The sequence below is a fragment of the Deferribacter thermophilus genome (genome assembly GCF_049472675.1).
In the GTDB taxonomy this organism is placed as follows: domain Bacteria; phylum Chrysiogenota; class Deferribacteres; order Deferribacterales; family Deferribacteraceae; genus Deferribacter; species Deferribacter thermophilus.
The window spans coordinates 1-57,671 of sequence record NZ_JAPNXM010000005.1; the positions used below are offsets into that span (position 1 = coordinate 1).

Annotated in this window: 68 protein-coding genes (1 of these 68 running past the window's edge); 6 read left to right on the forward strand and 62 right to left on the reverse strand. The window is 31.4% G+C overall.

The features are described 5' to 3' along the window. Window positions 1-221: 221 nt before the first annotated feature. From OWM07_RS05640 to OWM07_RS05680, 9 genes are all read right to left on the reverse strand, one after another. On the reverse strand, window positions 222-356 hold the full coding sequence (locus OWM07_RS05640; protein ID WP_423302699.1) for a hypothetical protein: 135 nt from the start codon (window positions 354-356) through the stop codon (window positions 222-224). Window positions 357-438: 82 nt separating this feature from the next. Then, entirely contained in the window at window positions 439-660 is a 222-nt protein-coding gene (locus OWM07_RS05645; RefSeq protein ID WP_423302700.1) for a hypothetical protein, read from the reverse strand. A 1-nt stretch (window position 661) separates the two neighbouring features. Further along, window positions 662-1,591, reverse strand: coding sequence for a GGDEF domain-containing response regulator (locus OWM07_RS05650; protein WP_423302701.1), 930 nt, complete (start codon window positions 1,589-1,591; stop codon window positions 662-664). An 8-nt stretch (window positions 1,592-1,599) separates the two neighbouring features. Continuing rightward, on the reverse strand, window positions 1,600-1,734 hold the full coding sequence (locus tag OWM07_RS05655) for a CcmD family protein (RefSeq protein ID WP_423302702.1): 135 nt from the start codon (window positions 1,732-1,734) through the stop codon (window positions 1,600-1,602). A gap of 10 nt (window positions 1,735-1,744) precedes the next feature. Further along, window positions 1,745-2,419, reverse strand: coding sequence for a cytochrome c biogenesis protein CcsA (gene ccsA / locus OWM07_RS05660; RefSeq protein WP_423302703.1), 675 nt, complete (start codon window positions 2,417-2,419; stop codon window positions 1,745-1,747). After that, on the reverse strand, window positions 2,420-3,103 hold the full coding sequence (locus OWM07_RS05665) for a heme exporter protein CcmB (RefSeq protein WP_423302704.1): 684 nt from the start codon (window positions 3,101-3,103) through the stop codon (window positions 2,420-2,422). Further along, window positions 3,100-3,816, reverse strand: coding sequence for an ABC transporter ATP-binding protein (locus OWM07_RS05670; protein WP_423302705.1), 717 nt, complete (start codon window positions 3,814-3,816; stop codon window positions 3,100-3,102). The genes OWM07_RS05665 and OWM07_RS05670 overlap by 4 nt, the downstream gene beginning before the upstream one ends. 4 nt (window positions 3,817-3,820) lie before the next feature. Beyond that, complete coding sequence (locus OWM07_RS05675; RefSeq protein ID WP_423302706.1) at window positions 3,821-5,731, reverse strand: heme lyase CcmF/NrfE family subunit; 1,911 nt, start codon at window positions 5,729-5,731, stop codon at window positions 3,821-3,823. Window positions 5,732-5,799: 68 nt separating this feature from the next. After that, window positions 5,800-6,204: a cytochrome c maturation protein CcmE gene (locus OWM07_RS05680; protein WP_423302707.1), complete on the reverse strand. Its 405-nt coding sequence runs from the start codon at window positions 6,202-6,204 to the stop codon at window positions 5,800-5,802. A 72-nt stretch (window positions 6,205-6,276) separates the two neighbouring features. Here OWM07_RS05680 and OWM07_RS05685 point away from each other — a divergent pair, with 72 nt between their 5' ends. After that, complete coding sequence (locus OWM07_RS05685) at window positions 6,277-7,014, forward strand: cytochrome c biogenesis CcdA family protein (protein ID WP_423302708.1); 738 nt, start codon at window positions 6,277-6,279, stop codon at window positions 7,012-7,014. Here OWM07_RS05685 and OWM07_RS05690 read toward each other — a convergent pair. The 25 genes from OWM07_RS05690 to OWM07_RS05810 form a co-directional block, all read right to left on the reverse strand. Then, window positions 7,011-8,222, reverse strand: a complete 1,212-nt coding sequence (locus tag OWM07_RS05690; protein ID WP_423302709.1) for a glycosyltransferase family protein — start codon at window positions 8,220-8,222, stop codon at window positions 7,011-7,013. The genes OWM07_RS05685 and OWM07_RS05690 overlap by 4 nt on opposite strands. A gap of 12 nt (window positions 8,223-8,234) precedes the next feature. Beyond that, entirely contained in the window at window positions 8,235-9,047 is an 813-nt protein-coding gene (locus OWM07_RS05695) for an HAD-IIB family hydrolase (protein ID WP_423302710.1), read from the reverse strand. 17 nt (window positions 9,048-9,064) lie between these two features. Further along, window positions 9,065-10,333, reverse strand: a complete 1,269-nt coding sequence (locus tag OWM07_RS05700; protein WP_423302711.1) for a M16 family metallopeptidase — start codon at window positions 10,331-10,333, stop codon at window positions 9,065-9,067. After that, window positions 10,317-10,928, reverse strand: coding sequence for a phosphoribosylglycinamide formyltransferase (gene purN / locus OWM07_RS05705; RefSeq protein ID WP_423302712.1), 612 nt, complete (start codon window positions 10,926-10,928; stop codon window positions 10,317-10,319). Before purN ends, OWM07_RS05700 begins: the two co-directional genes overlap by 17 nt. Continuing rightward, the gene (gene purM / locus OWM07_RS05710) at window positions 10,925-11,962 is read right to left on the reverse strand and encodes a phosphoribosylformylglycinamidine cyclo-ligase (protein WP_423302903.1); all 1,038 of its coding nucleotides are present in this window, start codon (window positions 11,960-11,962) and stop codon (window positions 10,925-10,927) included. Before purM ends, purN begins: the two co-directional genes overlap by 4 nt. Then, window positions 11,958-13,331, reverse strand: a complete 1,374-nt coding sequence (locus OWM07_RS05715) for a response regulator (RefSeq protein WP_423302713.1) — start codon at window positions 13,329-13,331, stop codon at window positions 11,958-11,960. Before OWM07_RS05715 ends, purM begins: the two co-directional genes overlap by 5 nt. Beyond that, window positions 13,309-13,677: a chemotaxis protein CheW gene (locus OWM07_RS05720; RefSeq protein ID WP_423302714.1), complete on the reverse strand. Its 369-nt coding sequence runs from the start codon at window positions 13,675-13,677 to the stop codon at window positions 13,309-13,311. The genes OWM07_RS05715 and OWM07_RS05720 overlap by 23 nt, the downstream gene beginning before the upstream one ends. Continuing rightward, window positions 13,658-16,003, reverse strand: coding sequence for a hybrid sensor histidine kinase/response regulator (locus OWM07_RS05725; protein WP_423302715.1), 2,346 nt, complete (start codon window positions 16,001-16,003; stop codon window positions 13,658-13,660). The genes OWM07_RS05720 and OWM07_RS05725 overlap by 20 nt, the downstream gene beginning before the upstream one ends. A 6-nt stretch (window positions 16,004-16,009) precedes the next feature. After that, window positions 16,010-18,169: a methyl-accepting chemotaxis protein gene (locus OWM07_RS05730; protein WP_423302716.1), complete on the reverse strand. Its 2,160-nt coding sequence runs from the start codon at window positions 18,167-18,169 to the stop codon at window positions 16,010-16,012. A gap of 10 nt (window positions 18,170-18,179) precedes the next feature. Further along, entirely contained in the window at window positions 18,180-18,647 is a 468-nt protein-coding gene (locus OWM07_RS05735; protein ID WP_423302717.1) for a chemotaxis protein CheW, read from the reverse strand. Then, the gene (locus tag OWM07_RS05740; RefSeq protein ID WP_423302718.1) at window positions 18,644-19,003 is read right to left on the reverse strand and encodes a response regulator transcription factor; all 360 of its coding nucleotides are present in this window, start codon (window positions 19,001-19,003) and stop codon (window positions 18,644-18,646) included. Before OWM07_RS05740 ends, OWM07_RS05735 begins: the two co-directional genes overlap by 4 nt. A gap of 13 nt (window positions 19,004-19,016) precedes the next feature. Next, window positions 19,017-20,210 carry a response regulator gene (locus OWM07_RS05745; RefSeq protein ID WP_423302719.1) on the reverse strand — a complete coding sequence of 398 codons (1,194 nt, stop codon included), beginning with the start codon at window positions 20,208-20,210 and terminating at the stop codon, window positions 19,017-19,019. A gap of 15 nt (window positions 20,211-20,225) precedes the next feature. After that, the gene (locus OWM07_RS05750) at window positions 20,226-21,248 is read right to left on the reverse strand and encodes a deoxyguanosinetriphosphate triphosphohydrolase (protein ID WP_423302720.1); all 1,023 of its coding nucleotides are present in this window, start codon (window positions 21,246-21,248) and stop codon (window positions 20,226-20,228) included. Then, window positions 21,229-21,720, reverse strand: coding sequence for a pantetheine-phosphate adenylyltransferase (coaD, locus tag OWM07_RS05755; protein ID WP_423302721.1), 492 nt, complete (start codon window positions 21,718-21,720; stop codon window positions 21,229-21,231). The genes OWM07_RS05750 and coaD overlap by 20 nt, the downstream gene beginning before the upstream one ends. Next, complete coding sequence (gene rsmD / locus OWM07_RS05760) at window positions 21,717-22,208, reverse strand: 16S rRNA (guanine(966)-N(2))-methyltransferase RsmD (RefSeq protein WP_423302722.1); 492 nt, start codon at window positions 22,206-22,208, stop codon at window positions 21,717-21,719. Before rsmD ends, coaD begins: the two co-directional genes overlap by 4 nt. Continuing rightward, window positions 22,168-23,169 (reverse strand): radical SAM protein, encoded by a 1,002-nt coding sequence (locus OWM07_RS05765; RefSeq protein WP_423302723.1) that lies wholly within the window; start codon window positions 23,167-23,169, stop codon window positions 22,168-22,170. The genes rsmD and OWM07_RS05765 overlap by 41 nt, the downstream gene beginning before the upstream one ends. Next, complete coding sequence (rnc, locus tag OWM07_RS05770) at window positions 23,170-23,865, reverse strand: ribonuclease III (RefSeq protein ID WP_423302724.1); 696 nt, start codon at window positions 23,863-23,865, stop codon at window positions 23,170-23,172. After that, the gene (gene fabF / locus OWM07_RS05775; RefSeq protein ID WP_423302725.1) at window positions 23,858-25,096 is read right to left on the reverse strand and encodes a beta-ketoacyl-ACP synthase II; all 1,239 of its coding nucleotides are present in this window, start codon (window positions 25,094-25,096) and stop codon (window positions 23,858-23,860) included. The genes rnc and fabF overlap by 8 nt, the downstream gene beginning before the upstream one ends. A 102-nt stretch (window positions 25,097-25,198) precedes the next feature. Continuing rightward, entirely contained in the window at window positions 25,199-25,435 is a 237-nt protein-coding gene (acpP, locus tag OWM07_RS05780; RefSeq protein WP_423302726.1) for an acyl carrier protein, read from the reverse strand. A 20-nt stretch (window positions 25,436-25,455) separates the two neighbouring features. Then, window positions 25,456-26,202, reverse strand: a complete 747-nt coding sequence (gene fabG / locus OWM07_RS05785; protein ID WP_423302727.1) for a 3-oxoacyl-[acyl-carrier-protein] reductase — start codon at window positions 26,200-26,202, stop codon at window positions 25,456-25,458. Next, entirely contained in the window at window positions 26,202-27,128 is a 927-nt protein-coding gene (gene fabD / locus OWM07_RS05790; protein WP_423302728.1) for an ACP S-malonyltransferase, read from the reverse strand. Before fabD ends, fabG begins: the two co-directional genes overlap by 1 nt. Before the next feature lie 13 nt (window positions 27,129-27,141). Continuing rightward, window positions 27,142-28,119 carry a beta-ketoacyl-ACP synthase III gene (locus OWM07_RS05795; RefSeq protein ID WP_423302729.1) on the reverse strand — a complete coding sequence of 326 codons (978 nt, stop codon included), beginning with the start codon at window positions 28,117-28,119 and terminating at the stop codon, window positions 27,142-27,144. Window positions 28,120-28,148: 29 nt separating this feature from the next. After that, window positions 28,149-29,222 (reverse strand): phosphate acyltransferase PlsX, encoded by a 1,074-nt coding sequence (plsX, locus tag OWM07_RS05800; RefSeq protein WP_423302730.1) that lies wholly within the window; start codon window positions 29,220-29,222, stop codon window positions 28,149-28,151. A 6-nt stretch (window positions 29,223-29,228) separates the two neighbouring features. Further along, window positions 29,229-29,411, reverse strand: coding sequence for a 50S ribosomal protein L32 (rpmF, locus tag OWM07_RS05805; protein ID WP_423302731.1), 183 nt, complete (start codon window positions 29,409-29,411; stop codon window positions 29,229-29,231). A gap of 12 nt (window positions 29,412-29,423) precedes the next feature. Continuing rightward, a complete protein-coding gene (locus tag OWM07_RS05810) occupies window positions 29,424-29,924 on the reverse strand; it encodes a YceD family protein (protein WP_423302732.1) in 501 nt (166 codons plus the stop codon). A 170-nt stretch (window positions 29,925-30,094) separates the two neighbouring features. Between OWM07_RS05810 and hfq the strand changes: the two genes are divergently transcribed. From hfq to OWM07_RS05825, 3 genes are read left to right on the forward strand one after another with little or no spacing between them, the layout of a single operon-like run. Next, window positions 30,095-30,595 (forward strand): RNA chaperone Hfq, encoded by a 501-nt coding sequence (hfq, locus tag OWM07_RS05815; protein WP_423302733.1) that lies wholly within the window; start codon window positions 30,095-30,097, stop codon window positions 30,593-30,595. 3 nt (window positions 30,596-30,598) lie between these two features. Beyond that, window positions 30,599-30,973 (forward strand): response regulator, encoded by a 375-nt coding sequence (locus tag OWM07_RS05820; RefSeq protein ID WP_423302734.1) that lies wholly within the window; start codon window positions 30,599-30,601, stop codon window positions 30,971-30,973. Window positions 30,974-30,985: 12 nt separating this feature from the next. Further along, window positions 30,986-31,675: a class I SAM-dependent methyltransferase gene (locus OWM07_RS05825; RefSeq protein WP_423302735.1), complete on the forward strand. Its 690-nt coding sequence runs from the start codon at window positions 30,986-30,988 to the stop codon at window positions 31,673-31,675. A 3-nt stretch (window positions 31,676-31,678) separates the two neighbouring features. Here OWM07_RS05825 and recR read toward each other — a convergent pair whose 3' ends face one another. From recR to dnaX, 3 genes are read right to left on the reverse strand one after another with little or no spacing between them, the layout of a single operon-like run. Beyond that, window positions 31,679-32,278 (reverse strand): recombination mediator RecR, encoded by a 600-nt coding sequence (recR, locus tag OWM07_RS05830; RefSeq protein ID WP_423302736.1) that lies wholly within the window; start codon window positions 32,276-32,278, stop codon window positions 31,679-31,681. Window positions 32,279-32,288: 10 nt separating this feature from the next. Continuing rightward, a complete protein-coding gene (locus tag OWM07_RS05835) occupies window positions 32,289-32,603 on the reverse strand; it encodes a YbaB/EbfC family nucleoid-associated protein (RefSeq protein WP_423302737.1) in 315 nt (104 codons plus the stop codon). A gap of 41 nt (window positions 32,604-32,644) precedes the next feature. Next, window positions 32,645-34,231, reverse strand: a complete 1,587-nt coding sequence (gene dnaX, locus OWM07_RS05840; protein WP_423302738.1) for a DNA polymerase III subunit gamma/tau — start codon at window positions 34,229-34,231, stop codon at window positions 32,645-32,647. Between the two features lie 222 nt (window positions 34,232-34,453). Here dnaX and OWM07_RS05845 point away from each other — a divergent pair, with 222 nt between their 5' ends. After that, the gene (locus OWM07_RS05845) at window positions 34,454-35,587 is read left to right on the forward strand and encodes a TRAP transporter substrate-binding protein (protein ID WP_423302739.1); all 1,134 of its coding nucleotides are present in this window, start codon (window positions 34,454-34,456) and stop codon (window positions 35,585-35,587) included. A gap of 135 nt (window positions 35,588-35,722) precedes the next feature. Beyond that, complete coding sequence (locus tag OWM07_RS05850) at window positions 35,723-36,856, forward strand: TRAP transporter substrate-binding protein (RefSeq protein ID WP_423302740.1); 1,134 nt, start codon at window positions 35,723-35,725, stop codon at window positions 36,854-36,856. On the opposite strand, the gene OWM07_RS05855 is transcribed toward OWM07_RS05850, so the two are convergent. The 25 genes in view from OWM07_RS05855 to OWM07_RS05975 are tightly spaced (at most 42 nt apart) and all read right to left on the reverse strand, a layout consistent with a single transcriptional unit that may run on beyond the window. Beyond that, window positions 36,851-37,447, reverse strand: coding sequence for a D-glycero-alpha-D-manno-heptose-1,7-bisphosphate 7-phosphatase (locus OWM07_RS05855; protein ID WP_423302741.1), 597 nt, complete (start codon window positions 37,445-37,447; stop codon window positions 36,851-36,853). The two genes, OWM07_RS05850 and OWM07_RS05855, sit on opposite strands and share 6 nt — an antisense overlap. After that, window positions 37,422-38,285: a lysophospholipid acyltransferase family protein gene (locus OWM07_RS05860; protein WP_423302742.1), complete on the reverse strand. Its 864-nt coding sequence runs from the start codon at window positions 38,283-38,285 to the stop codon at window positions 37,422-37,424. The genes OWM07_RS05855 and OWM07_RS05860 overlap by 26 nt, the downstream gene beginning before the upstream one ends. Continuing rightward, window positions 38,285-39,517, reverse strand: coding sequence for a 3-deoxy-D-manno-octulosonic acid transferase (locus OWM07_RS05865; RefSeq protein WP_423302743.1), 1,233 nt, complete (start codon window positions 39,515-39,517; stop codon window positions 38,285-38,287). The genes OWM07_RS05860 and OWM07_RS05865 overlap by 1 nt, the downstream gene beginning before the upstream one ends. Beyond that, complete coding sequence (locus OWM07_RS05870) at window positions 39,501-40,124, reverse strand: lysophospholipid acyltransferase family protein (RefSeq protein ID WP_423302744.1); 624 nt, start codon at window positions 40,122-40,124, stop codon at window positions 39,501-39,503. The genes OWM07_RS05865 and OWM07_RS05870 overlap by 17 nt, the downstream gene beginning before the upstream one ends. After that, complete coding sequence (locus tag OWM07_RS05875; RefSeq protein ID WP_423302745.1) at window positions 40,117-41,214, reverse strand: DegT/DnrJ/EryC1/StrS family aminotransferase; 1,098 nt, start codon at window positions 41,212-41,214, stop codon at window positions 40,117-40,119. The genes OWM07_RS05870 and OWM07_RS05875 overlap by 8 nt, the downstream gene beginning before the upstream one ends. A 16-nt stretch (window positions 41,215-41,230) precedes the next feature. Then, entirely contained in the window at window positions 41,231-42,052 is an 822-nt protein-coding gene (gene nikC, locus OWM07_RS05880) for a nickel transporter permease (protein WP_423302746.1), read from the reverse strand. Further along, on the reverse strand, window positions 42,036-43,019 hold the full coding sequence (locus OWM07_RS05885; RefSeq protein WP_423302747.1) for an ABC transporter permease: 984 nt from the start codon (window positions 43,017-43,019) through the stop codon (window positions 42,036-42,038). Before OWM07_RS05885 ends, nikC begins: the two co-directional genes overlap by 17 nt. Before the next feature lie 6 nt (window positions 43,020-43,025). After that, complete coding sequence (locus OWM07_RS05890) at window positions 43,026-44,669, reverse strand: peptide-binding protein (RefSeq protein ID WP_423302748.1); 1,644 nt, start codon at window positions 44,667-44,669, stop codon at window positions 43,026-43,028. After that, entirely contained in the window at window positions 44,666-44,983 is a 318-nt protein-coding gene (secG, locus tag OWM07_RS05895) for a preprotein translocase subunit SecG (protein ID WP_423302749.1), read from the reverse strand. The genes OWM07_RS05890 and secG overlap by 4 nt, the downstream gene beginning before the upstream one ends. 11 nt (window positions 44,984-44,994) lie before the next feature. Next, the gene (gene tpiA / locus OWM07_RS05900) at window positions 44,995-45,747 is read right to left on the reverse strand and encodes a triose-phosphate isomerase (RefSeq protein ID WP_423302750.1); all 753 of its coding nucleotides are present in this window, start codon (window positions 45,745-45,747) and stop codon (window positions 44,995-44,997) included. A 2-nt stretch (window positions 45,748-45,749) separates the two neighbouring features. Next, window positions 45,750-46,133, reverse strand: coding sequence for a bactofilin family protein (locus OWM07_RS05905; protein ID WP_423302751.1), 384 nt, complete (start codon window positions 46,131-46,133; stop codon window positions 45,750-45,752). Beyond that, on the reverse strand, window positions 46,130-46,990 hold the full coding sequence (locus OWM07_RS05910; RefSeq protein WP_423302752.1) for a ParB/RepB/Spo0J family partition protein: 861 nt from the start codon (window positions 46,988-46,990) through the stop codon (window positions 46,130-46,132). Before OWM07_RS05910 ends, OWM07_RS05905 begins: the two co-directional genes overlap by 4 nt. Then, on the reverse strand, window positions 46,987-47,748 hold the full coding sequence (locus OWM07_RS05915; RefSeq protein ID WP_423302753.1) for a ParA family protein: 762 nt from the start codon (window positions 47,746-47,748) through the stop codon (window positions 46,987-46,989). The genes OWM07_RS05910 and OWM07_RS05915 overlap by 4 nt, the downstream gene beginning before the upstream one ends. Window positions 47,749-47,790: 42 nt before the next feature. After that, window positions 47,791-48,414 carry a 3'-5' exonuclease gene (locus OWM07_RS05920; RefSeq protein WP_423302754.1) on the reverse strand — a complete coding sequence of 208 codons (624 nt, stop codon included), beginning with the start codon at window positions 48,412-48,414 and terminating at the stop codon, window positions 47,791-47,793. Beyond that, window positions 48,414-49,475, reverse strand: a complete 1,062-nt coding sequence (gene rseP, locus OWM07_RS05925; protein ID WP_423302755.1) for an RIP metalloprotease RseP — start codon at window positions 49,473-49,475, stop codon at window positions 48,414-48,416. Before rseP ends, OWM07_RS05920 begins: the two co-directional genes overlap by 1 nt. After that, complete coding sequence (gene dxr / locus OWM07_RS05930) at window positions 49,472-50,605, reverse strand: 1-deoxy-D-xylulose-5-phosphate reductoisomerase (protein WP_423302756.1); 1,134 nt, start codon at window positions 50,603-50,605, stop codon at window positions 49,472-49,474. The genes rseP and dxr overlap by 4 nt, the downstream gene beginning before the upstream one ends. A 1-nt stretch (window position 50,606) precedes the next feature. Then, window positions 50,607-51,404, reverse strand: a complete 798-nt coding sequence (locus OWM07_RS05935; protein ID WP_423302757.1) for a phosphatidate cytidylyltransferase — start codon at window positions 51,402-51,404, stop codon at window positions 50,607-50,609. After that, the gene (locus OWM07_RS05940; protein WP_423302758.1) at window positions 51,401-52,117 is read right to left on the reverse strand and encodes an isoprenyl transferase; all 717 of its coding nucleotides are present in this window, start codon (window positions 52,115-52,117) and stop codon (window positions 51,401-51,403) included. The genes OWM07_RS05935 and OWM07_RS05940 overlap by 4 nt, the downstream gene beginning before the upstream one ends. Next, window positions 52,117-52,674, reverse strand: a complete 558-nt coding sequence (gene frr / locus OWM07_RS05945) for a ribosome recycling factor (RefSeq protein WP_423302759.1) — start codon at window positions 52,672-52,674, stop codon at window positions 52,117-52,119. Before frr ends, OWM07_RS05940 begins: the two co-directional genes overlap by 1 nt. Continuing rightward, complete coding sequence (gene pyrH / locus OWM07_RS05950) at window positions 52,667-53,401, reverse strand: UMP kinase (RefSeq protein WP_423302760.1); 735 nt, start codon at window positions 53,399-53,401, stop codon at window positions 52,667-52,669. The genes frr and pyrH overlap by 8 nt, the downstream gene beginning before the upstream one ends. Beyond that, window positions 53,379-53,735 (reverse strand): hypothetical protein, encoded by a 357-nt coding sequence (locus OWM07_RS05955; protein ID WP_423302761.1) that lies wholly within the window; start codon window positions 53,733-53,735, stop codon window positions 53,379-53,381. Before OWM07_RS05955 ends, pyrH begins: the two co-directional genes overlap by 23 nt. A gap of 34 nt (window positions 53,736-53,769) precedes the next feature. Further along, entirely contained in the window at window positions 53,770-54,354 is a 585-nt protein-coding gene (lepB, locus tag OWM07_RS05960; protein WP_423302762.1) for a signal peptidase I, read from the reverse strand. Then, window positions 54,355-56,157, reverse strand: coding sequence for a translation elongation factor 4 (gene lepA, locus OWM07_RS05965; RefSeq protein ID WP_423302763.1), 1,803 nt, complete (start codon window positions 56,155-56,157; stop codon window positions 54,355-54,357). Window positions 56,158-56,180: 23 nt separating this feature from the next. Beyond that, on the reverse strand, window positions 56,181-57,509 hold the full coding sequence (locus OWM07_RS05970) for a UDP-glucose dehydrogenase family protein (RefSeq protein ID WP_423302764.1): 1,329 nt from the start codon (window positions 57,507-57,509) through the stop codon (window positions 56,181-56,183). A gap of 29 nt (window positions 57,510-57,538) precedes the next feature. Continuing rightward, window positions 57,539-57,671, reverse strand: partial view of a DUF1015 domain-containing protein gene (locus OWM07_RS05975; RefSeq protein ID WP_423302904.1) — the end only. It continues 1,106 nt past the right edge of the window; 133 of the gene's 1,239 nt are visible here — the last part of the coding sequence; the start codon falls outside the window, past its right edge — the gene reads right to left on this strand; its stop codon occupies window positions 57,539-57,541.

A 57,671-nucleotide genomic window follows, 5' to 3' on the forward strand; every position in this document is an offset into this window, starting at 1 on the left:
TGACATACAGTACACTGGCCTGCAGCTACAGGTCCATGAGCAAAATCAAGTTTTTTAATATCATTATGACATTTTGAAGTAGTACAACTTTGAGCATAAGCAAAAGATATCATAAATACTGTCACAAAAAATAAACAAAATAATAATCTAATTTTGCTCACTATTACCTCCTCAATTTTTATTTTTACAATCAATTAAGCAAAAATCATGCCAAATCATATCTAAATTATAACCCTTTTAAAAGTTTTTAATAAATTTAACAAAACAACATTACTTTTATTTATTAATTGACTTAATGAAGTAAAAAGATACATCACTTTAAATAACATCATCATAACCATTAAATATTTCGCCATTTTTACAAAATTATCAATAAATTAAATTACCTATTACTTTTTCCAATGTCAAAACTCTTAAGTACTCACCATCCTAAAATTTCTAATCACAGCTATTAAAATCATTCATTTTTATAATAAGAGCATCTTTAACCACAATATAAAAGTAACCATCACCATATACAGCTGATTTTATAAAAAAGTCATTACTATAAAAGTGCTCATATTTAAATTCATAAAATGTCGCGTTGTAAGTAATGTCTGCATATAAGCTAAAAGAAAATAACAAAAACAATATTACTTTAATAGCTATGAATCTAAACATGTTATTCTCCCTGATAAACAACTGTCCTATTTTTCCCTTCTCTTTTTGCTTTATATAAAGCCTCATCCGCTTTTTTAATCAAATCTTTAATATCTTGTGCTTCTTTTGTAGAACATACCCCTAAACTTATAGTAACTTTCAAATCTATATTAACTGCATGAAAACTTCTGTTTTCAACCTCTTTTCTGATCCTTTCAGCAACCTTAGATGTAGAATAACTGTTTAGTCCAGGTAAAACAATCAAAAATTCCTCTCCTCCATACCTGCCTACATAATCATACCTTCTACAGTTGGTTTCTAAAACTTCTGCAACATCCTGAAGTACAATATCTCCAATCTGGTGTCCGTATTCATCATTAATTCTCTTAAAATTATCAATATCTATCAATATAACTCCTACCTCATGACCAATCCTTTTACCTCTTTCCACTTCCCTTTTCAGTTTTTTCTCTATAGCACCTCTATTAAGAATCCCTGTTAGCGCATCATGGGTAGCCATTTCATAAAGCTTTTGATACGATTCCTTTAGTCTTCTTTCAAGCTTCAAAATCCTAAAACCAGAATGAATTCTAACATTCAACTCTTCGTAATCGTAAGGTTTAGAAATATAATCATCAGCACCCTTTTTTAGGGCCTCAATCACATCCTTCTTCTCCTTCTTGCCAGTAACCATAACGATATAGACATAGCGATCTAAAATGTTATTTCTAACATACTCACATATTTCAACACCTGTAGTATCAGGCAACATCCAATCCAGTAGCATTAGCCCAATATCTTTATCATTCTTAAGGCACTCGATAGCACTTTTACCATTCGTGCTAACTACATAATCATAACCCCATTTTTGAAGGTAAATCGTCGTAAGCTCTATATAATCTTTATCATCTTCTACTATTAAGACTTTTAAGTTGTCCAATTTCTCAGACATTAGCTTACTCACTCTTTATCATATTCGATTGAATCAATCTTTAATTTTAATTCCTTAATTTTACTGCTTAATTTAAAAATATAACCGGATATTAAGATCCAAATAATTAAATAAGCTGAAAATAGATACCATAAGTTTTTCATAACGACCTCTCTATTTTTCTTTTAATAAGTATTTTACTTTTTCTTCCATTAAACCTATTTGCACTCTTTTTATCAATAAAGCAAAATATAATGCTGTAAATGCAATCACAGAAACAATTAATGCTACAAGCATATCAGGATGTAGTCCACCACCCCCTTTTTGTAATACATTTGGGTGAATTGTTCTCCACCATCTAATCGACATAAAAACTATAGGAACATCAATAAACCCCACAATACCCACTACAGCTGAAAATTTTGCTCTTTTATCATCCTCATCTACAAATTTTCTAAGCATCAGATATCCCACATATATAAACCAAAGCACCAGTGTAGTTGTCAATCTAGGATCCCAAGTCCACCATACCCCCCAAACTGGTCGAGCCCAAATTGGCCCTGTTATCAAAACAATTGTACAAAACACAATACCTATTTCTGCAGAAGATGCTGCTATCTCATCATAAACCTTTTTATCATTGATAAGGACAAATATGGAGAAAATAAATGTTATAAAAAATGCAAAAAAAGCAATCCATGCACTTGCAACATGAAAATAAAATATTTTCTGTATAATACCCATCACCTTTTCAATAGGGGCAAAAATAAAAGCAAAATATAATGCTGCAGAAATAAGCACAAAAGCTAAAGCAGAAACAAATTTGTCCAACTTATCTACTACACTCATCTATTCCTCCACTACATAGTCAAAAATAACATAAATAACACATGTAAATATTATATCAAATGCCAAAATCAATTTAATCCATTTTGCAGCATCTGTAAATCCACCATCAAAATAGAAAATATTTAAAGACTGTATTGAAGCCAAAATTATAGGGACTAAAAGAGGCAACAATAACAACGGTAACATGAGCTCTCTTGTTTTTGATTTTACAGAAATTAATGAGAAAAGTGTCCCTAAAACGGAAAAACCATAACTTCCAGACAAAAAGACTAAAAGTGTGCCTAAAACATTTTTTTCAAAAAGATTAATATTATAAAATATCATAAAAATAGGTATTGTCATTAGCTCCATTAAAAGTAAAAACAAATAATTAGATATTACTTTTGCAAAAAATATCGCACTTCTATCAACAGGAGCTAATAACAAAGCATTTAAATTACCACCATTAATCTCATTCATAATCGATTTGTTAAGCCCAAGCACACCCGAAAATGTTATAGCCATCCATAAAATACCTGCAGCAATTTCATCTTTGTATTCAGCTCCAGGTTCAAAAATAAAGCTAAATATTACAACCACTAATAAAGAAAAGACCAGCATTGAGTTTATCACTTCTTTAGATTTTAGCTCTAAAATTAAATCTTTTTCCACTATTGTAGAGATTACCGTAAAATACTTTTTCATTTTACCACTGCTGTTACAGTTGATAGATATATATCTTCAAACTCAGTAGATGGCAAAAGATCTTTATCTTCATAAAGCATTATCTCCCCCTTGTTTAAAATCATAATTTTAGTAGCAAGCTCATAACCTTTTTGTAGGTTGTGTGTAATCATCAAGATAGTCTTATTCTTATCAAATTGACTTTTTAATATATTAGTCAAAATATTAGATGCATGTTGATCCAAGCCTGTATAAGGCTCATCGAGAAAAATTATATCAGGGTCATGAATTAAAGCTCTTGCAATTGAAAGTCGTTGCAACATCCCTCTTGAATAATTTTTAACCATATCATGCTTTCTTCCTATTAGCTCAACACTCTTTAAAAGCTCATTAACTCTATCTTCCAAATTTTCAACACCATACAAACTACCATAAAATTTTAAGTTTTCATAAGCACTCATATTTTCGTATAAAAAAGGTTGATGCGATATAACGCCAAAACATTTTCTAAAATCACTTGATATATCAGCCAATTTTGTACCATTATAAAAAATATCACCATCAGTTGGTCTAATCTGTGTAGACAATAGCTTTAATAATGTGCTTTTGCCCGCGCCATTTGGCCCAAATATAGATACAAAATCACCTCTACTAATAGAGAATGTTGCCCTATTCAAGGCAACATTCTCACCAAATCTCTTTGTTAAATTTTTTACTTTTATAATTTCATTCATAACCTCAAAGCTCTTTACCCTTTTTATCACTTAATGAGTAAATACCACCTACAACCATTATAAAACAACCGATCCAAATCCATACCACCAATGGATGATAAATAGCCTGTATCCCCACAATACCCTGATTTTTATCATAACTTGCAAGTATTAAATATAAATCACCCAATATAGTAGTATAAACTGCAACCTCTGCATAAGCGTGTTCATTGTTTTTATAAAATCTTCTTTCAGGCTTCATAGTTATTATGTACCTACCATCTTTATATACGCTAACAGGAACAAATGCAGAAACATAGTTAATCTTTTGCTCAAACCTTAAATCTTTTACTATTAGTTTATACTCATCAAAAATTATACTAGAATTCTCTTTAACCACTTCATCTGTATAACTTTTATAAAAAGCAGATCCAATAACACCAAAAGCCATCATACATAACCCCAGGTGAATAATCATTGCTCCATAAAATCTTCTATTTTTAAATAAAGCACTGACACCTGCATTTTTCAAATTGTTTACAACCTGAATGATAATAGCGAAAAACGCAAAAAAAGTAACCATAAACAGAACTAGAGGGATTATTTTGGTGTAACCTTTAACATAAATAATCACTCCAACTACTAAAGTTAACACTACTGAAAGCCACAATTTTTTAATAATCTCACTAATGTTTACTTTCTTATACGGCAATAAAGGGCAAATCCCTGCAAGAAACAGCAAAGCTATAAAAAATGGTATTGATACCTTGTTATAATAAGAAATATTTACACTACTTTTACTTGATGAAAATAATTCAGAAAATATGGGAAGTGTTGTCCCAAATAAAACAACCAACATCAAACCAACAAAAATCCAGTTTGTTAAGAAAAAAGCTCCTTCTTTAGACAAAAGATGAAAATCTTCTTTTTCTTTTAACTCATTTAACCCTTTATATATTAATATAATGAAACCTATGGCTATCAATATCATGAACCATAAAAAGTATGTTCCAAGGGGAGATTTCCCAAAACTGTGTACAGAATCTATAACTCCACTTCTTGTTAAAAATGTACTAAAAATACAAAGCTCATAAGTTACAAACGCAAGAACATAAGTCCAAATTTTTAATCTTCTTATTCTTTCATACATAATTGCACTATGCAGCATAGCTGTACCTATAAGCCATGGGAATAAAGATGCATTTTCCACTGGATCCCATGCCCAATATCCACCCCAACCAAGTTCTACATAGGCCCACTGACCGCCTAGTACTATACCAATTGTTAGAAAAATCCATGCCAACATACTCCAATTTCTTGTAAGCTTTAGCCATTTTGCACTGTAATCTTTTATCACTAAAGAAGCAACTGCATAAGCAAAAGGTAATGTATAAAAAACATATCCGAGATATAATGTAGGAGGGTGATAAAACATCCCAGGATTTTGTAACAATGGGTTCATCCCAAGTCCATCAGCAGGGAAAAAGTCAAGCTCTTTAAATGGGTTTGAGACTGCAGTAGTTAATAATAAGAAAAATGTTGAAGTAACAGTTACCACCAACATTATAGAACTTTTATATTTTACATCTAATTTCTTATGTCTAAACAGTTCTATTAAACCAGCTAAAGTAATGAGCCAGCCCCAAAAAAGAAGTGAACCTGCTTGACCTGCCCAAAATGCACTAATCTTATAAATAAAGGGCAAAGCTCTATCCGTGTATTGAGCAACATACTCCATCTTAAAATAGCTTGTAGCCAACGCATAAACTAAAATAAATGAAGCAAGTGTTGTCAGAACAGCTTGAATGATAAATAGAATATTCCCTATTTTATTATTTTGATCATCGCTTTTATTGATAGACCAAAAATAAAATAAAATTGCAATAAACCCTGCAAATAACCCAGCAATTTGAAACAAATTACCTATACTACCCATAATTCCTCCTTAACAAGTAAACATTGTTATTAAGTTGATTGTACAATTCAAAATTAGTTCAATACCGTTTAGTTATTTTCTTTTACTTCAGCCTCATATTTTGACGGACATTTTGCCAACAATGTATTTGCTCTAAAAATATTGTCTTTATCTACCTTCCCTTCTACAATAACACCAACATCCTCTTTGAATGCATCTGGGATAATCCCTTTATATACAACCTTTATCTTTGCTCCTTTATCATCAACAAGATTAAACTCCAAATACTTTTCGATCGGTTTTTTTATAACAGATCCATTTTCCACCAAACCACTAACTCTCAGTGATTTCCCATAATACTTTTGTAAATCTTGAGTTAACTCACTCACTTCTAAATAATAAACGCCTGCACTCTTAAAACTTGACATTATCAAATATAATATAACTGCAACAACTATAACACCTGGAATTATTATTTTTAATCCCTTTCTCATAACAACCTCACTTGACTTTTATTCACAACATATATATTAGATTTAAAAAAAATAAAAAGGTTTTTTTTTAAAATGGAAAATATTAATTTTTTTACTGCCTTTATTGCAGGAGTTTTATCATTTTTATCACCCTGTGTATTACCTTTAATACCTGGGTACATATCATTTATATCTGGTGAAAGTATTGAGACATTAACAAGTGAAGAGTCTTTATCACCAAAATTAAAGGCAATAATCGGGGCAATTTTTTTTGGAATAGGTTTTACTCTAGTTTTCATTTTACTTGGAGCAAGTGCCACAACTATCGGCAAGCTTATTAACCAGTATAGATTAATTTTAGAAAAAATAGCTGGTATTATAGTAATTATTTTAGGTTTACATTTAGTTGGAATATTTAAAATTAAACAACTGCTTGTTCAGAAAAAATGGAATTATCAAAAAAGAAACTTCCCCTTTTTTATAGAAGCTTTTCTATTGGGGGTAGCATTTGTTTTTGGATGGACTCCTTGCATTGGACCAATTTTAGCAGGTATTTTAGCTTTAGCTGCTAAAGAAACCACCGTTTATAAAGGGATGTCTTTGTTGTTTGTATATTCCTTAGGGTTATGGATTCCGTTTTTGCTTGCTGCTATTATGTTAGGTGCTATGCTTAGTACACTAAGAAAAACCGGAAAGCTATTAATAATTATAGAGAAAATTTCTGGAGTTTTACTTATCTTTATAGGTGTACTAATCTTATCAGGTTCAATGACTGTCGTTATAAGTTATATGTTAAAAATTTTCCCATTTTTATCAAAACTTAATCTTTAAATTTTATTATCTTCTTCTACAGCCTCAATCAATTGTTCTGCAAAATCAGGTAAAGCAGAATCAACCCTTACCCAAGGTGAAATCAATCTAATACCAATTGGATTTTCCAAAAACTCATTTTTCGCATTTACAATTGCCTGTGTAAAAGCTTCCACAGAAACAATTTCGCTATGTCTATCAAAAGGGACACCATTAAGCATAGCAAGAGCATTATATGACTCTATAGCATAGCGAGCTTGTTGAAAATAGGTACTAATTAATGATTTAAATAAAGCTTCAGAAAGTACAACCCCCTCTTGACTCAGCACCCTAAACATAGTCTTTGCTATATCTGTAGCCATTCTTAATAGACCTTTATTAGGTTCATTCTTATTTAAAGTATTATGCTTATGTTCATAGACATCAAGAACCTCTACCTGACAAATCCTGTTTATAGAAGTATTTTGATAAATTTCACTCAATAAAGAAACTTCTAACCCCCAATCAGGTGAAAACCTAATCCCTTTTGCTAACTCCCTTATTATAGCAAACTCTCCAGATAGTGCATACCTAAAGCTGTCTAAATAATCTAAAAATTTATTATCAAACCCTATCAGTCTTTTCAAAGCCCTTACAAGAGGTGTAAAAAAAAGCCTATTTACTCTTCCATAGATTTTATCAGAAACCCTAGCATAATAACCTTTACTAAATTCATAATTTAACCCTCTATGTATAATGGGGTATACCAGTTTTGCAACAATACCCCTTTTATAATTTACTATATCACAGTCATGTAATGCTATAGCATAGAAATTGTTTGCTAAAATATAACCTAAAGCCATCCAAACTACCCTGCCTTTACCAGGGATATTTAACGGAAAACCTTCTTTTAAAAGCTTTTTATAGAGATTTTGAACTCTTTTGCCATGGTTCCATACAATTTTAACATTCATAGGTAAGTTGCTCATTACTTCTTTAACATGTAAAAACTGTTCTTCTGATGCCTGATCCAAGGATAAAACTACTGTATCAACTATTTTTGACTTCTTTAATTCTTCAATTATAGTGTACATTGCAGGTCTTTCAAATTCAGAATAAAGTGCAGGCAATAAAAGAGCTATTTTCCTTCTATCAATAAACTTGATTATCTCATCTTCAATATCATCAATTGATCTATTTGTAATATTTTGCAAAGTGGTAATTAAACCATTTTGAAAAAAATCAGCCATAAAACCTCCAACTTAACTATTCATTATCTTATTAACTAAATAGACTACTGCTTCATTAAAACCTTTAGGTCCAATTAATTCTGTATAAACAGTATTTTCTATATCAAGTTTTATATGAGTACCATCATGTCTTTTTACAACCACAGGATAATCTACCTCTTTTAACATATCGATGTCATTGTTACTATCCCCTACTCCTATTGTAACAAATTCTTTTAAAATTTTCCTATAAATTTCTAAAACTTTTTTAACTGCCACCCCTTTATCCTGCTTCTCACCAACAAGATGATAAAACCTACCACCTTTCAAAATCTTAATTCCATAATTCTTGCAAAAATTTTTCATATCATCAATCAAACTGTCATCAAAACAAATAAAAGGCTCGCTAAACTCCCTCTTCTTACTCAGCTCTAACCTATCATCAGGTAAGCTCATCACCTTTTTTAGTTCGTAATCATCCATTTCCGAAAAAAGTTTTATATTAAATTTCTCTTTAAGTTTTTTCCCACAACTTATCAAATCTTCCCTTTTCTTTCCCAAAATCAAAGCATATAAACCATTTTCTAATCTTACTGCACCTTTTGGCAATAATGGAATGTTTTCATGAAAAATTATTGCACCACCATTTTCAACAATAAAAGGGTAATTTATACCAATCTCTTCCTGTAATTTTAATACTTCACTTTTTGTTTTGCTCGTTGTAAAAATTAACGGGATATTTAATTTCTTCAATAAATTAATAGCTTCAATTGCATCAGCAAATGAGTAAGTAAAATGGTCTAATAATGTCCCATCTAAATCGGTAAACACTAAAATATTTGCCATTGCTCTTTTTTGAAAAGTTAATGTGCCTCTGGCTTTAAAATTACAACAGTATAATTGCCAGATATATATCTTTTAGATACATCTATAATATCCTTTAATGAAACATCTTCCAAATTTTCTATATACTTATCAAAAAAATCATGCCCCAAACCTAATATTTCAAAAAATGCCGCATACCAAGCTTGTTTATAATTGGTCTGCGCTTCATTTAATATCCTTCCCATTAAATAATTCTTAGCCTTCAAAACATCATTTTCATTTATATATTTATCAGGTTCTTTACCCACATTTAAAAATGTTTTTATTGCATCATCCACATTTTCATAATTTAAACCGATATAATTGACAAATCTCGAATTACAAAGTCTTGATGGATAAAAAGAACCTACAGAATAAGCATAACCTTTATCCTTCCTTAAAATATTAAAGAAAACGGAACTCATACCACCACCAAGTATATCTGAAAGAAGTTTTACTTTGATGTAATCTTGAGAACTAGCCCTTGGAGCATCAAACCCTAAAAAAAGCTTTGCCTGCTTTATATTTTTATGAGTTAATTCAACTCTCTTTGTTTTAGTTAACCCACTATTTTTACATTCGATTTTCAATTTTTCTCCAGTTGGAATTTCTTCAATAATTTTCTTAATAGGTGTTAACTGCTTTTTATCAAAGTAACCTGCTGCTGAGACAACCATATTAGACCCAGAAAATAACCTATCTAAATAACCGTAAACATCGTCTAAAGTAAAATTTTTAACTGTTTCTAATTCACCTATTAAATCTTTTGAATAAGCAAACCCTTCATAAGTTTCTTTCATAAATCTTTTAATGGCATACTCATCAGGCCTATCTAAAATGGTCTGAATCCTCATAATTGTTATTCTTTTTTCATTTTCAAAAATTTTTGGATCTATTTTTCTATCAAATAACAGTTTCTTAAACAATGGAGTAATATCATTTAAATATTTAGAAGGGATTGATAATGATATCTCTGCAAAATCAGAGCTATTATTTGCATGAAGAGATCCGCCTATATCCTCTACAAATTTTAACAGTTCACTGCTCTTAACCCAGCTATTTAAAGCTATATTGCCAATCCCTGAATTTTCTTCATTCTCTAAAAATTGCCCACCTTTAATCATTATTACAAGACTAAATGTAGGGATATCACCTCTTCTATTTTCTATAAAAACAGAACCATTAGACAATAGCACTTTCTCCCCTCCTGCATATGCAATATTAAAAATAATCATGATAAGTAAAACAATACTAATTTTCTTTAACAATTACTCTTCTCCCTACAATCTCAACTTTATCATTTACTATCAAATTTATTGCTTGAGGATATATCCTATGCTCCTCTTTCAAAATTCTATCTGATAGTGTTTCTACAGTATCATTTTCTAATACTGGAACAGCAGCCTGAATAATAATAGGGCCATGATCAACCTTTTCATCAACAAAATGGACAGTACACCCAGTTATTTTTACGCCATACTCCAAAGCTTGCTTTTGTGCATTAAGTCCTGGAAAACTTGGTAAAAGTGATGGGTGTATATTTATAATTCTATTTCTATAAGCGCTTACAAAATAAGGGGTTATAACTCTCATAAACCCTGCCAAACACACCAGATCAATCTCTTTCCCCCTTAATAAATCAACAATATATTTATCAAACTCCTCTCTACTTTCAAAATCTTTTGGATTCACAAATCTTGCATCTAACCCTTTTTCTTTAGCGAAAATCAGCCCTTTAGCTTCTTTTTTATCGCTAATCACAAGAGCTATCTCTGCATTAGATATATCCCCATTAGAAATGGCCTCATAAATTGCTCTAAAATTTGAACCTCTACCCGAAAGTAGGATAGCTAACCTTTTCAAAAATCAACTCCTGATATTTTTACTGTTTGATTACCTTCAACAACTCTGCCAATTAAAAATGCATTCTCACCACTTTTATTTAAAGCATTTATTAAATCATTTGCTGATTTTTCCTCCACTACTAAAACCATCCCTATACCCATATTAAATACTCTAAAAAGCTCTCTTAATTCGATATCTGTATTTTCTCTGATAAATCTGTATTCAAAGAGTTCAGGTATTTCTTCACTATATATTTCCACACTGCAGTTTTCAGGTAAGATTCTTGGAATATTCTCGTAAAAGCCGCCACCTGTAATATGAACTACCCCTTTTAAACTATAGCCTTTATCAATAAGTGTTAAAATATCCTTAACATAAATCTTTGTAGGCTTTAACAAAATATCAGCAACAGTTTTATCTTCTTCAAGTTTATCATCAATCTTTAATTTCATTTCTTCAAAAAAGATCTTTCTTAACAATGAATACCCATTACTATGAAATCCATTTGATTTGATCCCAACAAGAACATCACCAGGTTTAATTTTACTTCCATCAATTATCTGATCATAATCCACAACACCAACACAAAATCCAGCCAAATCAAAATCTTTGTCAGCATACATTCCAGGCATTTCAGCAGTCTCACCACCTATCAGAGAACAACCAGCTTCAATACACCCTTTAGAAACCCCCTTTATAATATCACTCATTTTATTAGCATTAAGCTTTCCTGTAGCAAAATAGTCCAAAAAAAACAGGGGCTTAGCCCCTGTCACAACCACATCATTAGCACACATAGCTACAAGATCTATACCTATCGTATCATACCTCTCAGCCATTATAGCCACTTTGAGTTTTGTACCTACACCGTCTGTGCCTGAAACTAAAATAGGTCTTTTATAATTTTTTATAAAAGAGATATCGTAAAGGCCAGCAAAGCCACCTATTGAACTTAATACATTTTTGTTAAAAGTTTCTTCAACATACCTTTTTATCTTACTAACAAACTTATTCCCTTCATCTATATTAACACCGCTACTTTTATAATCAATTTTCTTCATCTTCTTTAACACCTTTTTTAAGTCTTTCTATCTCTTCAATAATTAGTTTTTCTGCTAACTCAGGAACAATTTCCCAAATAACCTTTTCTAAATTTTCTTTTAAAATTTCTTGCATAACCTCTTTTAACAGTTCTTCAGTTAAAATTTCACCCAGAATACCTTTAATAAGATCTTTAGTTACCTCATTTTTTATATCAGATTTTATTTCATCTTTAAAGCTTGCAAAGGCTTTATTAAAAATTTCTTCTATTTCATCTTTATTAACACCTATATTCTCCTTGTTATCTAAAGCAAGCTCCCTTTCTAAAGCATCATCAATCCTTTCATCAATAAATTCTGTAACTTCAGGCTTAACTTCAATATCTTCCAATTCAGCTGTTGATTCAATTTCATCAATATCTTTCAAAACCTCTTCTTCTTGAGCTTTGAATTCATCAGATACCTCTTCACCTACAATCTTTTCTTCATCTATTTGCTCTGAATCCATTTCTGAAATTTCTTCCGTTGCACTAACATCTATACCACTTAACTCTTCCAACTCATCAAGCTCTTTAGTTTGTTCATCAACTAAATCAACAGTTTCATCTTCATCAGCTTTTACACTATCATCAGCAAAAGCTTCTTCAAGCTCTTTTAAAATATCTTCTTCAGCCTCAGCTTCACCTTCATCTGCTAGTTCCTGCACTTCTTCTGCCTGACTTTCCTCCGTAATATCTAATTTTAATTCATCTGTATCTTCCTCTTTAATCTCCTCATCAGTTTCAGCTTTCGTAATCTCCTCCTCAAGATCTTTGAATATATCGTCCAAAGATTCCTCTTTTTCTACAGCTTCAGTATCCAATAAGCTTTCTTCAATCTGCTCATCTTCTTGACTTATTATATCCTCAAAGCTCTCAAGTTCTTTATCAACTTCTGGCTCCATTTCCTCTACTGAAGATAAAAGCTCTTGTACATCTTCACTTTGACCAGTTTCTTCTTCAACAGCAGTTTCTTGAGTAATCTCAATCTTTGAATATTTTTCTATTGCTTCTTCTAAAGCTTGTGAATTAAATGGCTTCAATAAATAGGAATCGGCTCCGTATTTTTCAAGATCAGCTTCATCAAAACTATCAAATGCCCCAACAAGCAAAATAACAACAATTTGAGGAACTTTACTTTTAATTTCTCTAATAAAATCGTCAATCTTTACATCTGGTAGTTTATTGTCCAGTAAAACAATATCTGGAGTTATTTCGTTAAGTTTTTGCATAGCTTCATCAGCAGAAAAAGTCTTTACAACCTGATATTTCTCTTCATCTAAAGAAAGATCAATAACTCTGTGAATCGTAATACTGTCATCAACTAACATTATCTTTTTCATAAGCTACCTCTATTAATTTTTCAGCATCTAGCAAATATATCAAATTATCTTTATATGTTACTACACCTTTTAAAAAATCCAGTTTTTTTTCACCTTTTTCGAAAGGCTTATATTCATTATACTCTAAAATATCATAAATTTCATCACATATTATTCCTACATAAGTTTTGTTGTTAGTAACAAACAAAATATATTTCTTATTCGAATTACCATCCAAATAATCAGATAAATCAACAACTGTTAACCCTTCAGATTCATCATACTCTTCAAATAAGGAAACATGTAATAAATCTTCTAAATTCACTAAAAACATCACATCTGCAATTTTAAACATCAGTGCTTTCATGCTCTATCCCTTTTAAAATGCCTAAGATCATCTCTTCTGTAAACGGCTTCACAATAAATCCATTAACACCTAATTCCAAAGCTTTTGTTTTATGTTTTTCTGTTCCTCTAGAAGTAATTACATATATTTTTACACTTTCATCTTCAAGATTATTTCTTATCTTATCTATCAGCTCATACCCATTTAAATTTGGCATTTCCAAATCAGTAATAATATATGGAACTCGATGATGCTCTAATACTTCTAAAGCTTGTAAACCATCTTTTGCTTCTAATACCTTATAACCATTTCCAACTAAAATATCTTTCAAATATTTTCTAACAGAAATAGAATCATCTACAATTAACACACCATTTGAGTAATAAGTAGCCGATTTACCCTTTTCTAAATTATCAACCTTAATAAAATCCCTTGTCTTTAATTTTGAAGAGAATAATCTTAAAGTATCTATAATTGGTCTAACCTCACCACCAGAACTAATTGACGCTCCCAAGTATTTATCAATTCTTGCAATAAATGATTTAAACTTCTTTGTAACTGTTGTCTCTCTACCAAATATGTCATCAACTTGAATAATATATTTTTTATTAGGACCAGAAACAAGGATACCGTATGAATCGTTTTTAAACTCATTCCTATTTTTTAAACCAAGAGCTACAGCTAAATCTATGATTTCGTATACATCTTTCCTTATATTGTAAAAAAAATGATCCCCTATTTTTTTTATATTTTTTATATCAACAGGGATAATTTCATAAATTGACTGTAGAGGAATAGCAAATTTTCTACCTTCACAGCCAATCAAAAGATAATCAGCAATAAACTGTGTAACTGGGATCATAATTGTAAATTTTGTATATTTATCCTTTTTAGTAGAAACAGTGATAGTCCCACCTAAGCTTTCCACATTTTTCTTCACTACATCTAAACCAACACCTCTACCAGAAACATCAGAGATTTGACTTGCTGTTGAAAATCCAGGTTGAAAAATATAAGATATTAACTCATCGGTTCGAAGTTGAGAGGCTTCATACTCTGTCAATAACCCTTTTTCAACTATTGTCATCTTTATCTTTTCAATATCGATCCCACTTCCATCATCTTCAATATCAAACAATATAGAGTTACCTGCTCTATATGCCGATAATTTTATATTTCCTATATTAGATTTCCCTTTTTTAAGTCTCTCTTGCTTATTTTCAATGCCATGTGAAACGGCATTTCTTACAAGATGCAAAAAAGAATCTGTTAATAAATCTAAGATTGCTTTATCAATTTCTAAATTCTCACCAGAAACTGTTATATTTATATCTTTCCCTTCTTGTCTTGCAGTAACAGTTGCTGTTCTCATGGCAGTATTAAATAAATTTTTAACTGGAACCAGTTTGATATTTGTCAAACTTTTTTCCAAAGAGTTAGTTACTCTGTTTATATAGTTTATATCGTTTTGGATTTGTAAAAACTTTTGAGACAACAATGCAATAAGACTTGTAATATCTGTACCGATCTCAACCAACTGCCTTGATAAAATATTTATATCAGTATACTTATCAAATTCCCCATCAAAAAAGTCTGACAGTAATTGGAACCCTTCTTCACTTTTGTCACTTTCTACATTGCTTGTGTTATACATGTACTTTTCTCTAAACTCATCTAAAACTTTAACAAGCCTATCTCTTGAATATTCTAATTCTTTAGAAATTGAAATAATTTCCCTAATATTTTCATTTTGCTTGTTTCTGGTAACTACTAACTCTCCAGTCAAATTCAATAAGAAATCGATTTTTTCTAAATCTACTCTAACGAAAGACTTATTACTTTCAGGCTCTTTTACAGGAAATTCTTGATCCACAATGTCATGAATTTTATCTAAATTTTTTACTGTAGAAAGATGCTCAGGAGCAGATCCACTCAGTGCTTTTTCTTGAGAGTCTATAGATTCTACATTTTCTTTGATATCTAACAATTCTAGGTAATGATTTTTTAAATCTTCAGTTAAATCATTCTTATTTTTCTGTAAATAATCATTTAACTCATGAAAAACTTCCAAAATTTTCAAAATCAGATCTCTATTTCTTTCAAGTCTCCCAGTTTTAAGATCATCGAATATATCTTCTACTCGGTGAGCAACAGCTGAGAAATTTTTAAAATCAACCATTGCAGAAGAGCCCTTAAGAGTATGTGTACTTCTATAAATTTCTTCTATTATTGACCAATTACTCAAATCGTTTAATAAAACATTAATCCCATTAAAAATGGTCTCAAAATGTTCTTCTGACTCTAACAAAAAAAACTGTACTAATTCTTTTTTATCTATTTTAGCCATAATTTTTTACACTTTAAATCTATTAACAGCATCATTAAGCACTTCTGCTAGCTGTGATAGTGTATTAATAATCCTGTTGGTATCTTCAACATTATTAGCTGTATCAACAGCAATATCCTTAACTTTTTCAGCCATTTCAATTACACTATCAGTTTCTTCAGCTTGAGCTGAAATACTTTCTGCCATTTCATCCATAGCATCACTAACTTTTTCAAGGCTAACATTAATTTCAATCAAAGCATCACCAGCTTCCTCTGTCTTTTGTGAACCCAACTCAATTTTAGAATAACTCTCCTCAACAAGCTTTACAGTATCCCCTGTTTCAGATTGAACGGTTTTAATCAAATTACTAATCTCCTCGGTAGCTTCATTAGTTCTTTCAGCAAGTTTCCTAATCTCATCAGCAACAACAGCAAAACCATGACCATATTCACCAGCTCTTGCTGCCTCAATAGCTGCGTTTAAAGCAAGCAAGTTTGTCTGGTTTGAAATCTCACTAATAACTCTTGTAATTTCATTAATTTCCATAGATTTTTCACCAAGGGATTTCACTTTTTTACTAGCAAGCTGTGAATATCTCCTTACATCGTTCATAGCTTCAATGGTTTCTTGCAATAGCTTACTTCCATTTTTAGAGCTTTCATTGGCTTGAACAACTAATTTTAACGACCTATTTGCATTTTCTAATACATTCAGCATCTGATTTTTAAAATCATTCAACTTACTAACAACCTTTTCCAACTCCTCAATCTGTACATGAGCACCAGCAGTGGTCTTTTCTGAAGATTTTATTAGCTCTTCAGTTGATTGAACTATAGAATCACCTGCTTTCTTAATTTCACCAATTAATTCTTTGATACTCTCTGTCATAAGGTTGAAAGCATCTGCAACTGAGCCCAATTCATCGGCAGTAACTTCTGCCTGCACAGTAAGATCACCATCAGCTGCTTTAGAAACGACATCCATAAGATGAATTGCCTGACGCTGCAATCTTTGTCTATCCTCTTCTGTCTGAATATAATTTTTAAGTTCATCAAGCATTTCGTTTAATGTATTTGCAATATCCCCAAGTTCATCTTTTCTATTAATTTTCACCCTTACATCATAATTACCCTTTTGTATCTGTCTCATTGTTTCGTTAATACTAAAAAGTGGTGCAAAAAGGATCTTAAAGAGGACAAAAGATATAACAAACATAATTGCAGCAAATATTACAGTTGTAACGAAAGCCTGCTGTCTACCCTTTACAACTTCTCTTAAAATATAGTCTTTACTCTTGAAAAATCCCACATTTAAACCAAGCTTATTAAGTTTTACTCTTGCAAATGAGCCAACAAAATCTTTATTATTAATATTTAACACTTTATTAACTGAAGTTCTCTTAAACAAATTATTTTTTTCACTTTTTAAAATATTAGCAAAAAATTCATCAGGAGCTATTAATAATCCATCCTTTTTAAGTGTATTCAAAATAACATTTCCATCATCATCAAGAATAACTACAAAACCATAATTTAATAAATTTCTTTCACCTTTATGACATTCACTACAAGTTGCTTTTGGTAAATGGGTATCACTGACCGTGTATGTCTTCTTAATATAATTTAAAACATAATTAGTATCAACTACAGCCCCTAAAACCCCAACCAACTTATCATTTAAATAAACACCTGTATAGTAAACAAAATAAGGGAAATCTAAACTTAAAAAGGGCTCGAAATAAACCTTACCTTCTTCGATATCTTCAAAATATATAAACTCATCTATTTCAGGAACTTCACCTTCAAAAAGGTATTTTTTAAAAACATAATTATAATTTTTATTAATCAAAAAATAACCCTTAAGATATGCTGTATCTTCATCCTCCTCAACAACTGTCAATAATTCATCAAATACTTTATCAAGTTTTCTTGTATCATAACCTGGCAAGAAAGCAGACTTTACTTCTTGCAATTTTGAAACTATAGAAACAGCAGTATTAATATCTTTATCAACTTCAGTCAATATTACCCTTACATTGTTAACCTTACCTGACAAATCCTTTTGGGCCTGCTCAACAGCAAGATTAGCTGCTCTTTGATAAAGAAAAAAGGTAGATAAAAAACCTGTAACAAAAATTAAAACCAAAACCATAATAAACAACTTAAGATTTAAGCTTAGCCTCATAGCTCTCTCCTTATGAAACTTTAAATTTATTATAAAACTTATCTATATCTAAAACTTTGTAATTTTTATTATCAAATTTAATTTGAGCCCTAAAAATATCTTCATCAGACTCTTTTAAAAGATTTTTATTGATATTTTGTAATCCTAAAACTTCATCAACAAAAAGACCGATCTGCTCGTTGTTATATTTAATTATTAGCAATCTTGTATTATCCGTTCGAAAAGTTGTTGATTCTTTTAACTCCCCTTTTAAATCAACAATAGGGATAACTTCACCTTGATAATAAATAATACCTAATATATGTGGAGGTGCTCCCGGTAAATCCACTATATCTTTATATTCCAAAACTATAAAAACATCTTTCATCTCAACAGATAATAATGCATTTCCCACTTTAAAAAGAATAAATGGAATTTCATCCTTTTTTGTAACAATGATTTCTCTTTTTAATTTCTTATCTAACAGCTCTTTAATCATAGTAATTTTTTCACAGTCGATACTAAAACATCTATATTAAAAGGTTTTACAATATATTCATCAGCACCCTGTTTTTTACCCCAAAATTTATCACTTTCTTGCCCTTTACTTGTAACAATCACAACAGGGATCTCCTTTAAAAGGTCATCCTTCTTTATTTCGCGACACACCTGATATCCATTTTTGCCTGGCATTATTACATCTAATATTACAAGATCATATTCATTTTTTCTCACTTCTTCTAAGGCTGAATCGCCATCAGACACTGCAACAATTGAATAACCTTCTGCCTCCAAGGCTTTTTTCATAATCTCCCTTTCTGTCGCACTATCTTCTGCAATCAATATCTTTTTCATTCAATCCTCCTTATTAAATAGTTAAAAATCCTGTTAATATTAATGCACCTATTGTATTTTTAGCAATATTACTATTGTTTCCAAAGAAACTCAATATTTTCTCTACTGTTCTTTCACCATTACAAAGTTCATAAATCTTTTTTTCAAAATCTGTTAAGGAAGACAAATCAGCTGCGACTTGTCTCGGTATCAAAGCGCCATCATAAACAATTTTATTTATTTCAGCCCTTTCTTCTAAATAAAGGCTATAACTCTCTTTTAGTTTTGAACAATCAAACCTAAATCTAGATAGCATATTCTCAGGTATATCTATCTCATCAAAATAATACCTAAAATCATTATTAAGAATTTCATAAATAATTGAATTTAAATAATATTCGTAATGTTTTCTTAAAAACTGATCAGCAAAACCAAGATTTCGCAACTGCTCATACAATTCGCTTAAACTATCAACCTCTAACAAGCAAACTCCACATACATCTTGATAAAGCTCGAAAATATCCTTTATTTTATCTGAACCTCTGAAAGCATGAATTATAAAACCATTTTGAATATACAGGTGTATATCAGTATCATTATTGAAAAATATTAACTCACCTTCAAATTTATTTGCTAGATCCACCAGCTTATCCAAATCTATGAAATCACCTTTAACATCGCTAATCATATAACCTGTCTCAAATTTTAAAGCTTTTTCAATCAAAGCTCTTAATGCAGGCAAAACCATCGCTTCAACTTTTGCAGAAATAACACCTACAGTATTATCAGCATGTTCTGTTTCAATGTTCTCTACTTCTTCTTTAGTATCTGATGTATCAGTTATTGAATCAACTTCAATACCTTTAACTTCTAACATCTCCTTTACTTTTCTTTCTAAATCTTCCGCCTGAAAAGGTTTCGCAATACAATCAATATTTGTAAACTTATTAATAAACCTATCCCCTACTTTATCAGCTTTACTAGTAATAAGTAATATCGGTATATCCTTTTTCATATCTTCTCTTATCATTTTAGCAAATTGGAAACCATTCAGTTTTGGCATCACAAAATCTAATAAGATAATATCAGGCTCATTCTCTCTTAATTTATCAAAACCTTCTTCCCCATTATAAGCAGAAAATAAAACATACCCATTTTCTTCACTAAATATCATTTTAAAAAGTCTATGCATTGTAGGGCTATCATCTATCGCTAATACCTTATACATAACAAAGCCTCCAAATCAAGTATTCCAGTTTGTAGGAATATATATCTTTTTATAAACTTCAATTGCATACCTATCCGTCATACCTGCAATGAAATAAACAATAGCAGTTTTTTTATCAACAGCAGCCTTCTTAAATATATCAGGTACATATTCATAGTTATTCTCATAAAATTTATATAAATCAAACAATAACTTATACGCTTTATCAAACTCTTTTTTAATTATATCACATAAATAAACTTTATCAAATAAATATTCTCTTAAAGAGTCAATAGCTTTAAGCATTTTTTCAGACATCATGATTTTTTCATAATTATTTTCAATGGTAGTTTTTACAATATCCTTAACCGCATTATGTATTCGTTCACCATGGGTATAACCAATACTATTTAAAATATCTTTCGGGATATCTTCAAAAGATATAATTTTTGCTCTAACAGCATCATCAATATCATGATTCACATAAGCAATAATATCAGCTAATCTAACTATCTGACCCTCTAATGTTTTAGCAAGCTTTTTATCATCAAATATTGGCCCCACACCCTTTGAATGTTTTGCAATACCATCCAAAACTTCAAAAGTTAAATTCAAACCTTCACCATCTTTTTCAAGCTTTTCAACAACTGTCAATGAATGAACATAATGCTTAAAAGGTTTGCCTAAAATATCTGAAAGTATCTTCTCCCCTGCATGCCCAAAAGGGGTATGACCAAGATCATGCCCCAATGATATTGCTTCTACTAAATCTTCATTTAGCCTCAAAGCCTTAGCAATGGTTTTTGCTATTTGCATAACTTCTAAAGTATGTGTTAGCCTAGTCCTATAATGATCACCTAACGGTGATAAAAACACCTGTGTTTTATGCTTTAATCTTCTAAAAGCTTTAGAATGAATTATCCTATCTCTATCTCTTTGGAACTCAGTGCGAAGCTCACACTTTTCTTCAGGCCTGTTTCTGCCCTTTGAATACTTAGATCTAGCTGCTTTTGGATGTAAATACTTATCCTCTAACTCTTCAATCTCTTCTCTTATCATTCACAAACCTTTTAATGAACTCATTAACAGGTTTTGGTACAAAACAGCTTACATCTCCACCGAGTAAAGCAATTTCTCTAACCATACTTGAGCTTAAAAATATATATTTTTTATTTGGCATTAAAAAAACTGTTTCGCATTCAGGATAAAGTTTTCTATTCATTAAAGCCAACTGAAGCTCATATTCAAAATCAGAAACAACCCTTAGCCCTCTTAATATAACATCAGCATTTTTCTCTTTCATGAAATCTACAAGCAAATTGGTAAAAGATTCAACACTAACATTCTCTAAATGAGACACAGACTCCTCTATCATTTTAACTCTATCAGATAGATTAAATAATGGTTTTTTCCTCTTACTTTCTGCAACTGCTACTATTAATTTTTCAAACATTCTTGAACCACGCTCAATAATATCTAAATGTCCATTTGTCAAAGGATCAAAAGTCCCTGGATATATAGCAATCATCATTCCAACTCCAAGTAATATATTATTGTGTCTCCATATCTTTTACTATCTATCAATTTAAACCCTTCATCAATCTGAAATTCTGTTCTAATACTTTCTTCATATATTAAAACACCATCTTTTGCAATAGTTTGATACTCTTTTAAACACTGCATTATATCTTTTGAGTTTATTTTACCATAGGGAGGATCAATAAAAACAATGTCATATTTTTTATTAACCTTTTTTAAACCTTGAAAAATATCTCGTTTTATAATTTCATAATTATTCTTTTCTAATAACTTTACATTTTTAATTAATGTAGAAACATCTTTATCTATAAAAGTAACAAAATTGGCACCTCTGCTTATCGCTTCAATACCAAAAGCTCCTGTCCCAGCAAAAAGATCCAATACATTAGCATTATCAATTTTATCATAAATTTTTGAAAATATCGCTGATCTTACTTTATCACTCGTTGGCCTTACACCAGAACTCTTTGGCGAGATCAAATATCTCCCCTTTAATTTCCCACCTGTTATTCTCAAAATATTCACTCCACACTGTTTTTAAAATTTCACTAAAAGTTATTTTTTTATCATAAATTACATCAAAAGATTTAACAATCACCCTTTTATAGTTTGGAAAATTTCTACATAATCTATTTTTCTCATTAATTCTTAAATATAAATAAATCACGAATGTCATAATAATATCACCAAAAGATGGGTGAAAATAGCCACCTACTATTTTATTTTGAAAATTTGAGTTATTGTGCAAACCAACTCTCAACACAGTAGCACCTTTATATGATGCTAAAAGATAATAAATTGATGAAACAGCAATTACTTCTTCAAAAGAAAATTTAAGATTATTTTTATAGTTAGCCAGTTTTGTATTTTCAAAAACTACAGTTGGGTATATTCTAAAGTAATCAAAATCTATGGTTCTAATTACTTCTACATTTTTTTTGACATCATCTAACTTTTCACCATACATACCCACCATAATCTGAATACCAACTCTAAACCCCTCACTTTTTAATCTATTTATAATCCCAATAACATCATCACAACTATAATCTCTTCCGTTCACTTCTATCACTTTGTCAGAAAAACTTTGAACCCCCAACTCTATTTCAGCTACATCATGTTTATGAAATTCATCAATCAGATAATTATCAAAACCTGAAGGGTAACAAGAAACTCTAATTTTATTAAATTTATATTTTTTTGCCAAATCGTACAAAAACAATCTTTGGGTTTTATTTAATAGATTAAAACTCCCCCCATAAAATGCTAATATAGACCAATCTCTTTTAATTTGTAAAAAATATTTTAGTTGATTTTCAACATCATATTCAAAATTGACTAACTTTATATCTGTAATACTATTTTGATCACAATAAATACATCGTTTTGGACATCCTACAAATGGTATAAAAACAGGCAAAACACCTTTTTTTTGAATCATCTAATTCAAAATTTGCTCTTTTAAATATTTCAATGCTTTTCTTGCAGCATCAATCTCGGCTTTCTTTTTATTTTTCCCAACTCCAACAAATGTTTCACCGCTTTCTAAACTAACTTCAACAGTAAAAGTTTTATCATGCTCAGGCCCTTCTTCCTTAATTACGGAATATTCGGGTAAATACCCAAATTTTTGTTGGGTTATTTTTTGTAGCTCAGTTTTAGGATCTATATCTATACCATTTTTTATATACTCATCCATCAAATCAGTCATCAGCATCAAAACTATTCTTCTAGCCTCATTATATCCACCATCTAAATAAACAGCACCAATTAAAGATTCAAAAATATCTGCTAAAATTGATGGTTTCCTTTCCCCTCCAGTAGCGAGTTCCCCTTTTCCTAATCTTAAAAACTCATTCAATTTAATTTTCAAAGCCACATTACTTATTATATCTTCACTAACAAAAAAGGATCTATATTTAGAAAGAATACCCTCTTTGAGATCTTTATACTTAACAATTAAATATTCTGTAACAATGAGTTGTAAGACAGAATCACCTAGGAATTCGAGCCTTTCATAATCCTTTTTCAGTTTTTTCTCATAAGCATAAGATGAATGAGTTAAAGCTTCAAGTAACAACGACTTACTATTAAATGTATAACCAATTAACTCTTCTAATTTTTCCAAATTATTCATATCTTTTTAGTACTAAACAGGCGTTTGTCCCTCCAAATCCAAAAGAATTACTAAGAGCATATCTTACCTCAGCATTTATCGGTTTGTTAGGTACATAGTTTAAATCACACTCTGGATCAGGATTTTCTAAATTAATAGTTGGTGGAACTACTCCATCTTTAATTGCCATTGCACAATAAGCAGCTTCAACACTACCAGCAGCACCTAATAAATGTCCAGTCATAGACTTTGTAGAGCTTACATATAATTTATATGCATGTTCACCAAAAACATTCTTTATCGCTCTAGTCTCTATAATATCATTATAAGGTGTTGAAGTTCCATGCGCATTAATATAATCAATTTTATCAGGTGTTATACCAGCATCTTTTATTGCCATTTTCATTGCTCTGCTAGCGCCATCACCAGATTCATCAGGAGCAGTGATATGATAGGCATCACCTGTCATACCATAGCCTACCACCTCAGCATAAATTTTTGCTCCTCTTGCTAGAGCATGCTCTAACTCTTCCAAAATTAAAATACCAGCTCCCTCCCCCATAACAAAACCATCTCTATCCACATCAAATGGCCTACTTGCCTTTTCAGGTTCATCATTTCTTCTAGAAAGAGCTTTCATATTTGCAAATCCAGCAACTGCAAGTGGTGTAATTGCACTTTCAGCCCCACCAGCAAACATTATTTTAGCATCCCCTCTTTGAATAATTTTAAAAGCATCACCTACTGCATGAGCTCCAGTTGCACACGCTGTAACTACACTACTATTTGGTCCCTTTAAACCATACCTAATAGAAATAGCACCACTACCCATATTTATAATAACTGATGGGATAAAAAAAGGTGATACCCTTTTAAAGCCTTTTTCCATGTAAACTGCATGCTGATCTTCAATCGTTTTAAATCCACCTATACCTGAGCCAATAATAGCTCCTGCCTCTTCATGATCTATATTATCAAAATTCAAATTAGCATCTCTTGCTGCGAGCTCTGCTGCAACTAAAGCTAAAACAATAAACTCATCAAATCTTTTTATGTCCTTTTTATCAACAAAAGCCTCTTTATCAAAATCTTTAACTTCAGCAGCAATTCTTACTGGAAAATCAGAAGAATCAAATCTTGTAATATAACCCACACCTGACTTTCCAGCCAAGATATTTTCCCAATTTTCTTGCAAACCTACACCTAATGGTGTAACCAAACCTATCCCAGTAATAACAACTCTTTTATTCACAGAATCCTCCTAACAATCTGATTAATCTGTAATATATCATAAGATACTACATATCTTGAAGCATCTTATGATATATTACAAAGGTAGAAGGGGGCTCCCCTTCTACTCCATATGTGCTTTAATATAGTCTATAGCATCTTGAACTGTTTTTATCTTCTCAGCCTCTTCATCAGGGATTTCCATACCAAACTCTTCTTCAAAAGCCATAATAAGTTCAACAGTATCAAGAGAATCCGCTCCTAAATCATCAACAAAAGATGATTCAGGTTTGATCTCATCTTCTTCAATATTCAATTGCTCAGCAATTATCTTTTTTACTCTTGCTTCAATATCAGCCATCTGTTCCTCCTATTTTTTTATTAACTTAAATACATGCCACCATTTACATGTATTGTTGTCCCAGTAATATAATCTGATTCAGGAGACGCTAAAAACGCAACTACATTAGCGACATCTTCTGGTTTTCCAAAATAACCTAACGGTATCCTGTTTAACATCTCATTTTTTACTTCATCAGGCAATTTATCAGTCATTTCAGTCTCTATAAACCCGGGGGCAACAGCATTAACTCTAACCCCCCTTGATGCCAACTCTAATGCAACAGTTTTTGTAAGCCCTACCAAACCACTTTTTGTAACAACATAATTAGCTTGTCCAACATTACCAGTAAAACCAACAACACTACTAATATTTATAATTTTACCATATCTCTTTTTCATCATGCCACGAGCAACAGCCTTAATACAATTAAAGGCTCCTTTTACATTTACTTCAAAAACCTCATCAAAATCTTCAGGTTTTAATCTAAGTATAATATTGTCTTTTGTAATGCCAGCATTGTTTACTAAAATATCAATATCACCTAAATCTTCAGAAACCTGTTTGACCATATTTTTAACTTCTTCTTCTACTGCAACATTACATTTGTATATTTTACATATACCTTTAAGTTCATTATTTATATATTCCGCAACCTCTTTCGCATTCTTATCACTAGATACATAATTTATAGCAACCTTACAGCCAAGCTCGGCCATTTTAATTGCTACAGCTTTACCTATCCCTCGAGAACCACCAGTAATCAAGGCTACCTTACCATTCAACATTAAAGTTCCTCCAGCTTATTCAAATCATCAATAGTAGATATATTTATTGTCTTAACCTGTCTGTTAATTTTTTTTATCAATCCTGTCAACACATTTCCTGCTCCAATCTCAATAAAAGTTGTGAACCCATCTTCAATCATCCTTTCAATCAACTGACTCCATCTTACAGGAGCAGAAACTTGCTTAATCAAGTTTAACTTAACTTCTTCACCCTTTAGTTCAGGCTCTGCTGTCACATTAGCATAAACAGGTTTTATCAAGTCATTAAACTTTACACCATCAAGATATACCCCCATCTTTTCTTCTGCTGGTTTCATCAAAGCACAATGAAAAGGTGCACTCACTGGAAGCTTTACTACCCTTTTGGCGCCAATTTCTGATGCCTTTTCAATAAATTTATCTACAGCTTCTGCATGTCCAGCTATAACTATTTGATTTGAAGAATTATAATTAGCTGGTTCTACTAAGCAGCCTTCACTACTAACTTCTTCACATAATCTTTCCACATCAGCAAAATTTGCTCCAATAACTGCCCCCATGGCACCAACACCCACAGGAACAGCCTCTTGCATAAATTTGCCTCTATTATGGACAGCAAGTAGTGCATCTTTAAAATCAAGTCCACCTGCAGCAACAACAGCAGAATACTCACCCAAAGAATGACCTGCAAAACCGTCAAACGAGATTTTATCTTTAATAAGGTTATATATCCCAATACTCATTAACAATAGTGCTGGCTGAGTATTATATGTGAGCCTTAATTCTTCTTCAGGGCCATCAAACATCAATTTTGACAAATCATATTTTAAAATTTTGTTAGCTTCTAAAACAATATCCTTAAAACTTTCATATGTTTCATAAAAATCTTTTCCCATACCCACAAATTGAGAACCTTGTCCAGGAAATACAGCTGCAATTTTTGACATGATATCCTCCAGATTAAAGAGTAAAAACAGCTGCTGCCCAGGTCAGGCCACCACCAAAAGCAGCTGAGACAATATTTGAACCTTCTTTAATTTTTCCAGATTTTCTTGCAATATCTAAAGCTGTGGGTATCGAAGCTGCTGATGTATTACCAAACTTATCTAAAGTTACCACTACCTTATCACTATCTAAACTCAACCTTTTAGCAATAGCATCTATAATTCTTAAGTTTGCCTGATGTGGGATAAGAAAATCTATCTCATCGAATCTAAGACCACTTTCTTCGACTGCCTTCACAGCTACATCAGCCATTGCTCTAACAGCTATTTTAAAAACTTCATTACCTTTCATTTTAAAAAGATTGTTTTCAATGTCAAAATTATCACGATTAGCTAGAAAAGCTGAACCACCAGCTTTACATTCAAGCAGTGATGTATATTCCCCATCAGCGTGTAAAATCAAACTTCTAATACCTGGTTTTTCGCTTGCAGAAAGCACAACTGCACCAGCACCATCTCCCAATAACACGCAGGTACTTCTATCTTTCCAATTGAGTATCGATGTTAGCTTTTCTGCACCAACTATCAATATATTATTAGCTAATCCATTTTTTATTAAAGAATCCCCAACCGCAAGAGCATATAAAAAACCAGAACAAGCAGCATTAATATCAAAAGCAAAAGGCCCCTTAACACCTATTTTCCCCTGCAAATAACAAGCCACTGATGGAATAAGATAGTCAGGTGTGCAGGTCGCTACAATAATCCCATCTATTGCTTCCTTTTCAATTTGAGCATCCTCAATAGCTGCTTTAGCTGCTTCATAAGCCATTTCATTGACTGTTTTATCTTCTGATATTCTTCTCTCTCTAATTCCTGTCCTAGTAACTATCCATTCATCGCTAGTATCAACAAACTTTTCGAGATCTTTGTTTGTAAGAACTTTAGATGGGAAATATGAACCTGTCCCTATAATCTTTGAATACCTATTCATACTTCACCTTTTTTTTATAAAAAGCTATATTACTCAGAAGTTATTTTTTTAAGTTTATCTTTTATATTGTTCCAAAATGATTCTACTTTGTCAACCTTTAACCTTTCAATAGATTCTTTAACCCTTTCTTCAATCAAATGGTTCAATTTCTGCTCAGCAAGCTCATAAGCTACCCTTATACCATTTTTAACTGCATTAGCATTTGAACTGCCATGTCCAATAATACATATACCATTTACACCCAATAAAGGAGCTCCACCATATTCAGTATAATCAGCCCTTTTCTTTAAAGACTCAAATGCAGGTTTTAAAATTAATGCAGCTAATTTTCTAACAAAATTTTTAGTTAATTCCTCTTTCAAAAGTTTACCAATATACCAAGCTGCAGATTCACTAACTTTCAAAGCTATATTTCCTGCAAAACCATCACAAACAACTACATCAGCACCACCTTTATAAAGCTCTTTCCCCTCTACATTCCCGACAAATTTAATCAAAGGTGAGCTTTTTAAGAGATTAAAAGCATTTTTTGTGCTTTCATTCCCCTTTAAATCTTCTTCCCCTATACTTAACAGCCCCACTGTAGGTTCATCCTTTTGAAATACTATTTTTGCATAAGCTGAGCCCATAATTGCAAACTGTAAAAAATGTATAGGCTTACAATCTACATTTGCACCAACATCAAGCAAAACAGAATGCCCTTTAGCATTAGGCAAAACAGCGCCAATAGCAGGCCTATCTACCCCCTCTATCGGTCTCAAAATCAATTTAGCACATGCCATTACAGCTCCAGTATTTCCAGCACTAAAAAATGCTCTTGCTTCCCCTTTTTTGACAAGTCTTAAGCCCTCATGGATTGATGAATTCCTTTTTCTCCTGACAGCTATAGAAGGTAAATCATCCATTGTTATTACTTCATCAGCATGAATAATCGATATTTTTTCCGAAGGGTAATTTTTTAATTTTTCTAATTCCTGAGAAATTAAAAGCTTATCACCTACAAGGATAACATTAATATTATACTCTTTAGCAGCTAAAATTGCACCCTTTATAACTTCATGGGGAGCATGATCCCCCCCCATTGCATCTACAGCTATTCTCATAGCTGATTATAATTCTGAAACTTCAACAACCTGCTCTTTTTTATAATAACCACAAGCAGAGCATACGGAATGAGGTATTTTTAACTCACCACAGTTATCACACTTTACATAAGCACCACTTTTTACATGATGATGACTTCTTCTTGCCCCTTTTCTAGCTCTTGTAGTTTTCTTCTTAGGAACTCCCATCTCACACCTCTATTATTTATTTTTTAGCTTTTTTAATACTTCTAATCTTGGATCTATAAAATCTGCAGTACAACTGCATTTTTCACGATTTAAATCTGCCCCACACCCAGGGCATATCCCTTTACAACCCTCTTTACAGAGCCATTTCATAGGTTTTAAAAGGGTAACCTCTTCTTTTATAATATCATCTATCTCAATATAGTCATCTGTAATTTTATAAAAAGAAAGATCTTCTTCTGTTAGCTCTTTTTCTTCTTCTGTATCCTCTGAAAAATCTCTTACAATTTCCAATTGAATTCTTTCACTAAAACCTTTTTGTACAATTTCTGTGCATCTATCACAGGCACTTTTTACACTAAATGTCACCATCCCATCTAAAAAGTAACCTTTTTTAATAGGATATATATCTCCAGTAAAATTTTCCACAACAATATGGCTATCTAAATACTCAAACTCAAACTTTGTATCAATCTTTAAGCCGTCTGATTTAATCTGCTCGAAAAAGACCTTCACTTTTATACTCCAAAGTAGCGGATAAATATATTGAAACAAACTAATAATGTCAAGGACAAAACTTAAAAAACTATTTTTAATAACTCCATGAAAAACCCATCAATAACTAATTATTTGACTTTTAAGAGATATTTGTATATAATTTAACAAATATTTATTAGAGGGATTTCATGTTATATGCTCAAATAGAATTTGTTTATTTACATAATGCAAAAATAAAGAATGCTCCACTTTTATTTATTATGAGGAACAAAGAGCGATTTAGAGGTAAAATATATGAATTTGATCCCTACTCTGTAATCATTGATGACGCCGAAGTCAAAATACATATTTATAAAAAAGATATTGCAACGGTTGCCTCAGCTAAAACTATTATTGATGTAGATTATATAAGCAAAACATATTATCATACTCACAAAGGTAGACATCCAAAACACACAAGACCACCTATGCAAGACATCTTTTTAAATGAAGTGAGAAAATCAAAATCACCTATTATTGCCTATTTAACAAACGGTGTTAAAGTTAGAGGTTTATTAGTGGGATTTGATGATTATGTTCTATTAACATCTTATGAAGACAGACAACAACTTATCTATAAAAGTGCTATATCAACAGTTTATCCATTATATCAAGACAAAGAAATTATTAAGTATGATGATGAGAGGTAAATAATGGAAAAAAATTATAAAATCCTTGTAGTTGATGATGAAGAACATACTAGATTAGGGTATGCTGAAGTCCTAAGACTGGATGGATACGAAGTTGATATTGCTGAAACTGGCTTAGAAGGTTTAGAAAAAGCTAAAAAAACTAAATTTGATGTTATAGTAACTGACCTTAGAATGCCTCAAATGGATGGTCTAACATTTATTGAAAAGTTAAGAGAGTTTGATAGTGATGCAAGAGTAGTTATCATAACAGCTTTTGGAACATATAAATCTTACCAAAAAAGTAAACAGTTAGGTGTTATAACATATCTTAACAAACCTGTTAGAGCTAAAGATCTCAAAGATGCAGTTTCTGATGTCTTAAATATCTCTGAATGATACGGTTTTATAATGTTTTATCAATCAATAAGTGACATCTATAACCAATTATTCCCTTTTGATAATCAAACCTACAATTTTTTAAAAGGTTATGCAAAAAAAGAGCTTCCAATTTTAGATATTGGTTGTGCTACTGGTGGTTATGTTAAAAAGTTTATAGAAGAAGGTTTTAGGGCTTATGGATTGGAATATGAAAAATCGTTTAACTTGAAAGGTAATTTTGTTTATGGAGATATGACAAATCTACCTTTTAGTAAAAATCATAAATTTGGTTTGATTTATTCTATAGGTAACACCTTGGTTCATGTTAATAATAAAAAACAGTTTTACAAAACTATAAAAGATGCTTTTGAGCTATTGGATAGGAAATCTTATTTGATATTACAGATTATAAATTATGATAGAATCTACGGCTATGAAATAAAGGAGTTACCTGAGATTGAAAATGACACGATTCATGCAAAAAGAATTTATCACTACAATGATGAAAATGAGCTGATTTTTGAAATGATTATCACTAACAAAAGTACAAAACAACAAAAAACAATAAAACAAAAACTAACCCCTCTATTTTTAGAAGATATAAAAACTGCTGCATCTGTTGCTGGAGCTGGTTTTGTGCAGTTTTTTGGCAATTTTAATGGTGATAAATTTTTTATCAAAGATAATCTTATGATTATCGCTGCATTATACAAAAATTAACTGCTACTTTAACTCAACCCTATTCTCTAAAGCCTTTAAAATCGCAAAATCATCTGAATATTCAATATGGGTACCCACTGCAAGACCTGTTGCTATTCTTGTAATCTTTAATTTAAAATCCATTAACAGTTTTTTTAGATAATAGGCTGTCGTTTCTCCATCAACATCTGGATTTGTTGCTATTATAACCTCTTTGAAATTATATTTTTTTATCCTTTCAAGCAACTTATCAAATGTTAACATATCTGGGGTTAAACCATCTAAAGGGGCAATTCTTCCACCCAATACATGATATAACCCTTTATAAATACCACTATTTTCAATTATAATAACATCTTTTGCTTCCTCAACAACACAAACGGTTGTTTTATCCCTTGAGTTATCAGTACAAACATAACACAAATCCTGATCTGTTAAAGAACCGCATTCTTTACAAAATTTTATATTTGTTTTTAGTTTGTTAATACTGCTTACCAAAGACTCCACATCTTTCTTATCCATTTTTAATAAGTGAAGCGCAAGACGAGTAGCTGTTTTCTTACCAATACCTGGAAGCTTACTGAGCTCAAAAACACATCTTTCGAAATCAACTAATTTTATCATAATAATTTACTTAAAACATCCCAGGAAAATTTAACCCCAAACCACCTGTCAATTTACTCATTTTTTCTTGAACCATTTCTTGAGATTTCTTAATCCCTTCATTTACAGCAGCCATAATAAGATCCTGTAACATTTCAATATCATCTGGATCAACTACATCTTTTTCAATCCTAATTTCAACTACCTCTTGCTTCCCATTAACTTTAACAACTACCATACCTCCGCCAGCTGATGCTTCCACCACCTCTTTTGCTGCCTCTTCCTGCAGCTCCAACATCTTTTTTTGCATTTTTTGAGCTTGCTTCATCAATTGTTGTATATTCATCCAAACCTCCTTTTTTGATTTAGGTATGCATATAGATTTTTTTAAGATTTATCAAGTTCAATATCAATTATTTTTGCTTCAAACTCACTTTGTATTAATTTCACTGCACTATTTTCCTGAAGCTCTTTTTTAGCCATTTTCTCCTTAAATGTTTCAAGTTCGGCAACTTTTTCAATCACCCCTTTTTTTTTACTACCATTTTCAAGTTTAACTACAACATCTTTTACACCATCAAAAAAATGCTCAGCAGCCTTTTTTACATACTCAAAGTTTGTACTTTTCATAATTATGTTATAATGAAAAACCTTCTCTTGAGAAAACCCAATGATAAGCTGGTTATTTGAAACATCTATTAAATATCCATATCCAAGATTTGAAGCAATATTTGGTCTCTTTTCACCAATTTTATCTATAAAGTTTTTCCATAATTCATCTTTATCTGTTAATCTAGTAATAGCTTTATTTTTACTACTATCTTCTTTAATACTATTATGAGAACTGCCCAGCTTATCATTACTTCCAAATTTATTTAGAGGGATTATTTTCTCTAAATTTAACAACTTGAAAACCCCAATCTCAAAAATATCCTTTTCAAATGAGTAAAATTTTAAATCAGATAGTATTTTCAATAAAACTTGATGAAATGCATATAAAATAGATTCATTCACTGACTCTTTAATTTTGTTAAAAAATGATTTCTCCTCATCAGTTAAAATTAATGTTTCAGAATCACCAAAATTTATCAACAATAACAAGGTTTTTGTATAGCTCAAAAACTTTTCTGTAATATATTTATAATCCAACCCTTTTAAATCAATATCATTAAGAAGTCTTTTTACAGAAGCTTTATCTTTTAAAATGATTTTTTCAAAAAGCTCATTTATAATATTATCTTCAGATAACCCCAATAAATATTTTGTATCACTTAAGAACACCTTTCCACCTGTATAAGATACAATCTGATCCAAAAGTGATAAACAATCTCTCACACAGCCATCAGAATTTCTAACAATCAAATTCAAAGCATCGTCCTCATACTCAATATTTTCATTATTTAAAATCTGTTTAATATGCTCTAACAAAAAATTATCTGGTATTTTTGAAAAATTAAAGCGCTGGCATCTTGACAATATTGTTGCTGGAATTCTATGAGCATCAGTTGTAGCAAAAATAAAAATAACATAAGGTGGTGGCTCTTCTAATGTTTTTAAAAGTGCGTTAAAAGCAGCTTCTGTAAGCATGTGCACTTCATCTATTATATAAATTTTATACTTAGATTTAGTCGGTAAAAATTTAACAGATTCTCTAAGTTGCCTAATCTCATCAATACCTCTATTAGAAGCTCCATCTATTTCATACACATCTAAAGATGTCCCATTAGTGATTTCAACACAATTTTCACAATTATTACATGGATTTACACCTTCTGGATTTAAACAGTTTAATGCTTTTGCAAAAATCCTCGCAGTACTCGTTTTACCAATACCTCTTGGACCAGTAAACAAATAAGCGTGACTAATCCGATTTAGCTCTATTGCATTTTTTAGAGTCTTTACAACATAACCTTGATAAACTATCTCATCAAAAGTTTGCGGCCTATATTTCCTTGCTAAAGCCAAATAACTCATGTACTCACCTCTTGCTAATTAAATATACCATTATGCTTTCATAATCAACCTTAATCAAAAGTATTATATAAAAACTATTTTTTAGTAATAAATTAATACCTTTACATATAATACCTTTTTATATCAATAAAATATATTGCATTTTACATAAACTTCTATCATAATAAAACTATGTTATAATTTTTAAACTTTGTTAAATACAACTAAACAAGGAGGAAAAGAATGAAAAGAAGAGAATTTTTAAAGAAAGCTGCTGTTACAACTGCTGCAGCTGGTGCTGTTTTAAGTGGAACTTTACTAACATCTTGTAGTAACAATAAAAAAGAAGAATCAAAACAAGAGGCACCAAATGTTATTACCAAAAAAACATATCAATGGAAAATGGTTACTACATGGCCACCTCATTTCCCTGTTTTTGGTGAAAGTGCTGAATTTATTGCAAAATGGGTTGAAAAAATGTCAGAGGGTAGACTTAAAATACAGGTATATGGTGGAGGTGAACTTGTTCCACCATTACAATCATTTGATGCTGTAAGTCAAGGGCAAGCTGAAATGGGGCATGCATGTGCATACTACTGGGCTGGGAAAGCTCCTGCCACTCAGTTTTTTGGTGCTGTTCCTTTTGGTCTTAACAGTCAGCAGATGACATCATGGATATTGGCAGGTGATGGTCATAAACTATGGAGCGAGCTATATTCTAACTTTAACCTTGTTCCATTTTTAGTTGGAACTTGCGGTGTTCAGATGGGTGGATGGTTTAATAAAGAGATAAACTCTATCAATGATGTAAAAGGGTTAAAAATGAGAATCCCTGGTCTCGGTGGTAAAGTAATTGCAAAAGCTGGTGGTACTGCTGTTCTTTCTGCTGGTGGTGAAATTTACACCAACCTTGAAAGAGGTGTAATTGACGCTACCGAATGGGTTGGCCCATATCACGATTACAAAATGGGTTTTTATAAAGTAGCTAAATATTACTACTATCCAGGCTGGCATGAACCAGGTACAGCTATTGAAATGTTTGTAAACAAAAGTGCTTACGAGAAACTCCCAACTGATTTAAAAGAGATAATAAAATATGCTGCACAAAGCTCAGCAGCTTGGATGTTATCAGAATTCGAAGCTAAAAATAATTTCTACTTACAAAAGCTTATAAAAGAACACAATGTAAAACTTAAAAAATTTCCTACAGATGTTTTAAAAACATTCAAAAAATATACTGATGAAGTGTTAGATGAAATTACTGCTAAAGATCCAATGAGTAAAAAGGTCTATGAAAATTATAAAGCTTTTCAGAAAAATATTGTGGATTGGGACAAAATCTCAGAATTTGCTTATCTCAGCTTCCAGTACTCATAAAAAAGAGGGGGAACCCCCTCTTTTTTTTACCTTTCAAGTTCAATTACACTAAACCATGTATGCTTTTATTAAATTTAATTTGAATTTTTATATTAATATCATTATAATTGAATATAATTACAAAAGGAGGTTCGCATGAAAAGAAGAGAGTTTTTAAAGAAGGCTGCTGTTACAACCGCTGCAGCAGGTGCTGTTTTAAGTGGTACTTTATTAACATCATGTAGTAGTAATAAAAAAGAGGAATCAAAACAAGAAGCACCAAATGTTATTACCAAAAAAACATATCAATGGAAAATGGTTACTACATGGCCACCTCATTTCCCTGTTATGGGTGAAGCTGCTGATATGTTAGCAAAATGGGTTGAAACAATGTCAGAGGGTAGACTTAAAATACAGGTATATGGTGGAGGTGAACTTGTTCCACCATTACAATCATTTGATGCTATAAGCCAAGGACAGGCTGAAATAGGGCATGGAGCATCCTATTACTGGGCTGGGAAATCTCCTGCTACTCAATTTTTTGCTGCAGTTCCTTTTGGGATGAACGCTCAGCAGATGAATGCATGGATTTATGCTGGGGACGGTCTCAAACTTTGGGAAGAAGTTTATGCAAATTTCAATGTAAAACCGATGCCAGCAGGAAATACTGGTGTTCAGATGGGCGGATGGTTTAACAAGGAAATAAAAACTATTTCTGACTTCAAAGGGTTAAAAATGAGAATCCCTGGACTTGGTGGTAAAGTGCTTGCAAAAGCTGGTGGTACTGCTGTTCTTTCTGCTGGTGGTGAAATCTATACAAACCTTGAAAGAGGTGTAATTGACGCTACCGAATGGGTTGGCCCATATCATGACTACTTGATGGGATTTTATAAAGTAGCTAAATACTATTACTACCCTGGATGGCATGAACCAGGTACAGTTTTAGAAATGTTTGTAAACAAAAAAGCTTTTGAAAGCTTGCCAAAAGATTTACAGGAAATAATTGTTACTGCTGCATACAGATCAAACCTTTGGATGTTATCAACATTTGAAGCAAAAAATAACTTTTATCTAAACAAACTTATTAAAGAACATGGTGTTAAATTAAAACAATTCCCAGAACCTGTACTAAAACAACTCAAAAAATATTCTCAAGAGGTATTAGAAGAAATAGTTGAAAAAGATCCTCTGAGTAAAAAAGTATATGAAAACTTTCTTGCATTCAAAAAGAATGTTGTTGCATGGGCTAATATTTCTGAAATTGCTTATGCAAAAACACTCAACCTATAAAGAGAGGGGGTACCCCCTCTTTTTTAAATCATCAATCACAAAATAAACAGCTTCTAACAAATTTTCACCAATAAAATCTGTTTTAATATTCTTTCTTTTGAGTTTTTCTATTTCTGCTTTCCCATAACCTGTCATCACAAGAGCAGTTTTACACTTACAATTAACTCCAAGTTCAATATCACTAACCTTATCACCAATTACATACATAAAATCTGTATCAATTGGTAACTCTTCTATTGCCCGTTTTATCATACCAGGTTTTGGCTTTCTACAATCACAATCTTGTCTATATTCTTTAATTTTTGCATCTTTATGATGTGGACAAAAGTATATCCCATCAAGCTTTGCTCCATTATTTTCTAACAACCTTATCATTTTGTTATGCAGGTTATATACATTTTCCAAAGGGAAATAACCTTTGGCAACTCCAGCCTGATTTGTAACAACAACAGCCAAAATATCCAACTTATTAAGCAGTCTAATAGCCTGATATACAAACGGGTAAATTATAAAGTTATCTTCATAATTAATATAACCTGCTTCAACATTTATTGTGCCATCTCTATCAATAAATACTGTAGGTCTCTTCATCCTTTTTCACCCTTTTAAATCTTTTATGAATTGAATACCATTGATCTGGATACTTTTTTATAACATCCTCATAAACCAAGTTAATCTTCTTTGCTAAATTACTAAGTCTTTCCTTTAAATCACCTTTTTTTTCAGGAAATATTAAATCATAATGAATCAATTTGTAATAACCATTTTCCCTAACTACAAAAAGAGGTAAAATTGGTATTTTTTTACGAATTGCAATCAATGGAATTCCAGCTATAAAAGTTGTCTTTAAACCAAAAAAATCAACATAGATACTATCTTTATCCATTGCACCATGATCAAGTAAGCTTCCAATATAATAATCATCGTCCAATAACTTTGATACTTTCAAAGCCACATCCCTATGAGTAAAATATTCTACCCCCTGGCTCCCCCTCTGCTTTTTAACAAAGCTATCAATTTTCTTATTTTTAATCCTTCTACCAATGATTGCTATTTTCTTTTTAAAAATCTTTTTTACAAATACAGGGCCAAACTCCCAAGAACCCAAATGTGCACCAACAACAAGTAAAGACTCATATTTTTCCATAATCTGAAATAACTTTTTTTCATCTTCTATTAAAACATTATTCACAATAAATTCGGTATCTATTTTATCTAGATAAAAGACTTCAATAAATGAACGAAAAATATTTTTAAAATTATTTTTTAAGAAATCATCATTTGCTTCTATCCCAATAACTTCACAATTTTTTTTAGCAACATTTCTTCTACCTTTTAAAAGATAAAATCCTATCAGTCCTATAATATCTGCAAGTTTATACAAAGTGTTTAATTTCAATTTACTCAAAAAACTAATAACAAATCCCATCAAAGTGCTGTACTCATATATTCGAATATTTTGGTTAATTTATTAGTTGCCTTTTCCTTTAATTCTTTTTCAAAACTATCAAAATCTGGACTTAATTTTATATTATTTTCAAAATAATCAATAAAATCCTTTTTACTCTTAACTGGATAAATAAGATCATACCTTTTAGCTAAATCATAAATCTCCTTAAAATTCCACATATTATCACCACAAGCTATTACTTTCCTAAACTGCAACGCTTCAAAAATATTATGTCCACCGATATTTGTTACTATTGACCCACCGACAAAAACTTTTTCCGAAATCTTGTAAAACTTTTCTAACATCCCAAATTTGTCTACAACAATTACTTCACTCTGTATGCAATTATCAACCCCTTCGCTCCACTTTGACACATTAAAATTAAAACTTTTAGTAAGTCTTACTATTTCCTCAACTCTATTGATATGTCTTGGCACAATAATTAATTTATCAAAACTATTTTTTACTTCTTTGTATGCCCCTAAAATTAACTCTTCTTCCCCTCTATGAGTACTACCAGCCGTTATTAATCTACCATTTAAAAAATCTAAATCATCTACATGCACTTCTTTCTTCTCAAAAAATTTTAAATTACCCAATAATTCCAAATTATTTTTACCGCCTAATATCCTTTCAAATTTAAGAAAATCATCTTCACTCTTAACAAAAATTTTTTGAAATTTAGTAAGTAAATAACTAAATATAAACTTCATCCTATAATAATTTTTGAAACTTCTATCAGAAATCCTAGCATTTATCATTACCAAAGGTATTATTTTACTTGCAGTTAATATTAAGTTAGGCCAAATCTCTGTATCTACAATAAACAAAATTTTAGTGTTTAAATAATTAATCAGGTATCTTATGGCTAAACTATTTTCTATTGGTAATAAAAAAACAACATCTGGATTTAGTTCTTTAACAGCTACCTCTTTACCACTATAAGTAATAGTAGAAATCACAATAGCTAAATCTGGATATCTTTTTCTAATTTCATTAATTAAAATTTTTAAACTTCTAACCTCCCCAACACTAGCACAATGAAACCAAACACTTTTTTCAACATTTTTATCAATTTTTATAAACCCAAATCTTTCAAAATAATCCTTTTCTTCTTTTTTCCATAAAGCTGCAATGTATCCAAGAGGTAAAATTATTGGGATAAAAATAAAAATTAATAAGTTATATAAAATTCTAATTACTGTTAGCATGTAAAAGCTCCAGCATCCTACTTTGCAAGAAAAGTCTGTCCTTTTCTAATAAATCATCATCTAAATGTTTTGAAAAATATATCGGTTCACCATATATAATCTTAATTTTTGAAAAAGGGAAAGGTAGAATAAACTTATCCCAACTATTAAATTGCTTATATTTATTACATATAGCTACAGCAGGAATAATTGGTTTGTTTTTCTTCTTTGCAAGATAAATAACTCCTGGCTTTACTTCATAAATTGGCCCTTTAGGACCATCTACTGTAATTGCAGCATTATATATATCACCCATTAATCTTTTAGCACCTATAACAGCTTTTACACCACCTCGTGATGAAGAGCCTCTAACAGTTTGAAAACCGAACTTTTTAAGAAAAAAATCTGCAATTTCGCCATCTTTACTTTCTGAGACAATTGTGACTATTTGCTCACCTTTATGCAAATATACAAAAGGTAATAATTGACCATGAAAAATTGCAAAAACTATCTGTTCTTTTTTCCCTCTTAACTTATCTACAACATCTCTATTAACTAATTCATATCTAAGTGTTTTATAGTATAATTTTAAAATTCGATGCCCAATTTCTAAAACTATTCTATTCATTAACTGCATCTTTAATAATGCTTGAAATTATCTCTATCTCTTCATCTTCTAAAAATGGGTTAATTGGTAACGATAAAACCTTTTCTGCTAATGTTTCAGAAACAGAGAAATCACCTTTTTTATAACCAAAATTACTAAAACTTTTTTGCAAATGAACGGGAATTGGATAATATATTGCAGAAGCTATTTCATTTTCTTGTAATCTCTTTTGAATAATATCCCTTTTTTCAGAAACTATAGTAAATTGATGATATACATGTAATCCATCTTTATTTTCACTCTGTATTTTTACTACATCTGACAACTTTTCTCTATACAATTTAGCAATTCTTATTCTATCTTCATTAAATTTATCAATATATTTAAGCTTAACTCTCAAAATTGCTGCCTGAATATCATCCAACCTGGAGTTAAAACCTAACATTTCATGATAATATCTTGTAAAAGAGCCATGATTTCTTAATGCCTTTACTTTTTTATAAATTTCTTCATTATTAGTAGTTATTAATCCTCCATCTCCATAACAACCTAAGTTCTTACTTGGAAAAAAACTAAATGCGCTTACATCACAAATAGAACCTATTTTATTGCCCTTATATTCAGCACCAAAACATTGTGCACAATCATCTAAAACTTTTATATTGTATTTCTTAGCGATTGCTATCACCTCGTCTAAATTTGCTGGGTTACCAAACAAATGCACTGGGATAATTACTTTTGTCTTTGGAGTAATTTTAGCTTCTATCTGTGAAACATCAATATTCATACTATCTTCTTCTACATCAACAAACACAGGTCTAGCGTTGCAATATAAAATTGCCTCAGCTGTTGCAATAAAAGTAAAAGGTACTGTTATAACTTCATCCCCTTCTTTTACTCCTAATGCTCGTAAAGCAAGGTGCAACGCTTCTGTACCACTGCCCACACCAACTGCATATTTTACACCTAAATATTCTGCTACCTCTTTTTCAAAACTTTCAACATTAGGGCCAAGTATAAATCTTGTCCCTTTTATAGAATTTTTTACAGCTTCTTCTATTTCATCACCTATTATAGCCAATTCTCTTTTTAAATCTAACATAGGTATCATAAACTTCCTCCAAATTTTATTTTCTCTGCTCTTCTTTTGGATCTAAAATATCTCTTAACCCTTCACCTAATAGGTTATATCCAAGAACTGTAAGAAAGATAGCAACCCCAGGGAAAAATGATAACCACCACGCAAACATTATATTATCCTTTCCAACAGTAAGGATATTTCCCCAAGATGGTGTAGGGGGTTGAACCCCTAGCCCCAAAAAACTAAGAGCTGACTCAGTTAAAATGGCGCCAGCAATCCCTAAAGTCGCAGTAACAAAAATAGGGGTAAAAACATTGGGTAAAATATGCTTGATAAGTATTTTTCTCGTTTTTAAACCCAACAACCTTGCTGCTATTACATAATCTCTCTCCTTTACACTCATAACCTCAGCTCTTACCATTCTTGCTACACCCATCCAGCTTGTAAAGCCAATTACTATCATAACATTTATAAGGCTTGGTTTTAAAAAACCGATCACTGCTAAAATTAGAAAAAAAGATGGAAAACTTAACATCACATCAACAAAACGCATAACAATACTATCAACAATCCCACCGTAATAACCAGCAATAAGCCCTAATATTGTTCCAATAAAAATCGAAATACCTACAGAAATAAAACCCACTAACAATGAAACTCTGGCACCATAAACTATTCTACTAAAAACATCCCTACCAAGATCATCCGTACCAAAAAGATGCTCTTTGCTCGGAGGTAAAAAAATACCGTTTAAATTAATTTTATAAGGATCATGTGTGGCAATCCATGGAGCAAAAATTGCAATAAGAAAAAAACTAAAAACAATAGCTAATCCCAACCAAAAGAGTGTATTACCCTTTTTTACCATACCTAATCCTCGGGTCAACAATAGCATAGGTTATATCAGCTATGAGATTACCTATCAAAGTTAAAACAGCTCCTATTACTAAAATCCCCATAATTGTAGGATAATCACGCATCATTACGGATTGATAAAATAATTGCCCCATACCTGGCAATCCAAAAATCGATTCAAAAATTACACTCCCTCCTATCAAGCCAGGAATAGACAGCCCCAATATAGTAATGATAGGGAGTAATGCATTTTTTAATGCATGTTTAAACAGTATCCTTTTTTCGGGCAAACCTCTGCTTCTTGCAGCTTCTATAAATTCTTCATTTAAAACTTCAAGCATACTATTTCTAGCAAACCTTGATAAACCTGCTAACCCCCCAAACACAGAAATCCCTATAGGTAAAATAGTATGCTTTAAAATATCCCATATCTTTCCAAAAAATGTTAGTGATTCAAAATTGTAAGATTTTAGACCTGAAATAGGTAACCACCCTAAAATCACACCAAAATAGTACATGCAAAGAAGAGCCAGCCAAAATGTAGGTATGGCAAAACCTATAAATACAAAAAGAGTCACACCCCTATCAAAAAATGAATCTTTATAATAAGCTGATAAAACCCCCAAAGGCAAAGCAATAATGAAGATAAGCAACATAGCTGCAACATTTAAATAAATTGTAATCGGCAATCTTTCCTTTATTTTTTGCAATACAGGCTTCCTATCTAAAGCAAACGATTCACCAAAATCTAACTTAACAACCTTTTTTAACCAGTTCAAATATCTAATATGTAAAGGTTTATCAAGCTCGTACATTTTAATAAACTTAGCCCTTGCTGTTTCTGATATTTTCGGGTTCATCTGTGATAAAAATTGCACAGGATCACCTGGGGCTAAATTTATTACAATAAAACTTATTAATGTAATACCAATTAACATCGGGATCATTGATAATAATCTTTTAAAAATATACGCTAACATTTGAACTTATCTTGTAAAACGATACCTTTGTTCAGATTTAGGTACATACCAATCTATTAGGTTGTACATTATGCCAGCAGGGGCTGGCTCAACATTTCTAAACCGCTTATGCAATGCTATCAAAGCTTCAGGCACATATAAAAAAGTATATGGCTGCTCTTCTGCCAAAATCTCTTGTATCCTAAAATAATATGATCTCCTTTTGTTAATATCAAATTCTGTCCTTGCTTTTTCAATTAACTCATCAACTTCTTTATTCTGGTAGCATATAAAATTTAATTTTTTGTCTTTACAATTTGATGAATGCCACACATCATATAAATCAGGCTCCTGAGGGATAGTCCACCCCAATATTACCACCTGAAAATTCCTTTTATCAATATACTCACTAATAAATGTAGCCCACTCAAGAATCCTTATTTCAACTTTTACCCCTATTTTTTTCCAGCTCTGCTGAACTATTTCAGCAATTCTACTTCTTGAACTATTCCCCTGATTTGTCAAAATAGTTACTTTAAATTCTTTTCCACCCTTTTCTAGTACACCATCACCATCCACATCAATCCAGCCAGCCTCAGATAACAACTTTTTTGCTTTATTCAAATCGTATTCATACTTTTTTACATTGGGATTATACCAGATTGTCCCTGGTTTATAAGGTCCTGTTGCTTTAACGCCAAGTCCAAATAGTACACCCTTTATAATATCATCTTTAGGGGTCGCATAAGTCAAAGCCTGTCTTACTCTTTTATCCTGAAAAAAACTATTTTTCAAATTATACCCGATATATGAATAAGAGTTAGAAAGGTATTTGTATTTTTTATAATTCTTCTTAAATCTTGGATTATCCGTTTGTTTTGTAAACTGCAAAGGGGATAACCCCATCAAATCTATATTTTCATTTAAAAGTTCTAAAAACATCGCAGAAGTATCAGGTATGATACGATAAATATATCTTTCTATATGAGGTTTCCCTTCAAAATAATCCTCATTTGCAATCAATGTAATATGATCTTGTGCTTTCCATTCTAAAAATTTATATGCACCAGTACCTATTGGTTTACGCTGTAGTGGTGATTTTGTAATCTGCACCCCTTTTAAAAGATGTGCTGGTAAAATAGAAACTGTCCAGCTTGCTAAAGCTGGAGCATAAGCCTTTTTATAATAAACTTTTACTGTATAATTATCTGGTGTTTCTAACTTATCTATTAATCTAAAGTCAGCATCATAGGCCGTAGGGGTCTTATCATCTATGATAATTTCATATGTAAATTTTACATCTTCCGAAGTAAAAGGCTCGCCATCATGCCATTTTACCCCTTTTTTCAATTTAAAGGTAATCACTTTATTATCAGGAGAAACTTCCCAACTCTCTGCTAAATCACCAACTAAATTAAGATTCTTATCATACTTTAATAAACCATTATAAATTAATCCTGCAACTTCATGAGATGAAGAATCTGTAGCTAAAATAGGGATAAGATTACTTGCATCCCCAATACTACCTACAACTAAAGCATCGCCATCACTCAATTCATTGTTATTTCTAAAATTGTTTGCAATATCATTTTTATCGCTACTTTTATCCGCACTACAACTAATAATCAAAAAAAATAGAATATATAAAAATATATATTTCAAAATCCTCATTTGCTTTGAAGCGGTGCCTGAGGTAAATTATTGTTTTGATTTACAGGGGCTTGCACTGGTATATTATTCAATATACTTTCGCCTGTTCTATTTTTAGACATTATTGTAAGTGTTATTGAAGTAAAGAAAAACACTATCACCAAAATCGTAGTTATTTTGTTCATAACATTTGCAGGTGTAGCAGGCCCTAACCCTTCACCAGAACCTCCACCAAATGCAGAACCTAAGCTTGATTCTTTACCTGATTGTAATAAAACAGCTAAAATTAGTAAAATACTTACAAACACATGAATGGATATTATAATGCTATACATTTTACACCTCTTTATTCATAATATTTTAATATTTGGATAAAAGATTCAGCTTTTAAACTAGCGCCTCCAACTAGGGCTCCATCAATCTCTTCACTACTCATTAATTCTTTTATATTTTCTGGCTTTACACTACCACCATACATGATCCTGATATTTTTGGCCTTATCTTCATCATACAATTTTGCGATATGATTTCTAATGGACTTATGCATCTTTTCTGCATCATCTTTAGATGCTGTCTTTCCAGTTCCAATAGCCCACACAGGCTCATAAGCAATTACAACTTTTTCTATCATACTGTTATCCACACCTTTTAATCCAAGACTAATCTGTCTTAAGACTGTTTCTTCTTCACATTGAGCCTCTCTCTCACTTAACAGTTCACCAACACATAAAATCACATTTAACCCTTTATTTAGAGCTTGAATAACTTTTTTATTAATCATATCATCAGTTTCACCAAAAATATGTCTTCTTTCTGAATGACCTAAAATTACAAAATTGCACCCTGCACTAATTAACATATCTGCTGAAACTTCACCTGTATAAGCACCAGAATCTTCATAAAACATATTTTGTGCTGCCAAAATATGCTTTTCATTTAGATATTTTTTTATCTCATAAATAGAAACAAAAGGAGGTGCAAAACCATAATCAATTTTTTCCTGATCTATCTTGCTATTAACAATAGCTTTTACTAAATCAACACCTTCTTTAATATCTTTATTCATTTTCCAGTTGCCAACAATTAAAGGCTTTCTCATCTTTATCTTTTCTCCTCCTTTATTTCCACTGGCTTTTTACTAACCTCTTTACCCATATCGCAGGTTCCATTAAATTTTACACCATCCTCTATTACAAGTGATGGTGTCTTTATACTTCCACTCACAACTGCTGGCTTATACAACTCTACTTTATTTTTTGCAACAATATTTCCTTCAAAATAACCAGAAATTTTCACTACCCCAGCTTCAATATTTGCTTTAACTTTGCCTGTTTCTGCAATAACTAAGGTATCACTACTTTTTACATCACCCTCAAAAGTACCATCAATCCTTACTAAACCATCAAATAGTAATGTCCCTTCAAATTTCGTATTCTTTCCTAAAAAAGCATTAATTGAATTCCCTTCATTTTTCCCTTTTATCATATCTCGCCTCTCAAAATATTAATTATCCTACTTAAATCTTCATTATTATGAAATTTTATAACAATACTACCACCTTTTTTCTTTAATTGAATATCAACCTTTGTTTCAAATACCCCTTCCAACTCTTCTTCTAAGGCAGCTATAAAAATATCTTTTTTTATATTTTCTTTAGCAGTATTTCTCTTTTCATTTTTAAATTTTGAAATGAGTTTTTCAGTTTCTCTTACAGAAAGCCCCTTATCCAAAATTTCTTTTAATAATGATAATCTTTTATTAATATCTTCAACAGCAAGCAAGCATCTTGCATGCCCCTCAGTAATATAACCCTCTCTTAAGGCTTCTAAAGATTTTTCATCTAACGAGAGTAATCTTACTGTATTTGCAATTGCTGACCTACTTTTTCCGATGATAGCAGCAATCTGCTCTTGAGTATAACCGTATTTCTCTATCAAAAACTTATAAGCTTCTGCCAACTCTACAGGATTTAAAGACTCCCTCTGCACATTTTCAATCAAACCTATTTCCAGTCTATCTTTATCATTCTTTTTATCAACAACTATTGCAGGGATTTTCTTTAGCCCAGCCAAACCAGCTGCTCTCCATCTCCTTTCCCCAGCAATAATCATATAATTTTCATTCGATAACTTTTCCACTAAGATAGGTTGTAGAACCCCTTTTTGCTTAATAGAATCTGCTAATCCTAAAAGACTTTCTTTATCAAAAACTTTTCTTGGCTGATCAGGGTTTGGTTTTATATGGGTGATATCAATTTCTACAATTTTTTTCGTCAAATCCCTATCTCTATTTGTCGGAATTAATGACTCTAAACCTCTACCCAAAGGGTTTCTCTTTGTCATCTTCTACTTATCACCTCTTTTGCTAATTCAATATAACTTTCTGCACCTTTAGATCTAATATCATAAGATATAATTGGTAATCCATGGCTAGGTGCTTCGCTCAATTTAACATTTCTTGGTATAATTGTCTTAAACATATCTTCCCTAAAATATTCTCTAACCTGCCTATAAACTTCTTTAGATAAATTATTTCTTGGATCATACATTGTCAGCAAAATCCCTTCTAACTTTAAATCAGGATTTAAATTCTCCCTAATAAGTCTTACTGTGTTTAATAACTGACTTAACCCTTCTAAAGCATAATACTCACATTGTAAAGGGATCAAGACTGAATCAGCGGCAGTTAAAGAGTTGATCGTCAACAATCCAAGGGATGGTGGGCAATCTATTATAATAAAATCGTAATCACCCCTTTTAATATCTAAATGTCTTTTTAGCCTAGTTTCACGAGACAATACCGTAACAAGCTCAATTTCAGCAGCAGTCAAATCGATTTTGCTTGGGATTAAAGAAAGATTATTTATTTGCGTATCAAGTATAACATCTTCAATCTCTGCTTGTCCAACTATGATATCATAAACACTTTTTTCTAACTCATGAGGCAAAAAACCTAATCCACTTGTAGCATTTGCCTGTGGATCCATATCAACAATGAGCACCTTTGCTTCAGCAATGGCAAGAGCAGAAGACAAGTTAACTGCTGTGGTTGTTTTTCCCACTCCACCTTTTTGATTAGCAACTGCTATAATTTTACCCATAACTTTGTAGAATACTCCATAATTTTTCAAAAATCAACCCAATCAAATTCTCATATCCAAAAATTGAAACAGCTCAATTAAAGAAAATTTATAATTTTCATTTATCCAGTTCATCATAATCTTAAAAACCACTGAGGTAGCCTCAGCATCATACAAAGCTCTATGTCTTTTGAAGTTCGATTTTATTTTGACATTATATTTCTCAATAAGTGCATCAAGATTGTGGTATTTATCCAATAAATTCACCTTTCTTGAAATTGTTAATGTATCTAAAATAAAATCAAAAGGCTCTCTTATCATATACTCTTTTGAAATCCTTCTAAGAAAAGCCATATCCTTTTTTGCATTATGTGCAACAGGCACGCAACCTTTTGAATACTCAATAAATTTATAATAAGCTTCACATTCATCAGGGGCATTTACCACATCATCATCCGTTATACCATGTATATTTTTAGCCTTATCAGGGATTGGGATACCAGGATTTACTAAAATATGAAATTTATTTTTTCTATCAATTGCAAAACCTTTCTTTATTTTAACAGCACCAATCTCTACTATTCTATCACCATCAAAAGGGTTAACACCTGTTGATTCAATATCAAAAACACAATATTCTATTTCATCAATTTTTTTATCCAACAACTCAGCATACTCTAATATCATTATTTTTTAATAATCCTCATAATATCATTGTAAAAGGCAAAAAACATAAGTGATATTAATAATGCAAGCCCTACATACTGAGCTGCCATCCTTATTTTAAGACTGACTGGTCTTCTGATAATCATTTCGATCAGGTAAAACAATAAATGCCCCCCATCTAATACAGGTATCGGCAATAAATTTAATATGGCTAAGTTTATACTTATAACCGCCATAAAAGCTAACAAGCTTGAAAAACCAGCTTTAGCAGTTTCTGAAGCCATCTGAATAATCATTATTGGTCCACCAATATTATCTGCAGGTATAACTTTTTGGAATATTTTAATAATCCCCAAAATTGTTAACTTTGTTATTTCATAAGTTTTTTCAAAACCCAGATTTATAGCCTCTATTAAACCATACTTCACCTTTACATAACTTTCTTTTGGCATAATGCCTATTAGACCAACCTTTTGATCTTCGCCAAAAATGTTCTTAATCCTTTCAGCTTTCGGAGTAAGTTTTAATATAATAACTTTTCCTTCCCGTTCTACTTTGATTTCTACTGTCTGTTCAGCTTTCGGTTTAATTTTTTTACCAATATCTTCCCAAAATCTGACTTTTTCTCCATCAATTTCAACTATCTTATCTCCAGGTTTAAGTCCAGCTATTTGTGCTGGCATACCATCCTTTATCTCACCAACTATTGGAAGCAATTTTTCAACACCAAAAGTAAAAATTAAGGCAAAAACCAATACAGCTAACAAATAATTAAAAGCAGGCCCAGCAAATACTATAAGAAACCTTTTAAAAACAGGTTTATTCATAAAAGCTTTATCTTTTTCTTCAACAACTTCTTCTTCCTCATCAGGATTTTCCCCATACATTTTCACATATCCACCTAATGGTATTAAAGATAAGGCATATTCAGTTTCGCCTAACTTTTTAGAAAATATAACTGGCCCAAAACCTATAGAAAACCTAATTACTTTAACTCCAAAAATCTTTGCAAATACAAAATGCCCTAGTTCATGGATAAAAATTAAAACACCAAAAACTAAAATTGCAGATAAAAAGCTCATGAAAACCTCTTTTTAATTATATAATAAGTTTTTTCTCTCACATATCTATCAAACTCTACTATTTCTTCGATACTATTAACATCTTTAGGTTCGATTAGATTTAATACCTCTTCTATAATCTTAGCAATATCGATAAATTTTATATTTCTATTGAGAAAACTCTCTACTGCAATCTCATTAGCTCCATTTAAAGCAATAAAATAAGATGATTTATCATTTTTTAATATATCAAATGCAATCTTTAAACATGGGTATTTTGTAAAATCAGGCTTATCAAAAGTAAGTTTACTCAACCTATAAAAATCGATCCTTTTAGTTTTTAAATTTAACCTTTTAGGATAACTCAAAGCATAAGCAATGGGTATTTTCATATCTGGATAGCCTAATTGTGCGATATAGCTACCATCACAAAATAATACCATAGAATGTACAATACTTTCAGGATGGATAACAACATCCAATTTCTCTACAGGGACATCAAAAAGAAATCTTGCTTCAATTAGTTCTAACCCTTTATTCATCATAGTGGCAGAATCAACCGTAATCTTTTTACCCATCTTCCAATTTGGATGTTTCAAAGCCTCTTCTATTTCAACAAATTCCAATGAATCAACAGGTCTATTTCTAAAAGGTCCACCGCTAGCAGTTAATATAATTTTTTCCAAGTCCTCTGTTTGATGCCCCAGCATAGATTGAAAAATAGCAGAATGTTCACTATCTACAGGGATTATTTTGCAACCTGTTTTACTTGCAAGTTTGGTTAAAATCAAACCAGCTGTCACAAGTGATTCTTTATTAGCTAAAGCAACATCGATCCCCCGTTTTATAGAATGATATGTAGGGATCAATCCTGAAAAACCAACAGCAGCTGATAACACTATATCTACTTCTTCATTATCTATTATTCTTAAAAGCTCTTGCTCTCCAAATAATATTTCATCATTTTCAGGTTGCTTTCCAGTTAAAACGGCATATTTGGCATTAACCTGTAATTTAAAATTTAATAATTTTTCCTCATTTTTATAAGCTGATAAAAAAACTACTTCAAAATCATCCAAATATTCTTTTATAACATCAATTGCTTGGGAACCAATAGAACCAGTAGCCCCCACAATCCCAATTTTTTTCATCTTACCTCACAAAAAAATAAATATAGTAGTATAAAGTAGGTGCACCAAAAATTAAAGAGTCAATTCTATCAAGCATCCCACCATGCCCTGGAAAAATATTTCCACTGTCTTTAACACCTGATTTTCTTTTAAACATAGATTCTACCAAATCTCCTAACACACCAGCAGTAACTACCAATAAACCGCTAAAAAAAATATCTATTAAATTCATCTTAATAAAAAGAAGCCCATAAACAAAAGCTGCAAATATACCACCGACATAGCCAGCTATTAACCCTTCTATACTTTTTTTAGGACTAATCATTTCATACAATCTGTGTTTTCCAAATTTTATACCAAAAAAATATGCAAAAGTATCACTAACCCAAATAATGAAAAACAGATAAAAAACATAATGATAACCTTCATGCCTTAGAAGTTGAATATGAGACAAAAGAAAAGCTATATAAAATACTGATAAAAATGTAATGGCAATAGTTTTATATGTATCATCAAGAGGTTTTGAGCCTAAAAGTTTTAATACTAAAGTAAAAAAACAAATTATAAATATGGAGAATAGAAAGATATTAAGATCATTCAGATAAAATGCAAAAGGAATTAGAAAAGCACCCACAAAAGTTGGAACTTTTAGAAATTTAAACTCGCTCTTCTCAATTAAATTTGAAAACTCATATGTTGCTATTATTATTACCACTTCCAAAACTAAAAAAAAATAAAAATCATTAAAATAAATAACTGCTAAAATTAGCAAAGGGATCAAAAAGAGTGCTGTTACAACTCTTTTTGCTTTTTCACTCAAATGTCACCTCTTTCAATCTGCTCATCAGTCATACCAAACCTTCTGCTTCTATTAGCATAATCATTTAAAGCTTTATCAAATTCTTCCTCATTAAAATCTGGCCACAAAACATCTGTAAAATAAAGCTCTGCATAAGCTAGTCGCCACAACATAAAATTGCTTATTCTCATTTCACCACTTGTTCTTATCAACAAATCTACATCTGGTATTTCAGGGTTATATAAATATTTAACAAAAGAGTCTTCCTGCACCTCTTTTATATCACTCTTTATAATTTTATTTACAGCATCTACAATCTCAGATCTACCACCATAACTTAATGCAAGATTTAAAACCATACCTCTATTTTTCTCTGATTTTTCCATCAAATTCAAAAGTTTTGTTCTTGGTATTTCAGGGATTTGCTCCAATCTTCCTGAAACAACAATTTTTATATTATTTTCCATAATCTTATTAAATTCTTTATCGATAAATTCACTCAATATTTCCATTAACCCTTCTACTTCCTCTTTTGGCCTCAACCAATTTTCTGTAGAAAATGCAAAAAGGGATAAGTACTTAATCCCTTTTTTAGCTGCATAAGGTACTATTTTTTCGACAGCATTCATCCCTGCCTTGTGCCCAAATATACGGGGGAGGTTTCTTTTTTTAGCCCACCTCCCATTACCATCCATAATAATTGCTACATGCAAAGGGGTTTTATTTAAATTCATTAAATTTCCATAATCTCTTTTTCTTTCTTTTCTGTGATTTCATCAATCTTCTTTATATATTCATTAGTCATCTCTTGAATTTTATCTAAAGCCCTTTTTGCTTCATCTTCAGAAATCTCTTTATCTTTCTCAAGTTTTTTTACCTTCTCATTACCATACCTTCTTTCATTCCTGATAGCCACTCTTGCTTCTTCAGCCATTTTATTCACTAATTTAACAAGCTCTTTCCTTCTCTCCTCAGTTAAAGGTGGTATTGGAACCCTTATTAGCTTCCCATCGTTAGAAGGGTTTAGCCCTAAACCGCTATTCATAATTGCCTTTTCTATTACTGGAACCATATTTGGCTCCCATGGCTGGATAGTTATCAATCTTGGATCGGGAACCTGGATTGTTGCCACCTGAGGAATAGGGGTTGGAGTCCCATAATAATCCACTTTTATATTTTCAAAAAGTGCGGCTGAAGCCCTACCAGTCCTAACCCCTTTTAATTCTTCTTTGTAATACTCAACACTCTTTTCCATTTTCTTCTTAACTTCTTCAAAGATTTCATTAAGCATTTTCACCCTCCACTAAAGTTCCTACTTTTCTACCTAAAATTATATCTTTCAAATTACCTTTTCCAAAAAGATCAAAAACAATTATAGGTATCTTATTATCCATACACATACTTATTGCAGTAGAATCCATCACTTTCAAACCTTTAGTCAAAACATCAATATATTTTATCGAATCAAATTTTACTGCATCTTTATTTTTCATTGGGTCAGAATCATATACACCATCCACTTTTGTAGCTTTTATCACTACATCAGCATTAATTTCTGAAGCTCTTAAAGTAGCTGCTGTATCTGTAGTAAAATAAGGGTTACCGGTTCCAGCACCAAATATCACTACCCTACCTTTTTCAAGATGTCTAACAGCTCTCCTTCTTATAAAAGGCTCAGCAATCTGTCTCATCTCAATAGCCGTTTGCACTCTTGTTGGAATCCCCAAAGTTTCAAGTGCATTCTGTAATGCCAATGAATTTATTACTGTAGCAAGCATACCCATATAATCTGCTGATACTCTATCCATCCCTTTAGCAGATTCTGAAACACCTCTAAATATATTTCCACCACCAACCACAATCCCTATTTGAACCCCTAAATCATAAATCCCCTTTATCTCCTCAGCTATATACTTTACAACATCACCATCGATGCCAAAATTCTGCTTACCCATCAAAGCTTCACCACTAAGCTTTAAAAGCACTCTTTTATACTTAATATTGTTGTCCACTTTCACCCTCCAACTCTTTTACAGCTTTTAATGAAAAATTGAAAACAAAATCCCTTTTCACATAAGGTAGTTTCACCACATCTTGATATTCAATAGAATAAATTTTCTTAAAATTTTCCTCAATTATTTTAATATCTTTCATTTCAATAGGGATCTTTAAATCTTTAGCTTCTTCTAACAAATTCTTTTTTACACTATAATCTGGAAATCTTTTCTCACTATAGACCACATTTTCAAAAGCATTTTTGAAAATATAATATTTAACCCATGGTGTTGCAAAAAGAATTCCAACATAAATAACAAGAAAAAACAGTATTAATTTTATCAATAATCTAAACATAAATTCTCCTGTGTTAAATTACAATTTAACACATTTATCTTATAATTTTCAACACCCTATTTAATCTAACATCAAATCCGTTTCTTAAATCCCACGACCAGTAAATTATCCAAGCTTTCCCTTTTATCTTATCTTCTGAAACAAACCCCCAATATCTGCTATCATAACTTGTATCTCTATTATCACCCATTACAAAATAATATCCATCAGGAACTATAAAATTTTCTGTATTATCTCGAGGAGTAAAATTAGCGGGTAAAACGAAATTAGATTGAAAAAGAACATAAGGCTCATTTAACAGTTTATCGTTGATATAAACCTGTTTATTTATTATCTGAACCTTATCGCCAGGTAAACCAATAACCCTTTTTATAAAATCTTTATCTGGTTCTACTGGCCATTCAAAAACTATGATATCCCCTCTTTTTGGTTTGCCAAACTTATATGCCAATTTATTTACCAAAATATGATCGCCAATTAATAATGTATTCAACATAGATCCTGATGGGATTTTATAAGCTTGAAGAACAAACGCTCTAATAACCATCGCGATTACAAATGCTACAACCAAAGAATCAATAGTATCTTTTATTTTCCCTTTTTTTACATTTTCACTCATCTACTCTTCCCCCAACTTTAAAACAGCTAAGAAAGCCTCTTGAGGCACATCTACTTTCCCAATCTGCTTCATCCGTTTCTTACCCTCTTTTTGCTTTTCTAAAAGCTTTTTCTTTCTTGTAATATCACCACCGTAACATTTAGCAGTAACATTTTTCCTAAACGCTTTAACAGTGGATCTTGCAATAATTTTATTCCCTATTGCAGCCTGAATAGCCACATCAAACATCTGCCTTGGAATTAGCTCCTTTAATTTATCCACAAGCTCTCGCCCTTTATAATATGCACTATCTCTATGAACAATCACGCTTAAAGCATCAACCGGTTCTTTATTAATCAAAATATCCAACTTTACTAAATCACTCGCTTTATATCCAGAAAACTCATAATCAAAGGAAGCATAGCCTTTTGTCCTAGACTTTAGTTTATCGTAAAAATCTATTACCACCTCAGCAAGTGGAACCTCATATTCCAATATTACTCGTTGCTCAGAAATATAGTTAAAGTTTTTCTGTACCCCCCTCTTCTCCTGCAAAAGTTGAAGCACACCACCCAAATACTCTGAAGGGACAATAATTGTTGCTCTAATAAAAGGTTCTTCAATCTCTTCTATCTCCCCAATAGGTGGTAAAGCTGCAGGATTATCTATCTCAATTACATCACCACCTCTTTTCTTGACCCTATAAACAACTGTTGGTGCAGTAGTTATTAAATTTAAATCAAACTCTCTTTCTAACCTTTCCTGTACTATCTCCATATGTAGTAAGCCTAAAAAACCACACCTAAACCCAAAACCTAAAGCTGCCGAATTTTCTGGTTCAAATGTAATAGAGCTATCATTTAAAGAAAGTTTCTCAAGTGCATCTCTTAAATCTTCATAATCCTTTGTATCTACAGGATAAACACCACAAAAAACTACAGGTTTTACCTTTTTAAAACCTGGGAATGGCTGTTTTGTTGGCTTATCAGGATTTGTAATTGTGTCCCCTATATTTACATCTTTTAATTCTTTGATACCAGCAATAATAAACCCAACTTCTCCAGCAGATAATTCATCCACATCTGCAGGAAGCGGAGTAAATACTCCTACTTTATCTACCTCATACTCTTTCTTAGATGACATAAAAATGATTCGATCCCCTTTCTTAATCTTACCATCAATAACTCTCACAAGCGTAATAACACCTTGATAAGGGTCATACCAGGAATCAAAAATCATAGCTTTTAAAGGGCTATTTTTATCCCCTTTTGGCGGAGGGATTTTTTTAACAACAGATTCCAAAATCTCTTTTGTTCCTATCCCCTCTTTAGCACTGGCCAAAATTGCTTCTGAAGCATCAATACCTATGACATCTTCTATCTCCTGTTTTATTCTATCAGCGTCAGCATTGGGTAGATCTATTTTATTTAACACAGGTATTAGTTCTAAATCATGTTCTAATGCTAAATAAACATTTGCAATTGTTTGAGCCTCTACACCTTGAGATGCATCTACTACCAATAATGCACCTTCACAAGCTGCAAGACTTCTAGATACTTCATAAGTAAAATCCACATGGCCTGGGGTATCAATAAGATTTAATTGATACCTGTTACCATCATCTGCTTGATAATAGAGTCTTACTGTTTGAGCCTTTATTGTGATACCACGCTCTCTTTCTATATCCATTTTATCTAAAACCTGGTCTTTCATTAATCTTTTATCAAGAGCTCCAGTATATTCAATCAACCTATCAGCCAAAGTCGATTTGCCATGATCTATATGTGCAATTATTGAAAAGTTTCTAATAAACTTCTGATCCATAAAAGACCAATCTCCATAACTAATTATATTTTTGTTCTACCAACACAGGTATAATTAAAACCTAAATCTCTCATCTTTTTAGGTTCATATATATTTCTCAAGTCAGCTAAATTGTGGCTTTTCATTAATTTTTTAATCCTTTCCATATCCAGTTTTCTAAACTGGTTCCACTCAGTAACTATCACTAGACAGTCTGAGTTTTCAACTGCACTATACTCATCCTGACAATACTCAATATTTTCCCCAAAAATTTTCTTAGCATTCTCCATAGCAATAGGATCATAAGCTTTTATCTTTGCTCCATATTTTAACAACTCTTTTATTATTACAATTGAAGGTGATTCCCTCATATCATCTGTATTAGGCTTGAAAGATAAGCCCAGAATAGTTATAACAAAACCTTCTAAAGCCCCTTTCTCTTTTTTTCTATTTAATAAACTCATTATCTTATCTACCATTAATAACTTCTGTTTTTCATTAGCTTCTATTGCAGCTTCAACAACGTTGATATTATAACCATACTCTTTTGCTATATGGCACAATGCCAAGGTATCCTTAGGGAAACAACTACCACCATACCCTGGACCAGGGTGTAAAAATTTTGGGCTAATCCTACCATCCATCCCCATTGCCTTAGCTACCTTGTGCACATCAGCTCCAACTAAATCGCATAAATTAGCAATTTCATTTATAAATGTTATTTTAAGAGCTAAAAATGCATTAGAGGCATATTTTATCATTTCTGCAGTTTCTATATTTGTTACGACAAAAGGCGCTTCCCCAAGATAGTGTGCACTGTAAATATCCTTCATTATAGCTACAGCTTCATCACTTTCCGCACCAATGACAATCCTATCAGGTCTCATAAAATCATTAACTGCAGCTCCCTCTCTCAAAAATTCAGGATTGCTTACAACATCAAACCTGAATTTATCACCTACAATATCTTTAATTATCTTTTTTACCCTTTGACCTGTCCACACTGGAACAGTGCTTTTATTCACCACTACTTTATAACCGTTCATATTTTTAGCAATATCCCTTGCCACATTTTCCACATAGGTCAAATCTGCACTTCCATCCTCTTTGGGAGGTGTTCCAACTGCTATAAATATCACAAGATTGTTTCTTACAGCTTCAGCAAGATCAGTAGTAAATTTTAACCTACCTGCTTTCCTGTTCTTTTCTACAATAACATCTAAACCTGGTTCATAAATAGGGATTTTCCCATTATTTAGCATCTCTATTTTTTCTTTATCTATATCAACACAAGTAACAAACATCCCAAACTCTGCTAAACACGCTCCAGTCACTAAACCCACATATCCAGTGCCAACAACTGCTATTCTCACATAATCCTCCAAATTATATTGTTTATAAATTAGCAAAGATCGTTAAAAACAAGTCCAGAATCTAATTTTGGATAAAAATATGTAGATTTCTGGGGCATAACAAGCCCATTTTCAGCTATCTCTTTTATTACTTCAATATCTACACCTTTTAAGAAAAAGGCT

What these genes read in the sequence shown, in the direction of transcription:
- OWM07_RS05640 (WP_423302699.1), bottom strand. Translation starts at nt 356, where the DNA reads ATGGCGAAATATTTAATGGTTATGATGATGTTATTTAAAGTGATGTAT.
- OWM07_RS05645 (WP_423302700.1), bottom strand. Translation starts at nt 660, where the DNA reads ATGTTTAGATTCATAGCTATTAAAGTAATATTGTTTTTGTTATTTTCT.
- OWM07_RS05650 (WP_423302701.1), bottom strand. Translation starts at nt 1,591, where the DNA reads ATGTCTGAGAAATTGGACAACTTAAAAGTCTTAATAGTAGAAGATGAT.
- OWM07_RS05655 (WP_423302702.1), bottom strand. Translation starts at nt 1,734, where the DNA reads ATGAAAAACTTATGGTATCTATTTTCAGCTTATTTAATTATTTGGATC.
- ccsA (WP_423302703.1), bottom strand. Translation starts at nt 2,419, where the DNA reads ATGAGTGTAGTAGATAAGTTGGACAAATTTGTTTCTGCTTTAGCTTTT.
- OWM07_RS05665 (WP_423302704.1), bottom strand. Translation starts at nt 3,103, where the DNA reads ATGAAAAAGTATTTTACGGTAATCTCTACAATAGTGGAAAAAGATTTA.
- OWM07_RS05670 (WP_423302705.1), bottom strand. Translation starts at nt 3,816, where the DNA reads ATGAATGAAATTATAAAAGTAAAAAATTTAACAAAGAGATTTGGTGAG.
- OWM07_RS05675 (WP_423302706.1), bottom strand. Translation starts at nt 5,731, where the DNA reads ATGGGTAGTATAGGTAATTTGTTTCAAATTGCTGGGTTATTTGCAGGG.
- OWM07_RS05680 (WP_423302707.1), bottom strand. Translation starts at nt 6,204, where the DNA reads ATGAGAAAGGGATTAAAAATAATAATTCCAGGTGTTATAGTTGTTGCA.
- OWM07_RS05685 (WP_423302708.1), top strand. Translation starts at nt 6,277, where the DNA reads ATGGAAAATATTAATTTTTTTACTGCCTTTATTGCAGGAGTTTTATCA.
- OWM07_RS05690 (WP_423302709.1), bottom strand. Translation starts at nt 8,222, where the DNA reads ATGGCTGATTTTTTTCAAAATGGTTTAATTACCACTTTGCAAAATATT.
- OWM07_RS05695 (WP_423302710.1), bottom strand. Translation starts at nt 9,047, where the DNA reads ATGGCAAATATTTTAGTGTTTACCGATTTAGATGGGACATTATTAGAC.
- OWM07_RS05715 (WP_423302713.1), bottom strand. Translation starts at nt 13,331, where the DNA reads ATGAAAAAGATAATGTTAGTTGATGACAGTATTACGATTCACAGAGTT.
- OWM07_RS05720 (WP_423302714.1), bottom strand. Translation starts at nt 13,677, where the DNA reads ATGAAAGCACTGATGTTTAAAATTGCAGATGTGATGTTTTTAGTGAAT.
- OWM07_RS05725 (WP_423302715.1), bottom strand. Translation starts at nt 16,003, where the DNA reads ATGGCTAAAATAGATAAAAAAGAATTAGTACAGTTTTTTTTGTTAGAG.
- OWM07_RS05730 (WP_423302716.1), bottom strand. Translation starts at nt 18,169, where the DNA reads ATGAGGCTAAGCTTAAATCTTAAGTTGTTTATTATGGTTTTGGTTTTA.
- OWM07_RS05735 (WP_423302717.1), bottom strand. Translation starts at nt 18,647, where the DNA reads ATGATTAAAGAGCTGTTAGATAAGAAATTAAAAAGAGAAATCATTGTT.
- OWM07_RS05740 (WP_423302718.1), bottom strand. Translation starts at nt 19,003, where the DNA reads ATGAAAAAGATATTGATTGCAGAAGATAGTGCGACAGAAAGGGAGATT.
- OWM07_RS05745 (WP_423302719.1), bottom strand. Translation starts at nt 20,210, where the DNA reads ATGTATAAGGTATTAGCGATAGATGATAGCCCTACAATGCATAGACTT.
- OWM07_RS05750 (WP_423302720.1), bottom strand. Translation starts at nt 21,248, where the DNA reads ATGATAAGAGAAGAGATTGAAGAGTTAGAGGATAAGTATTTACATCCA.
- coaD (WP_423302721.1), bottom strand. Translation starts at nt 21,720, where the DNA reads ATGATGATTGCTATATATCCAGGGACTTTTGATCCTTTGACAAATGGA.
- OWM07_RS05765 (WP_423302723.1), bottom strand. Translation starts at nt 23,169, where the DNA reads ATGATTCAAAAAAAAGGTGTTTTGCCTGTTTTTATACCATTTGTAGGA.
- rnc (WP_423302724.1), bottom strand. Translation starts at nt 23,865, where the DNA reads ATGAATAATTTGGAAAAATTAGAAGAGTTAATTGGTTATACATTTAAT.
- acpP (WP_423302726.1), bottom strand. Translation starts at nt 25,435, where the DNA reads ATGGCTGATATTGAAGCAAGAGTAAAAAAGATAATTGCTGAGCAATTG.
- fabG (WP_423302727.1), bottom strand. Translation starts at nt 26,202, where the DNA reads ATGTTGAATGGTAAGGTAGCCTTGATTACTGGTGGTTCTCGAGGGATA.
- fabD (WP_423302728.1), bottom strand. Translation starts at nt 27,128, where the DNA reads ATGTCAAAAATTGCAGCTGTATTTCCTGGACAAGGTTCTCAATTTGTG.
- OWM07_RS05795 (WP_423302729.1), bottom strand. Translation starts at nt 28,119, where the DNA reads ATGAATAGGTATTCAAAGATTATAGGGACAGGTTCATATTTCCCATCT.
- plsX (WP_423302730.1), bottom strand. Translation starts at nt 29,222, where the DNA reads ATGAGAATAGCTGTAGATGCAATGGGGGGGGATCATGCTCCCCATGAA.
- rpmF (WP_423302731.1), bottom strand. Translation starts at nt 29,411, where the DNA reads ATGGGAGTTCCTAAGAAGAAAACTACAAGAGCTAGAAAAGGGGCAAGA.
- hfq (WP_423302733.1), top strand. Translation starts at nt 30,095, where the DNA reads ATGTTATATGCTCAAATAGAATTTGTTTATTTACATAATGCAAAAATA.
- OWM07_RS05820 (WP_423302734.1), top strand. Translation starts at nt 30,599, where the DNA reads ATGGAAAAAAATTATAAAATCCTTGTAGTTGATGATGAAGAACATACT.
- OWM07_RS05825 (WP_423302735.1), top strand. Translation starts at nt 30,986, where the DNA reads ATGTTTTATCAATCAATAAGTGACATCTATAACCAATTATTCCCTTTT.
- recR (WP_423302736.1), bottom strand. Translation starts at nt 32,278, where the DNA reads ATGATAAAATTAGTTGATTTCGAAAGATGTGTTTTTGAGCTCAGTAAG.
- OWM07_RS05835 (WP_423302737.1), bottom strand. Translation starts at nt 32,603, where the DNA reads ATGAATATACAACAATTGATGAAGCAAGCTCAAAAAATGCAAAAAAAG.
- dnaX (WP_423302738.1), bottom strand. Translation starts at nt 34,231, where the DNA reads ATGAGTTATTTGGCTTTAGCAAGGAAATATAGGCCGCAAACTTTTGAT.
- OWM07_RS05845 (WP_423302739.1), top strand. Translation starts at nt 34,454, where the DNA reads ATGAAAAGAAGAGAATTTTTAAAGAAAGCTGCTGTTACAACTGCTGCA.
- OWM07_RS05850 (WP_423302740.1), top strand. Translation starts at nt 35,723, where the DNA reads ATGAAAAGAAGAGAGTTTTTAAAGAAGGCTGCTGTTACAACCGCTGCA.
- OWM07_RS05855 (WP_423302741.1), bottom strand. Translation starts at nt 37,447, where the DNA reads ATGAAGAGACCTACAGTATTTATTGATAGAGATGGCACAATAAATGTT.
- OWM07_RS05860 (WP_423302742.1), bottom strand. Translation starts at nt 38,285, where the DNA reads ATGGGATTTGTTATTAGTTTTTTGAGTAAATTGAAATTAAACACTTTG.
- OWM07_RS05865 (WP_423302743.1), bottom strand. Translation starts at nt 39,517, where the DNA reads ATGCTAACAGTAATTAGAATTTTATATAACTTATTAATTTTTATTTTT.
- OWM07_RS05870 (WP_423302744.1), bottom strand. Translation starts at nt 40,124, where the DNA reads ATGAATAGAATAGTTTTAGAAATTGGGCATCGAATTTTAAAATTATAC.
- OWM07_RS05875 (WP_423302745.1), bottom strand. Translation starts at nt 41,214, where the DNA reads ATGATACCTATGTTAGATTTAAAAAGAGAATTGGCTATAATAGGTGAT.
- nikC (WP_423302746.1), bottom strand. Translation starts at nt 42,052, where the DNA reads ATGGTAAAAAAGGGTAATACACTCTTTTGGTTGGGATTAGCTATTGTT.
- OWM07_RS05885 (WP_423302747.1), bottom strand. Translation starts at nt 43,019, where the DNA reads ATGTTAGCGTATATTTTTAAAAGATTATTATCAATGATCCCGATGTTA.
- OWM07_RS05890 (WP_423302748.1), bottom strand. Translation starts at nt 44,669, where the DNA reads ATGAGGATTTTGAAATATATATTTTTATATATTCTATTTTTTTTGATT.
- secG (WP_423302749.1), bottom strand. Translation starts at nt 44,983, where the DNA reads ATGTATAGCATTATAATATCCATTCATGTGTTTGTAAGTATTTTACTA.
- tpiA (WP_423302750.1), bottom strand. Translation starts at nt 45,747, where the DNA reads ATGAGAAAGCCTTTAATTGTTGGCAACTGGAAAATGAATAAAGATATT.
- OWM07_RS05905 (WP_423302751.1), bottom strand. Translation starts at nt 46,133, where the DNA reads ATGATAAAAGGGAAAAATGAAGGGAATTCAATTAATGCTTTTTTAGGA.
- OWM07_RS05910 (WP_423302752.1), bottom strand. Translation starts at nt 46,990, where the DNA reads ATGACAAAGAGAAACCCTTTGGGTAGAGGTTTAGAGTCATTAATTCCG.
- OWM07_RS05915 (WP_423302753.1), bottom strand. Translation starts at nt 47,748, where the DNA reads ATGGGTAAAATTATAGCAGTTGCTAATCAAAAAGGTGGAGTGGGAAAA.
- OWM07_RS05920 (WP_423302754.1), bottom strand. Translation starts at nt 48,414, where the DNA reads ATGATATTAGAGTATGCTGAGTTGTTGGATAAAAAAATTGATGAAATA.
- rseP (WP_423302755.1), bottom strand. Translation starts at nt 49,475, where the DNA reads ATGAGCTTTTTATCTGCAATTTTAGTTTTTGGTGTTTTAATTTTTATC.
- dxr (WP_423302756.1), bottom strand. Translation starts at nt 50,605, where the DNA reads ATGAAAAAAATTGGGATTGTGGGGGCTACTGGTTCTATTGGTTCCCAA.
- OWM07_RS05940 (WP_423302758.1), bottom strand. Translation starts at nt 52,117, where the DNA reads ATGAATTTAAATAAAACCCCTTTGCATGTAGCAATTATTATGGATGGT.
- frr (WP_423302759.1), bottom strand. Translation starts at nt 52,674, where the DNA reads ATGCTTAATGAAATCTTTGAAGAAGTTAAGAAGAAAATGGAAAAGAGT.
- OWM07_RS05955 (WP_423302761.1), bottom strand. Translation starts at nt 53,735, where the DNA reads ATGTTTAGATTATTGATAAAATTAATACTGTTTTTTCTTGTTATTTAT.
- lepB (WP_423302762.1), bottom strand. Translation starts at nt 54,354, where the DNA reads ATGAGTGAAAATGTAAAAAAAGGGAAAATAAAAGATACTATTGATTCT.
- lepA (WP_423302763.1), bottom strand. Translation starts at nt 56,157, where the DNA reads ATGGATCAGAAGTTTATTAGAAACTTTTCAATAATTGCACATATAGAT.